Consider the following 57671-nt stretch of genomic DNA (forward strand, 5'->3'; position numbering starts at 1 on the left):
CGTCAGCGATCTTCTTTTGACGCTCCTGCAGTGCGGCCATGATCGGCGGCCACACGTACTTCATGCAGAAGACGACAAAGATAAAGAACGCGATGGCTTGACCAATCATCGTCAAATTAATGTTCACGTCTTCACCTCTCGCCTGTTTTGTTAAGAATCATCTGACCGGGGAAAAGCCCCCGGCTGGCGACTCGATTAACCGGCGATCTGGCCGACAAACGGGTTGGCGAAAGTGAAGAACAGAGCGATACCAACACCGATCATGGTTACGGCGTCCAGCAGACCTGCAACGATGAACATTTTAACCTGCAGCATCGGGGTCATTTCCGGCTGACGCGCAGCGCCTTCCAGGAACTTGCCACCGAGGATACCAAAGCCAATCGCAGTACCCAGGGCACCCAGGCCAATCAGCAGTGCAACGGCAATCGCGGTCATTCCAACTACAGTTTCCATGATAACTCCCAGTTTCAGTTAGGTTTTTCAGTTTAAGGGTTTAGGGTTTAGAACTACGGCTTAATGGTGTCCGATCAGTGACTGTCTTCGTGAGCCATGCTCAGGTACACGATCGTCAACATCATAAAGATGAATGCCTGCAGGGTGATAACCAGAATGTGGAAAATCGCCCAGGGGACAGACAGCGTCCACTGTGCCCACAGCGGCAGCAGTGCAATCAGGATGAAGATCAGCTCGCCGGCGTACAGGTTACCAAACAGACGCAGTGCCAGTGAGATCGGCTTGGCGATCAGGCTCACGCCCTCGAGCAGCAGGTTCACCGGAACAAGAAGGATCTTCAGGAACAGGTTGTCGGAAGAGAAGGGGTGCAGGGTGAGTTCACCCAGGAAGCCACCCACGCCCTTGACCTTCAGGCTGTAGTAGATGATCAGGAAGAAGACCGACAGGGACATGCCCAGGGTGACGTTCACGTCGGTGGTCGGTACTACCTTCATGTACTCGAGGCCCATCAGATGGAACAGCTGGGGCAGGAAGTCCACCGGCACCAGGTCCATCAGGTTCATCAGGAATACCCAGCAGAAAATGGTCAGTGACAGCGGCGCGATCACCTTGTTACGACCGTGAAAGGTCTCTTTCACGCTGTTGTCGACAAACTCGACCATGACTTCCACAAAGTTCTGCAAGCCACCGGGCTGCCCGGACGTGGCTTTCTTGGCGGCCATGCGGAACAGAAACAGGAACAGGACACCGAGCGCAACCGCCCAGCCCAGAGAATCGATGTGCAGGGCCCAGAAGCCCATGTCGGAGGCTTCGGCAGAAGTCCGCGCGAGCGTCCAGGTGGATTCTTCGATTACGGTTCCGTCGGCACGCTCGTAGCCCGCCGGCAGTTTACCGTAGGTGAGGTTCTGGAGGTGATGCTGGATATATTCGGATGCACTTCCTGCCATAACGGTTTCCCAGGTCCAGTTAGCTTTGCTGCGTATTGCTGCCCGCCAGGAGCGGTGTCAACCAGTTGGTGACCAGCATGATCGCAAATGTTAGAAAAAGTGCCGACACATCGATCGGCTGAATCCATTTGAACACCACCGTGAAACCGATGGCGCACAGGATGAGCTTGCCGGCCTCACCCTGGTAAAAAGAACTCATGATCTTTTTGGCAGACCGCGCGCCGGAGTAGCGGAATGCCTTGAGCGCAAAGTAACCGTGGGGGATCAGAAAAATAAGTCCGCCCAACAGCGCTGAATAACCGGACACCTGGCCTCGGAACAGGAGAAACGCCAGGCTTGCGAAGACCAGCATCACACTCTCAACTGCAAACCACCGTGCGATGGGCGGCCGACCAATACCGCCTGAGCTAGCCTTCGTCATGTTCGTTCCGGGAGTACGGTGCCTTTATATACGATGCAGTTTAAAAAGTAAGCAAATACACCGATACGAGCGCCGCAGATTATATGTGTTCAATGTGCACGAATCAACAAAACCGGGCACCGGCGACGGGCCCGAGGCGGGCGTTATGAAGGGCGTTCGGCCGTTTTCGACACAAATAGACACGCGTTCAATTTTTCAACACTACATGTTGTGTGTGCCGACAAATACGAACTTTCGTAGGGGGCCGGACGGCGGATCGAACGTCGACCAATGCAGGTAGACGGTTACTTGATATGGCCCAGGATACCGTCCAGTTCGTCCAGGGAACTGTATTCGATCACCAGCTTGCCCTTGCCCCGCTGGCCGTGATCAATGGAAACCCGGGCGCCGAGCCGCTCGGCAAGGTCGTCCTGGAGTGCGCGGATATTGGGGTCCAGGGCGGCCTTGCTACCGGACTTGCGGTCGGGCGTCTCCTGCTGCACCCGACGCACCAGCGCCTCGGTCTGACGCACCGACAACGATTTGGCCACCACCTGTTTGGCCACCTGCATCTGCAGCTCCGGCGGCAGGGTGAGCATGGCGCGACCGTGGCCCATTTCCAGGTCACCGTGCTCAAGCATGATCCGGACGTCCTCGGACAGCCCGATCAACCGCAGCAGATTGGTGATGGTGGTGCGGGACTTGCCCACCGCTTCAGCCACCTGGGCCTGGGTGAGGCCAAATTCATCCTGCAGCCGCTGCAGGGCAAAGGCTTCCTCGATGGGGTTCAGGTTTTCCCGCTGGATGTTTTCAATCAGCGCCATGGCGATGGCGGCTTCATCGGGCACATCGCGGATGATGGCGGGAATCCGGTCAAGCTCGGCCATCTGGGTCGCCCGCCAGCGGCGCTCACCGGCGATCAGCTCGTAGCGGCCCTCACTGATGGGACGCACCACCACCGGTTGCATCACACCCTGCTGGCGAATCGAATCGGCCAGCTCCTGCAGCGCCGCCGGGTCCATATCACGACGGGGCTGGTAGCGGCCACGCTGGATGAGATCGATGGGGACTTCGCGGAGCTCGCCGTCGTGATCCTTCAGCTCCTGGTCCAGATTGACCTTGGAGCCCGCCAGCAGAGCGCCCAGTCCGCGTTCACCCAATCCTCGTTTTTTCGCCGCCATGGTGTCAGTCATTCTTCCCGTTGAAAATCGTTGTACTTAAGTGAGTGACAGGGCGGTATGTTACACCGCCACCGGCGCGGATGTCTTTTTTGAACCGTGGCGGCGCACCATCTCACCGGCCAGGGCCAGGTAAGCAATGGCGCCCTTGGAGGCGCGGTCGTACACCAGGGCCGGAACGCCGTAGCTTGGCGCCTCGGCCAATCGCACATTACGGGGGATCACCGCCCGGTACACCTTGTCACCAAAATACTCGCTGAGCTGGCCAGAGACATCCAGGGTCAGGCTGTTGCGGGGGTCGTACATGGTGCGCAGGATGCCTTCCACCTGCAGGTTCGGGTTTACTGTTTCCTGGATCTGCTCCACCGTGTTCATCAACGCCGCCAGCCCTTCCAGGGCGTAGTACTCGCACTGCATGGGAATAAGCACGGCATCGGCCGCAGACAGCGCATTGACGGTCAGAAGGTTCAGGGACGGCGGGCAATCGATCAGGATGTAGTCGTAGTTGTCACGAACCGTGTTCAGGGCCAGGCGCAGGCGGTGCTCGCGCCCGATCTCGTTCATCAGTTCCACTTCCGCGGCAGTCAGGTCACCGTTGGCCGGCAGGATATCGAAACCCGAGGCCTCCGCCAGAATGATCGTTTCGGCGGCACTGGCGCGCTTGGTCAGCATGTCGTAGCCAGACAGCTCCAGGCTGTTTTTGTCGACACCGCTGCCCATGGTGGCGTTGCCCTGGGGGTCCATGTCCACCAGCAGTACCCGGCGTTTGGTAGCGGCCAGGGAGGCAGCAAGATTGACGCAGGTGGTGGTTTTACCCACACCGCCTTTCTGATTGGTCACTGCAATCACGCGCGCCATGTCGTGCCTCCTTGTTCGGTATTAGCGGGAATCGGCTGCCCGGGCAACCACCAGCAGATGGCGTTCGCCGTCGGCGCCGGGGACCTCCAGGGAGTGGCTGGATTTTACCTGCCAGCCGGCCGGAAGGGCAGCCACTTCATCATCCGGAAACTGGCCTTTCATGGCAAGGAACTCGCCGCCATTTGCCAGCAGACCGTCGCACCAGTGCACCAGATTTTCCAGGGCGGTAAAGGCGCGGCTGCTGATCTGGCTGAACGGGCGGGAGGGTGTGCAATCCTCGGCCCGGCCGTGGATCACCTGGACATTATCGAGGCCCAGCTCGAGAACGCACTGGTTGAGAAAGCGGGTTTTCTTGCCGTTGCTGTCAAGCAGGGTGAACTGGCGGCCCGGCAGCGTAATGGCCAGGGGAATCCCGGGCAGGCCGCCTCCGGCACCCACATCCAGCAGGTGATCGGTGGTTACCCAGGGCAGGATGCTCAGGCTGTCGAGCAGCTGCCGGGACACCATCTGGCTTTCATCACGCACCGCGGTCAGGTTGTAGGCACGGTTCCACTTGTTGAGCAGACCCAGGAACGCCAGTAGCCGCTTCTGCTGGTCGTCACCCAGGTCCAGCCCCATTATTGCGAGCCCCGTGCTGAGCTGGTCCTGCCATTGCGCGTTGTTCATGGCCGGCGCTCAGGCCGACTGCTTGCGCAACAGGTCGCGCTTTTTCAGGTGCACAAGGATCTGGCTCACCGCCGCCGGGGTCACACCCTGGATGCGGGAAGCCTGGGCCACGGTTTCCGGGCGTACGGTCTTGAGTTTCTGCTTGATCTCGTTCGACAGCCCGCCGATCACGTCGTAGTCCAGGTCCACCGGCAGGGCAGTGTTCTCGTTCCGGCGCAGACGCTCGATCTCATCCGTCTGGCGCGAGATATAGCCCTCGTACTTGATCTCGATCTCCACCTGATCCGCCACCACCGGGTCGCCGGCCTGCTCGGCGCCGATCTCGGCGATGTGGCCATAGGCGATTTCCGGACGGCGCAGCAGCTCGGCCAGTGACTGGTCACGGGTCATCGGCTGTTTCAGGAAACCATTGGCCCGCTCACCCGCGTCGGTGTTCGGATGGATGCGAGTGGATTCCAGGCGGCTGCGTTCGGTAGCGATCGCCTCACGCTTGGCGTTGAACTTCTGCCAGCGGTCATCGTTGACCAGGCCCAGCTTCCGGCCGGTCTCGGTCAGGCGCAGGTCGGCGTTGTCCTCCCGCAGGATCAGCCGGTACTCGGCGCGGCTGGTGAACATGCGGTAGGGCTCGGAGGTGCCCATGGTGATCAGATCGTCCACCAGCACGCCCAGGTAGGCCTCGTCCCGGCGCGGGTACCACTCGTCTTTCTCCTGCGCCCGCAGGGCTGCATTGATGCCCGCCAACAGGCCCTGGGCGCCGGCTTCTTCGTAGCCGGTGGTGCCGTTGATCTGACCGGCAAAATACAGCCCCTGTATGAACTTGGTTTCCAGGGTGTGGCGCAGGTCCTGGGGATTCAGGAAGTCGTACTCGATGGCGTAGCCCGGCCGGGTAATATGGGCGTTCTCAAAACCCGGAATCGAGCGCACCGCTGCCAGCTGGATATCAAACGGCAGACTGGTGGAAATACCGTTCGGATAAAGTTCGTTGGTGGTCAGGCCCTCGGGCTCCACGAAAATCTGGTGCGAGTCCTTGTCGGCAAACCGGTTGACCTTGTCCTCGATGGACGGGCAATAGCGGGGACCAACCCCTTCGATGTTGCCGGCAAACATGGGTGAGCGGTCAAAGCCACTGCGGATGATGTCGTGGGTCTGCTCGGTGGTGCGGGTCACGTAACAGCAGATCTGTTCCGGGTGCTGGTCCCGGCTGCCGATGAACGACATCACCGGGGTGGGGTCGTCGCCCCACTGTTGCTGCATCACCGAGAAATCCACCGAGCGGGCATCAATACGCGGTGGCGTACCGGTTTTCAGCCGGCCGACATTGAAGGGCAACTCCCGAAGGCGTTTGGCCAGGGCGTTCGCCGGGGCATCACCGGCACGACCGCCGGAATGGTGCTGCATGCCGATGTGGATAACGCCGCCCAGGAAGGTGCCGGTGGTCAGCACCACCGTTTTCGCATTGAAGCGGATACCAGTCTGGGTCACCACGCCGGTCACCTGATCGTTTTCCACAATCAGATCGTCCGCCGCCTGCTGGAACAGGGTCAGGTTGGGCTGGTTCTCCAGGGTATGCCGGATTGCCGCCTTGTACAGCACCCGGTCAGCCTGGGCACGGGTGGCGCGCACCGCCGGGCCCTTGCGACTGTTCAACACCCGGAACTGGATTCCGGCCCTGTCGGTGGCCTCGGCCATGGCGCCGCCCAGGGCATCGATTTCCTTCACCAGGTGACTCTTGCCAATGCCGCCGATGGCCGGGTTGCAGGACATCTGGCCCAGTGTCTCAATGTTGTGGGTCAGCAGCAGGGTCTGGGAACCCATGCGCGCAGCCGCCAGGGCGGCTTCGGTGCCGGCATGGCCACCACCAATGACAATGACATCAAAACGGGTCGGAAAATCCACGGTTCACCTCGAACATCGGGCTGAAAATAAGGGGCAAAAACAGGGCGGCGAGTATAACGCCTCACCCGGCAAATTGCAGTGGGAATGCACAAATTTTAACCAGAGGAAGCAGAACTTGAAAGCCGGCCACAGCGCCCGATCGTCCCATGGCCCGGTTTAACCGCCTGTACTGGATAAGTGAAAACCGAAATTTATGCTTTTTCAGAGGCTTGGCTGACTCTTCTCAGAAAACTTTTCAAGAAAGTTATCCACACGTCAGCGGTAGCCCACAGACCCCCTTTAAAGACCATAACTAATTGTTTTATATATAATCCTGAAATTTCATCCAGCGTCTTTCCGGAGGTTTTCCCAGTAATTATCCACAGATTGTGGCTGCCGTAGGCCGGATTCGGGGGTTGGCGCCGATCCGGTGCACAGATTCACCCTTTGCCCCGTACTTCTGCCCTCAATCGGTGCAAAAGTAATCGGGGTCTGGCCGGGCAAGTCGTTCCACGCGCCCTCTGCCCCTTGCTGCCACTAGCCCTGTCCCCTGGTTGGTACGAAATTCGCAGTGTGTTTCGTCTGCACACCAGCATCACGTACGGCCAGGAAGGCTTTAACCGCACAAGCAGTAGAAAGGTTCCTGACCATGAGCAGCGTAGTCCGACTCTCCCGTCGCAGCTCCAGGCCAGACGGCAATTCGCCCGTTCCGGACATTATCCACAGCCACGACTTCAGTTCCGTGTACCAGCCTATTCTGAGCCCCACGCACCAGAAGCTGGTGGGTTACGAGGCACTGGTCCGCGTGCATCAAAACGGCGAGGCGGTTTCGCCGCTGGCCCTGTTCGAACAGGCCGAAGCCCACGGCCAGACGCCCGCTCTGGACCGCCACCTGCTACAGCTGCACCTGGATAACTTTGCCGCCAGCGGCCAGCCGGTCTGGTTGTTCCTGAACATCAATCCGGCCACCTGTATTCATCCGGAGGCATCGCTGGAACGGCTGGCCAGCCAGTGCCAGCAGAGCGGCATTCATCCGGAGAAAGTGGTGCTGGAGCTGGTGGAAAGCGCTTCCGACGACCCGGCCGCACTGCTGGAATTTATCGACAAGGCCAAAACCTGCGGTTTCCAGATTGCCATTGATGATTTCGGCATGGGGGACTCGAATTTCGAGCGGCTCTGGCGCATCAACCCACTGATCGTGAAGCTCGATCGCAGCCTGCTGGTAAACGCCGAGAGTCACAGCCGTGCGCGCATGCTGCTGGAAAGCCTGGTGAAGATGATCCGGGAAAGCGGTAGCCTGGTCCTGTTGGAAGGTATCGAGAACCACACCCAGGCGCGTATCGCCCTGGAAACCGAGGCGGATCTGCTGCAGGGCTTTCTGCTGGCCCGACCTTCGGTGCTTGAAGAACATTCCCAGGAGCTGACCGAGCATCGGCTGCGCACTGTTGTCGCGGATTCCAGCGAGTGGTCGTTACAGGATGTCCGCGATCGGGAAGGCTACCTGAGACTGTTGCGTTTCGAGATCCTCGAAGCCTGCCATTCCCTCAGCCGCGAGCTGCCGTTCGATACCGCCTGTCGCCGGCTGCTGGAGGTGGACGGCGTGAAACGTTGTTTCCTGCTCGACAGCCGGGGCATTCAGCAAGGCAATCTGGCCCGGGCAAACCCGGACCTTCAGCGTGGCCGGTTCAACCCCCTCTACCACTCCGCAGGCGCCTGCTGGTCGCATCGGGAATATTTCCGCAATGCCCTCGAGCGGCCGCAGAGCATCAGCAGTTGCCGGCCCTACGTGGCCCTTCCGGACGCCAAACGTACCATCACGCTGTCTACCATGCTGCCGGGGCAGCGGGTGTTCTGTGTGGATATCCACCCCGATGAGGTGTTTGGCGGCAAAATCACGTTCCCGGCAACACTCTGAACCCGCCCTGGGCGGGCTCAGAAGTCATCGGCGCGACGTTGAGGCGCGGCGGCGACCCCGGTGCCACCGGCGGTACCCGCCGCCTGACGCTCCAGTTCCTTCTCCACCGCGTTGGTGGACTTGGCAAAACGGGCCAGCAGGTTGTAGAGCACCGGAATGATGAACAGGGTCAGGGTGGTCGCGAAAATCAGGCCGCCCAGGATCACCATGCCAATAGCGGCGCGACTCTCGGCACCGGCACCGGTGGCGATGACCAGCGGTACCGCGCCAAAAATGGTGGAAATGGTAGTCATCAACACCGGTCGGAACCGCAGGCAGGCGCCTTCGAGGATGGCATCCCGCACCTCATAGCCCCGGTCCCGGAGCTGGTTGGCGAATTCCACGATCAGAATCCCGTTCTTGGCCATCAGGCCCAACAGCATGATGATCCCGATCTGGCTGTATATGTTCAGGCTGATACCGGCCCACCACAATGCCAGCAGGGCACCGGTCACCGCCAGGGGTACCGAGAGCATGATGATCAACGGGTGGATCCAGCTCTCGAACTGGGCGGCGAGCACCAGGAACACGATGACAAACGCCAGGGCGAAGGTCACGTAGATGGCGGCCGAGGATTCCTGGAATTCCCGGCTCAGGCCCTTGTAGCTGACCCGGGCCTCCGGGGGCAGGTTATCCACCGCCAGGTTGTTCAGGTAAGTCAGTGCTGAGCCCAGGTCGTAGCCATCGGCCAGGGAGGCGCTGATCACCACCGCAGGCAGTCGGTCGATGCGCCTGAGATCCGGATTGGCGCCGATTTCACGAACCGATACCAGCGCCTTGAGCGGAATCAGGCGGCCGCCTTCCCGGGGCCGCAGGAAAATCTGCTCCAGATCCTCCGGAGTTGCCCGGTTGGCATCCTCGGCCTGCACGATCACATCGTATTCCCGGCCCCGGTCGATGTAGGTGGTGACCTGGCGGGAGGCCAGCATGGTCTGGAGTGTCAGGCCGACATCCTCGATGGTGATGTCCAGATCCGCGGCCCGCTCGCGATCAATGTTCACCCGCAGCTCCGGCCGAGTCAGTTCGAAATCGGTGTCGAGGTTCTGCAAATTGGGGTTTTCCCGGGCCCGCTGCACGATTTCCTCGCTCCAGGCCTGCACCGATTCGTAGTCCGGGCCGGCAATCACAAACTCCACGGCCTGACTGAAGCCTCGCTGGCCGAGACCCGGCGGATTCACGGCCACGGTGCGGATACCGGAGACATCGGACAGTTTCTGACGAATCTGGCTGGTGACTTCCTGCTGCTTGATGTCCCGCTCTTCCCAGGGCACCAGGCCCATGATCAGGAACGCGTTGTCCTCCTCATCGCGAAAGCCGACGATGGACAGCAACCGGTTGGCAATGCCCTGATCCAGATAGGGCAGTAGCGTTTCCTCGACCTGGCGCACGTAGTGATCGGTGTATTCCACGGTGGAGCCGCGCGGGGCGCTGGTGGGCATGATGATCACCGCCCGGTCTTCGGTCGGTGCCAGCTCCTGGGGCAGCTTCGGGTAGACCACGACCGCGATTACCAGGCCCACCAGGCCAAGGCCCAGCAGCAGACCGGGCTGGTTCAGGGAAAACTGCAACAGCCGACGGTAACCGCTGGCGAGTCCGTTCAGCACTTGCTCGCTGGCGGCCCACAACCGGTGACCTTCCGCCGATTCCGGACTGTGTTTCAGCCACTTGGAACACAGCATTGGCGCCAGGGTCAGGGCCACCAGGCTGGACACCACCACGGCCGCCGCCAGGGTAAAACCGAACTCCGCGAACAGGCGACCGATGTTGCCACCCATGAACGAAATGGGCACAAACACCGCCACCAGGGTGAGGGTGGTGGCGATAACCGCAAACGCCACCTGCTTGGCGCCGCGGTAGGAGGCCAGCAGTGGCGGTTCGCCTTCGTCGATGCGGCGCTGGATGTTTTCCAACATCACGATGGCGTCGTCCACCACCAGCCCGATGGCCAGGATGACCGCCAGCAGGGTGAGCACGTTGATGGAAAAGCCCAGGAAACCCAGGCCGATAAAGGCGCCGATCACCGCCACCGGAATGGTCACCGCAGGAATCAGGGTCGCCCGCCAGGAGCGCAGGAACAGAAAGATCACCAGGATTACCAGTGATACGGCAATGGTCAGGGTGGTCACCACCTCCTTGATGGAGGCCCGGATAAAGATCGACTCGTCGTAGCTCTCGGCAATGGTGACTTCCGGGGGCAGGGTTTCACGAATGTTATCCAGCTCCGCCCGAACGGCGTCCGAAACCGCCACGGTGTTGGCCTTGGACTGGCGGATGATACCCATGCCGATGGCGGTCTGCCCGTTGGCCCGCAGGCGGCTGACGTCCGACTCCACCCCCATCTGGACATTGGCCACTTCGCCCAGGCGCAGGAGGTCGTTGCCGTTCCTGCGAATCACCAGCTGGCGGAACTCTTCCACGTTGGACAGTCGGCCCTCGGCGCGAACCGTGAAATTGCGGGTGGAAGAATCCACTGAGCCGGCGGGCAGTTCAATGTTGTTGGCACGCAGGGCCCGTTCCACCTCGGCCACGGTGATGTCCCGGGCGGCCAGGCGCTCCCGGTCGAGCCAGACCCGGATGGCGTAGCGACGCTCACCGCCAATCCGCACACTGGCCACGCCGTCCAGCACGGAAAGCCGGTCCGCCAGCACCCGGTCGGCGAAGTCACTCAACTCCGCGCTGTCCCAGACGTCACTGCGCAGAGTTATCCACATCATCGGCCGGGCATCCGAATCCGCCTTCTGAACCACCGGCGGATCGGCTTCCTCCGGCAACTGGTTCGCCACCCGCGATACCGCATCGCGCACGTCGTTGGCGGCGATATCCACATCCCGGGAGGTGTTGAATTCGATACTGGTGCGGGATTCGCCCTGTTCGGTGGAGGATTCGATCGACCGGATACCCTCGATACCACTGATGGCCCCTTCGATTACCTGGGTAATCTGGGTATCCACCACTTCCGCCGCCGCGCCGGTGTAATCCGTGGAGATGGAGACCACCGGCGGATCGATGTCCGGGTATTCCCGCACCGGCAGGCCCAGCAGCGCTGCCAGTCCGAACACCACAATCAGCAGGCTGAGGACAGTGGCGAACACCGGTCGCTTTATGGAAACATCGGAGAGAATCACGGATTACAGCTCCCGCGCAGTAACAAACCGGTTATCAGGAATGGCGTTGGCATCGTCCAGAATCCGGATTCGATCGCCACTGCTGAGACGGTCCTGACCGGTGACAATCACCGGATCCTCCGGCCCCAGTCCGCTCGCCACCTCCACCAGACCCGGCATGCGCGAGCCGAGAGTTACAGAAGTTCGACGGGCGGTGCCGTCGTCCGCTACAAACACGTATTGTTCATCACCGCGCACCATCACCGCCTGCTCCGGTATCACCAGGGCTTCGCGCTTGCGCAGGGTCAGGGTGGCCGACATGAACTGACCGGGCCTGAGCAGTCCGTCGGGATTGTCGATCAGGGCGCGAACCGGCAGCGACCGGCTCAGTTCACTGACCCGGGAACCCAGCTCTACCAGTTCGCCCGAGAAGGCCTGGTCGGGGTAGGCCGGTGAGGTGCCGGTTACCGCCTGGCCCAGGGAAACCGCCCCCAGAAAACGCTCGGGAATGGCAAAACCCAGCTCCATGCGGTCGGTGGTATCCAGCGTGGTCACCGTGGTACCAGCGGTTACGTAGGCGCCGACGCTGATATCACTGAGCCCCACCACACCGGAAAACGGCGCCTGGATGCGATGATTCTCCAGCCGCACCCGGGCCGCCTGACGCTGGGCCTCGGCCACATCCACAGCGGTTCTGAGTTCATCCACCTGGGACTGGGAAATGCTGTTGTTGGAGCGCAGCCTCTGTGCCCGCTCCAGTTGCCGGCGGGCATCAGAGAGCTGGGCCTCGATGACCTGCAGGTCGGCACGGGCCTGGCGATCATCCAGTTGCAGCAGCACCTCTCCCTCGTTAACCCGCTTGCCAGCCTCGAGGTTCAGCCGGACCACCCGACCACTGACCTCGGAGGTCAGTTCCACCGCATTCAGGGCCTGCAGACTGCCCACCGCCTTGACCACATCCCGTACCGTCTCGCGGGTGGGAAGCACCGTGTTGACCGCGCTGGCAGGCCGCTCCCGGGCGCTCATGGCCTGGCCATCGCCGTCGAGATTGCGGTACATCAGGGCACCACCCACGGCAACGGCCACCAGCACCAACGCAATCACACACTGTTTCCACATAGCTTTTCCCGATTGTTCGCCGTCTCAGTCTGTCGAATTGTTCGCTGTCATTTTTTCTGGATCACCAGCACCACCTCGCCCACATCAATCCCCCACTTGCTCATGGTGGTCTCGTTGATCAGGGTGTCCGGCGTAATCAGGTACATCCAGTCGTCCATTCGCACATCCAGGGTGCCATCACCATAGGCCACCCGGAGCACGTAGTTCATGTGGATCGCATTGCCGCGCCAGCGCATGGTACCCGGCTCCACAACGTCACCGGCGTTGGCACGATAGCCCTCGTCGCTCGGGGTCAGGGTCCAGACCCGGGTCTGGACTTCGCCGTCGTTGAAGCGAAATACCTCGTCCAGCGTGCCCACACCCTCGTCATTCCAGGACGCCGTGATGTCGGCGTCGAAGGTGCGGATCACTTCGCCGGAGAAATTCTTGACCACACCGCGGGCGGAAAGTTCGCCGTCAAAGAACTGCTCGGGAACCAGTGTGGGCGTGCGATCTGCGTAATCCTCAAGGGAAGGGCTGGCACAGCCGCCCAGCAGCAGTGCCGACAACGCTACCCACAGTATAGGGGTGGCCGCGTTTTTCGATACCAGGGAGATCAGGCTTTGCATGACTTTTACACTCCTTGCTCGGGTTTCCGGATGGGTTGCAGGCAGGCGTTCAGTGATACGCCCGCGGAAGGTTCGCCGATCATTCCGTGGCCGTAGCCGCCCGACGGCAAAACCGTCATTTCGGCCAATTGTCCATTCTGACATCCGTGCCGGCGGTTTTCGTCAATGGCAGTGGCCGGGGATTGGCGTAAAACAGAAGACAAGCGAGGCCATCAAGATGCGGCCAGCACGCCATTCAGGCATCAGATCAACGTGTAAGAGAGGAATCCGCCATGCCCGTTTACAAGGCGCCCCTGCGCGACATGAAATTTCTGCTCAATGAGGTGTTCGATTATCCGGGCCATTACGCCACCCTGGCCAGCGGCGAGAACGCCACGCCGGATATTGTGGACGCCATTCTGGCCGAGTGCGGGAAATTCTGTGAGGAAGTTCTGAGCCCACTGTACCTGACCGGCGACGAAGAGGGCTGCAAGCTTGAAAACGGCGAGGTCAGCACCCCGGAAGGTTACCGGGAAGCCTATGAGCAATACGCCATCGGTGGCTGGCAGGGCCTCTCGGCACCGGAGGAATTCGGTGGTCAGGGTCTGCCGGCATCCATGGGGTTGTTCAAGCAGGAAATGATGGGCACCGCCAACTGGCCATTCTCCATGTACCCGGGACTGTCCCTGGGTGCCATGAACACCATTTTTCTGCACGGCTCCGACGAACAGAAACAGACCTACCTGCCGCCGCTGACCGAAGGCCGCTGGGCGGGCACCATGTGTCTGACCGAACCCCAGTGCGGTACCGACCTGGGCCAGGTGAAAACCAAAGCCGAACCCCAGGCCGACGGCAGCTACAAGCTCACCGGCACCAAGATCTTCATTTCTTCGGGCGACCACGATCTGACCGAGAACATCGTGCACATCGTACTGGCCCGTTTGCCGGACGCCCCCAGGGGCACCCGCGGCATCAGCCTGTTCATCGTGCCGAAATACCTCCCGGGCGAGAATGGAGGCGTCGGCGAACGCAACGCCGTGGTCTGTGGCAGCCTGGAAAAGAAAATGGGCATCAAGGCGTCGGCCACCTGTGTCATGAACTTCGACGGTGCCACCGGCCACCTGATCGGCCCGGAAAACGAAGGCCTGAACTGCATGTTCACCTTCATGAATACGGCCCGCATCGGCACCGCCATCCAGGGTGTCGGACCCGCCGAGCTGTCCTATCAGTGGGCACTCGCTTACGCCAAGGATCGCCGCTCCATGCGGGCGCTCTCCGGCAAGAAGGAACCGGATCAGGTGGCCGACAGCCTGATCCACCACGCCGACGTGCGCCGCATGCTGCTGACCCAGAAGGCCATCGCCGAGGGCGGCCGGGCCATGCTCTATTACGCCGCGCGGCTGGCCGACCACATGGTGGAAGGCTTTACTGAAGGCGACGAGCAAAAGGCAGAAAAGTACGACGACAAACTGGGCTTCCTCACGCCGATCCTCAAGGGCTTCCTGACCGAGCTGGGTTACGAGGCGGCCAACCTGGGCGTTCAGGTGTTCGGCGGCCACGGCTATATCCGCGAACACGGCATGGAGCAGATCGTCCGGGATACCCGGATTGCCACCCTGTACGAGGGCACCACCGGCATTCAGGCTCTGGATCTGCTGGGGCGCAAGGTGCTGTTGATGACCCAGGGCGGGGCGGTTCGGGAGTTCACCTTCAAGATTGCCAACTTTGCCCGCAAGCACCTGACCGACAAGCGGCTGCGGCCCTGGGCCCTGGAGCTGCTCAAGCTGACCGGCCAGTGGAACCTGCTGACCGTGCGCCTGATGCTGGCGGCCCGCAAGGATCGTGATGTGGTCAGTTCCGCTGCCTACGACTTCCTGATGTACAGCGGCTACGTGACCATGGCCTACATCTGGCTGCGCCAGGCCGCGGTGGCGGTCGATAAACTGGACCACGGCGGCGCTGACTCGGAGAGCTTCTACCAGGCCAAGCTGGCTACCACAGAGTTCTACTTCGAGCGGTTACTGCCCCGTGCCCAAAGCCATGCCTCCAGCATGCTCAGCCCCAGCAAGAACCTGATGCAGCTGGATGCCGACGATCTGGCCTTCACCGGTTAAACGCCCCGTTTTCCGGTGCTTTCCGATCCCGGGCGCGGCCCGGGATTTTTTTGCCCTTGAAAACCCGGGACGCGCCCTTACTTTTTCGCAGGCTTCTTTGAAAAAGACATTAACTATATGAGTTAAATAAGGAAACGGAACAAGCAGACAGGCTTTCGACAATAAAAGAAGGAGGTTCGAATATGGATACTCGTACTGACGACTTTTACCCGACCCGCCTCGAGCGCCCCACCCCAAACTTTGAACGCCTGGATCCCGTTGTCCACAGCACCGGCAAGGACCGTACCGACGGACCTTTGAGTGAAACCGAACTGGCCCAATACGAGCGCGACGGTTTCCTGGTCTTCAACCGATTTCTCGACCCGTCCACTGTTCGCCGGTTTCGCGAGGATCTGCGCGCCTACGAGGAAGATGACAGCATCCTGCGTTCGGAAGGCACCATCACCGAGCCGGGAAAGCAGGAAATCCGTTCAATCTTCGGCATTCACGAGCTGTCTGACCGGTTTGACCAGCTGACGCGGGACCCGAAAATTCTGGCCATGGTGCGCCAGTTGCTGGGCAGCGACGCCTACATCCACCAATCCCGCATCAACTTCAAACCCGGGTTCCATGGCAAGGGCTTTGACTGGCACTCGGATTTCGAGACCTGGCACGCCGAGGACGGTATGCCCCGCATGCGCGCTGTCAGCTTTTCCATCGCCCTGACCGATAACACCCCGTTCAACGGCCCGCTGATGCTGATCCCCGGTTCCCACAAGACCTTTGTCCCCTGCGTTGGCCGCACGCCGGAGGACAACTATCAATCATCCCTGAAAAAACAGGAACTGGGCGTTCCCAACGAACAGGATCTGGCAGCGCTGGTGGACCGCAACGGCATCAAGGCGCCTACCGGGCCCGCCGGTTCGCTGATCATCTTTGAGTGCAACACACTGCACGCCTCGAATGCGAACATGTCACCCTGGCCCCGGAGCAACCTGTTCTTCGTCTATAACAGTGTGGAAAATCAACTGGAAGCGCCCTACTGCGGCAACAAACCTCGCCCGGATTTCCTGGGCAACCGGACCAACACCCGCGCGCTGGCACCGAACGACTCCAGGGATACACGCAAAACCGGCTGAAACCGGCACGTTGCCGGCAAGCCCTACTTGCCGATGCAGAAACTGCTGAAGATCTTGCCCAGGAGTTCGTCCGGCGTCAGGTGGCCAGTGATCTCACCCAGGGCGTCCTGGGCTGCCCGCAGGTCCTCGGCGAGAAGCTCGCCGGCACCAAAACCCTCAAGCTGATCCTGGCCCTGGAGCAGAGACGACCGGGCGCGCTCCAGGGCATCCAGGTGCCGCCGCCGGGCCAGAAAGCCACCCTCGGTGGTGCTGGCAAACCCCATGCACTGCTTCAGATGGTCCCGGAGAATCTCCAGGCCTTCGGCGGATTTGGCGGCCAGTCGGATCACCGGCGCGCTCTGACCGGGCTCGGCGGTGATACCCACCGCTTCACCGGACAGATCCACCTTGTTACGGATCACGGTAACCGGGGCATTGGCCGGTAGCCGGTCGATGAAATCCGGCCAGATTTCGTGGGGCTCGGTGCGGTCCGTAGTGGTGGCGTCCACCATCAGGAGAATGCGGTCGGCCTGGCGGATTTCCTCCCAGGCCCGGGCAATACCGATCTGTTCCACTTCGTCCGGACTGTCACGCAAACCGGCGGTATCAATGATGTGCAGGGGCATACCGTCAATGTGGATGTGCTCCCGCAGCACGTCCCGGGTGGTGCCCTCGATGGCAGTGACGATGGCCGCTTCACGCCCGGCCAGGGCGTTGAGCAGGCTGGACTTGCCGGCATTGGGGCGGCCGGCAATCACCACCTTCATGCCGTCCCGAAGAATGGTGCCCTGCTGGGCTTCGCCCAGGATCCGGTCGAGCCGTGCCAGCAGGTCCTGAAGATCGCTGGCCACCTTGCCGTCCGCCAGAAAATCGATTTCCTCCTCCGGAAAATCGATAGCGGCCTCCACATAGATCCGCAAATGGGTAACCGCCTGCACCAGCTCATCGATCTGACGGGAGAACACCCCTTGCATGGAACGCACGGCGCAGCGCGCGGCCTGTTCAGAGCTGCTTTCAATCAGGTCGGCAATGGCTTCGGCCTGGGCCAGATCCAGCTTGTCGTTCAGGAAGGCCCGCTCCGAGAACTCCCCCGGCCTGGCCAGCCGCGCCCCCTGGGCACAGACTTCCCGCAGTAGCAGATCGAGGATTACGGTGCCGCCATGGCCCTGCAGCTCGAACACATCCTCGCCGGTGAACGAGTGTGGGTTTGGGAAAAACAGCCCGATGCCCTCGTCGATCAGTTCACCCTGCTGGTCCAGGAACGGGCCGTAATGGGCGTAGCGGGGTTTGGGTGTGAAACCGAGCATGCGGCTGGCAATGACGCCGGCCCTGGGGCCGGAGACGCGCACAATGCCAACACCGGCCTGACCCGGCGCGGTGGCAATGGCAACAATGGTGTCTGAAGTCTGGCTCATGGTTTTTCCACCGTCTGAAAAGCACAAAGGCTCCGTAGCGGAGCCTCTGTCAGGTCGGCGAACTGACGGGTGTCAGTGTTTCTTGCCGGCCATTTCTGTCTCGATCTTGCGGGTAATGTACCACTGCTGGGCGATCGACAGAATGTTATTCACCAGCCAGTACAGTACCAGACCGGCCGGGAACCAGAGGAAGAAGACCGTGAAGATCAGCGGCATCAACTTCATGATTTTGGCCTGCATGGGATCCGGCGGCGTCGGGTTCAGGCTCATCTGCAGGAACATGCTGGCGCCCATCAGGATCGGCAGGATGAAGTACGGATCCATCTGGGACAGGTCGTTGATCCACAGCATGAATGGCGCATGGCGCAACTGCACGCTTTCGAACAGTACCCAGTACAGGGCGATGAACACCGGCATCTGCACAAGGATCGGCAGACAGCCACCCAGCGGATTGATTTTCTCCCGCTTGTACAGCGCCATCATTTCCTGGGACATGCGCTGACGATCATCGCCGTAGAGCTCCTTGAGGCGGGTCAGTTGGGGAGCAACCGCACGCATTCGTGCCATGGAGCGATAGCTGGTGGCCGAGAGGTGGAAAAACACGCCCTTGACCAGAACCGTCAACAGGATGATGGCGACGCCCCAGTTGCCCACCAGACTGTGGAACCACTCAAGAATGATGAACAATGGCAGGGAAATGAAGAACAGCCAGCCAAAGTCAACGGTACGGTCGAGATTGGGGGCCATGTTCTCGAGGCGATCAATGATTTTCGGTCCGACGTAAGCTCGGGCACCCACTTCCGCGGTTTCGCCGGGGGCCACAGTGGTCGCAGGATAGACAAAGCCCATCACGTAGTTGGAGCCACGACGGGTGGTCTGGAACTGGGCCGGGACATCCCGCTCCGGCACCCAGGCCGACAGGAAGTAGTGCTGCAGGAAGGCCAGCCAGCCGTTGGTGATCGACTGGTTGATGCGGGTTTCCTGCAGATCACTGAAATCAAACTTTTCGTAGGGATCCTCCGGAGAGCTGATGACCAGGCCAAGGAATGCCTGGATACCCATGCTCGCCTGGGAGGTGGGATCCGGTGACTGGTCCCGCACGATCTTGCCGGTAAAGTTGGCCTGCCAGGGCTGACCGGACTGGTTGTCTACCAGGTAGCGAACGTCAATCTCGTAGCTGTTGCGCTCAAACTGGTAGCGCTTGGTGATCTTGACACCGGATTCGGTGGTGAACGTCAGGTCCACCTGAAGCTGGTTTTTGCCGTCGGCCAGGGTGTAGCTGGTCGAGGCGCTTTCGTACACCGGTGCCGAGCCGCTGTTCCGGCTATCGGGGCCATCCCGGCCAATCAATCCACTTTCCAGCACGTACAGACGGTTCTGGGTATTGTTCAGAAGCGTCAGTGGTGCCTCGCTGTCCAGGGTCTTGTCGTAGTTGAGCAGTTGCGCCCGGACCAGATCGCCACTGACCCGGTCAATCACGAGATCGAACACATCGGTGGTGACCTGGATGTATTGATCCTCAACCTCGGTTTCAGAGGGCTCGGACGCCGCCAGCGTCTGGCCGGATTCAGGGGTACTGAATTCCTCTGTCTGGCTGGCCTGCCCGGTGTTGCCCTCCGGGAGCACCATATCATCTGTCGCGCCGTTATCGGCGCCTGATTGGGCCTGTACCGATTCGGTTACCTGGGCGGTTTGTGGCTGCTGGTGGTAGTCCTCATTCCAGGCGAGCACCATCAGATAACTGACAATAGCCAGGCCGCCAAATAATACGATGCGTTGAATATCCATAGAGTTACTGTCTGGTCTGGGTTGTTGTGTAAGAGTGGTCGGTATGCCCGCAGTGAGTCCCGGCCTGGTGCTGTTCTGATGTCCCGGTGCCGGGCACCGGATCGTAGCCACCCTGGGCCCAAGGATGACACCTTAACAGACGGCGGATTGCCAGCAACAATCCTTTCGCCGCACCGTGCTGGTTGATGGCCTCAATCGCGTATTGGGAACAGGTTGGGTAGTGGCGGCAATGACTGGCCATCAGGGGACTGATCGCATACTGGTAGACGCGAATGGGCAGAAGCAGCAGCTTGCGCATTACCCCGTTCCTCGACTGGCACCCTGGGAGGAAGCCGTAGCGGATGGTTTTGTCTGGGCGTGTTTTTTCCTGAGTCGGCGCCAGAGATCGTCGACTGATGTCCGGATGGCGGGGTTACCCAGAGCGGCGAGACCCTGTCGTCCGAGGACTACGATATCAAGGGCTGGCAAATCGGTCTGATGCCTGAAGCTTTCCCGGATGTGGCGCTTGATGCGGTTTCTCTGGACCGCAAGTTTCAGGTTCTTCCGTGAAAAAATCAGACCGATCCTGGCGTGGCCGAGAGTATTGGGCGTTGCCAGGACCAGAAAATTCCGGTGTGGAACCTTCAGTTCCACATTGTTGAAGACTTTGCCGTAATCAGCAGGTCGCAGTAGCCGGTGCGATTTCGGGAAACTCAAAGCCTTCATAAAGGCACGCTGGTCTTATGCAGACAGACGTGCGCGGCCCTTGGCACGGCGACGGGACAGGACCTTGCGACCGTTGGCAGTGGCCATACGGGCACGGAAACCGTGAACGCGCTTACGCTTCAGGACACTAGGTTGAAACGTTCTTTTCATGGTGATGATCTCACAATTCGTCAGTTGGGTGTTCGGTTGCTGGCCGGAAAATGTACAGCCAAAACAGGAGCGGCATTCTATGCAAATACCGGTGGGAATTCAATGGCTATCGGTAGGGGGTTTTGCGGAGGCGATCGGATGGCCGGAACAGGCAGGCCGCTAATAAATGTTGTAGGTCTTTTTAGAATTCTTTTAAGGATTAATTATTACTGTTATTAGCACAGCCTGTTTCTGTGGGTAACCAGGAAAAACGTCTGAATAACAGAATCTTGAGCCGTTGACAGGTGCTTTGAAAACTGGCCGTGAGCTCTGTGGACGAAGCCGGGGCGAAATGTGAAAAAGTCGGGTCTGTGATCCCGGGGCGAGTTATTCAGGGTTGGGTCCAGTGTTTGCCAACAGGGTTGACCCCTGGCTGCACACAGGGGCTTGTGAGTAACTCTGGTGCAACATTTTTTCTGTACACAACCCTGTAGGTAAGTTCGCAAAGTATTGAAAACTATATTTTAAAATTTCCACAGGCTGTTTATTAACGCGGTTTGACTCTTTCACTGGCGGGCCCGGCGGGTTAGAATTCGGGGTCATCTCACAGGACAGGACGCCCCTTGTCCGGGGAGACATTTCTGGATTATCGGGAGCAGGCTGTCGTGCCGAACAGTATGTGGCATCAATGTCTTGAAGTTCTTAGGGATGAGTTTCCCGCACAACAGTTCAATACCTGGTTAAGGCCATTGCAATCCGATCACCGGGAGGGCCAGCTGATGCTGTTCGCGCCCAACCGGTTCGTCATGGACTGGGTGAACGAGAAATACCTGCGTCGTATAGAGGAAGTCCTCAAGGACCTGAACGGCGGACAGGCACCTCGAGTGAATATGAAGGTGGGCTCTGCCCCGAGGGAAAGTGAACCCGTCGAGCGCTCGGAAGCGCCGGCCCGGGTTAATGGACAGGTTCACGAAGAGACCGGCAGCCAGGTAACCGAGGAAGAGAAAGGGGTCGCCGCAACGGTGGCGGGACCTGCCTCGATCAAACCCAAGAGCAGCGCTGACCGGCGGCCCGTTCAGGTGGAAGGGGACATCAAGCACCAGAGCTTTCTGAACGAAGGTTTTACCTTTGAGACCTTCGTTGAGGGCAAATCCAACCAGCTGGCCCGGGCCGCGTCCATGCAGGTTGCGGAAAATCCCGGCGGCGCCTACAACCCGCTGTTCCTGTACGGTGGTGTGGGCCTGGGTAAAACCCACCTGATGCACGCCATTGGCAACGAGATCGTGCGCCGCAATCCCCGGGCGAAAGTCGCCTATCTGCGGTCTGAGCGCTTTGTGGCTGATATGGTCAAGGCGCTGCAGTTGAACGCGATCAACGAGTTCAAACGGTATTACCGGTCGGTGGATGCCCTGCTGATTGACGATATTCAGTTCTTTGCCCGAAAGGAACGCTCCCAGGAAGAGTTTTTCCACACCTTCAACGCCCTGCTCGAAGGCGGCCAGCAGGTGATTGTGACCTGCGACCGGTTCCCGAAAGAGATCGTGGACATGGAGGAGCGGCTCAAGTCCCGGTTTGGCTGGGGGCTGACAGTGATGGTAGAACCGCCGGAACTGGAAACCCGGGTTGCCATCCTGATGAAAAAAGCCGACCAGGCGAATGTGAAACTCAGCAGCGAAGCGGCGTTTTTTATTGCCCAGAAAATACGATCGAACGTTCGAGAACTCGAAGGCGCGCTGCGTCTGGTGATAGCGAATGCTCACTTCACCGGTTCCGAGATCACCCCGCCGTTCATCCGGGAAAGCCTGAAGGATTTGCTGGCATTGCACGAAAAGCAGGTCAGTATCGACAACATTCAGCGCACGGTGGCGGAGTACTACAAGATCAAGGTGGCGGATCTGTTGTCCAAGCGTCGGACCCGTACCGTAACCCGACCGCGCCAGGTGGCGATGGCGTTGTCGAAGGAACTGACCAACCACAGCCTGCCGGAAATCGGTGACGCGTTTGGCGGTCGGGACCACACCACCGTGTTGCATGCCTGTAAGAAGATCGTGGAGTTGCAGGAGACTGACCCCAGCATCCGCGAGGATTATCAGAATTTTATGAGGTTGCTGACCACCTGATGCCGGGCGTCGGCGAACAACATTCACCCTTCCAACATCAAGAAAGCTGAGTGCCATGAAACTGACGATCAGCCGTGAATCCCTGCTTACCCCGCTGCAAAGCATTGCCGGCGTGGTGGAAAAGAAACAGACCATGCCGGTGCTGTCGAACGTGCTGCTGGTGGCCGAGGACAACACCCTCACCCTTACCGGTACCAATATGGAAGTGGAACTGGTGGCGCGGGTTACGCCAGTACATGTGGATCAACCGGGGCAGATTACCGTACCGGCCCGCAAACTCTCCGACATCTGTCGGGCCCTGGGTGACGAATCGCCCATCGACCTGTCTCTGGAGGGCGATCGGCTGCACGTGCGTTCGGGCGCCAGTCACTTCACCCTGTCCACCCTGCCGGCGGAGCATTTCCCGAACGTTGAGGACGAAGCCGAGAGTTTCCGTCTGGAATTGCCCCAGAAAGAACTCGGCAGAATGCTGGATGCAACTGCCTTTGCCATGGCCCAACAGGACGTTCGTTATTACCTGAACGGTCTCTTGCTGGAGGTGGACAAGGATCACGTGCGGACGGTCGCCACTGACGGGCACCGACTGGCCATGGCGCATCTGGAACTGGCTACCCAGTGTCCGGATCTGCGGCAGGTGATTGTGCCCCGCAAGGGGGTTCTGGAGCTGGCGCGGCTGCTCGATGACGTGGAAACGCCGGTGACCCTGGTGATTGGTGATAATCATCTTCGTGCCACCGTAGGCAGCTATACCTTCACCTCGAAACTGATCGAGGGCAAGTTCCCGGACTACAACCGGGTGATCCCCCGTGGCGGCGACAAGGTGGTGCTGGCCGACAGGGCCACGCTCAAGAATACGCTCCAGCGCGCTGGCATCCTTTCCCACGAGAATATCCGTGGCGTGCGGCTGAATCTCTCAGCTAACGAGTTGCAGGTGTTCGCCAACAACCCGGACCAGGAACAGGCCGAAGACGCGCTGCCCGTGGAGTATCAGGGCGAATCCCTGCAGATCGGATTTAATGTAGGCTATCTGGTGGATGTGATGAACGCGCTGGATGAGGATCAGGTGAAGATAACGCTCTCCAATCCGAACAGTAGCGCACTGATTGAAGCGGAAAACGACAGTCGCTGCCTGTATGTCGTTATGCCCATGAGGCTGTAGGAGTTATTAGTTTGATGAGTACCGTAACGAATGGAATCAAGGGTGCGTTCCGGATCGGACAAACCGTGTCGGTGCTCGGGCGCACCGGGATCAACTGGCTTCGGGGGGATCGGCCTCCGACGCCCCGTCTGTTGCGACAGACCTTTGAATCCCTGGGTGCCACCTACATCAAACTGGGCCAGTTCATTGCGAGCTCGCCGACGTTTTTCCCCAAGGAGTATGTGGAGGAGTTTCAATACTGCCTCGACAAGACGCCCGTGCTTCCGTTCGGGGTGATCAAGAAGATTATCCGTGACGAGTTGGGTCGTCCCCTGGATGAAGTTTACTCGGAGATTGATCCTGTGGCTCTGGCCTCCGCGTCCATCGCGCAGGTCCATTCCGCGCGCCTGGTGTCAGGCGAAGAAGTGGTGATCAAGGTGCAAAAGCCGGGTGTCGAGAACATCCTGCTGACGGATCTCAACTTTCTCTATCTGTCTGCGCGAATTCTGGAGACGCTGGCTCCGAAACTGTCCTGGACCTCGTTGTCGGGTATTGTTGAGGAGATCCAGCGCACCATGATGGAGGAATGCGACTTTATCAAGGAGGCCAACAATCTCAAGGTGTTCCGGGACTTTCTGCACGACACCCATAACGAGGATGCGGCGGTACCCCGGGTGTTTGAGCATTGCAGCACACGCCGCATTCTGACGATGGAGCGCTTCCATGGGGTGCCGCTGACCGATCTGGAAAGCATCCGTGGTTATGCCCGGGATCCGGAGCGCACTCTGATCACTGCCATGAATACCTGGTTTGCGAGCCTGACCCAGTGCGAGTTTTTCCACGCCGATGTCCACGCGGGCAATCTCATGGTGTTGAAGGATGGCCGGGTCGGTTTCATTGATTTCGGCATTGTTGGCCGGATCAAGCCGGATACCTGGCAGGCGGTCAGTGATTTCATTTCCTCGATCATGGTCGGTAACTTTGAAGGTATGGCAGACGCCATGATCCGGATCGGAATCACCCGGCAGACGGTTCGGGTAGAGGATCTGGCCGGCGACCTGCGTCGTCTTTACCAGCAGATGGACAAGATGGTTCCGGATCAGGTGCCCTACGAAGCCGACCAGGCGGAAGACGATGTAAACCACATTCTGATGGATATGGTGAAGATCGGAGAAAGCCACGGTCTTCATTTTCCGAGGGAATTCGCTTTGCTGCTCAAACAGTTCCTGTACTTTGACCGGTACGTGCATATCCTGGCCCCGGAAATGGACGTGTTCATGGATGAGCGCCTGAACATGTTGCACTGAGCCTGTCGCCTTCGGGCACCGGCTTTTGTACACTAAGGCAGCACCTTCTTCGGGTGCTGCCTTTTTCGTTGGGTTCCGCTTTTTTACCGGGCTTGGCCGCCCTCCTCGCTTCCCCGTTGAGCTTGCTCCCGTATGGCGCTTGTCAGATTCCAGACCGAGAACTTCCGAAACCTGTCCTCTGAGCCCGTCCGCTTTTCTCCCTCTTTTAACCTGCTCTACGGTGAGAATGGCAGCGGCAAGACCAGCGTACTCGAAGCGATCGGTTACCTTGGGCTTGGCCGGTCATTTCGGGTGAGTCGGCATCAGGCTGTGGCGAGGCATGGCGAGCAGCGTTTCACGGTATTTGGCGGTCTGGATCAGGGGCTGGAAACCGGTGGTTCCGGCTCGTCGGGTGACAACGAACTGGTACACAGGCTTGGCATTGGCCGGGACCTTTCCCAGAAAGAAACCACGTTGCGGGTTGATGGTGAGAGTGTGCGAAGTCTGTCGTCCCTGGCCAGGCATCTGCCGGTGTCGGTGATAGATCCCGGGGTATTCGATGTTGTGGCGGGTGGACCGGGAAAACGTCGACAGTTTCTGGATTGGGCAGTGTTCCACGTGGAACCTTCGTTCGGATCGGTGTGGCAGCAGTGCCAGAGAGTGACATCACAGCGGAATCAAACGCTCAGAAATGGTAGACTAGACGAAGCCATGATGCGGGTCTGGGACCAACAATACGCCGCGCTAAGCACTCAGATTTCCGAGGCCCGTGCTGCCACTTTCAGCCAGTTCAAAGCGGCATTCGAGACACTGGTGCATGAAGTGGATGTACCCTGGACCGATGGTTTGAAGCTGGAGTTTTTCCCGGGTTGGGATGTCACCCAATCCCTGGAGAGCCTGTTGCTGAACCATCGGGAACAGGAGCGAAAGGTGGGGCATACCCTGTATGGACCTAATCGCGCGGATGTCCGGCTGAAGTTCCAGGGAAGGCCCGTTGCGGAGACGTTTTCCCGGGGCCAGCAGAAAACGCTGGTGATTCTGATGAAAATCGCTCAGGGCATGGTGTTGAGCGCACTGGGCAAGCAGGTGACATTTCTGCTGGATGATATTAATGCCGAGCTGGATGAGGGGCACCGGGCCATGCTGGCGCAGCGACTGCAGTCCCTTCGTTGCCAGGTGTTTATGACATCGATCGAACATCCGGTCGTTGACCAGCTCTGGCCCCGGGGTAGCGCCCCGGATTACAGATTGTTCCACGTGGAACATGGAAAATTGACGGAAGAATAAAGCGGCGGGGTCTGTCAGGGACCCTCCCATTCCAGGCTTCAGGAGTTTCCGAATGAGCGAATCGAACTACAATTCCTCCAGTATCAAAGTCTTGAAGGGCCTCGATGCGGTGCGAAAGCGTCCGGGTATGTACATCGGTGATACCGACGATGGCACCGGCCTGCACCACATGGTCTTTGAATTGGTGGATAACTCCATTGATGAAGCGCTGGCGGGCTACTGCTCGGAAATTGGCGTGGTGATTCATCCCGACGAATCCGTCACCGTCAAGGATAACGGTCGCGGTATCCCGGTGGACCTGCACGAAGAAGAGGGTGTGTCGGCGGCGGAAGTCATCATGACCGTCCTGCACGCAGGCGGCAAGTTCGATGACAACTCCTACAAGGTCTCCGGTGGTTTGCACGGCGTTGGTGTTTCCGTGGTGAACGCCCTCTCCTCCACCCTGACCCTCACCATCCGTCGCGACGGGAAAGTGTACGAACAGAGCTACACCCATGGCGTGCCCAATGCCCCACTGGCGGAAGTGGGCGAAACCGATGCCTCGGGTACCAAGGTCCATTTCATTCCGTCCCCGGACACCTTTACCCACATCGAGTTCCACTACGACATCCTGGCCAAACGGCTTCGGGAACTGGCGTTTCTGAACAGCGGCGTACGCATTCGCCTGACCGATGAGCGCACTGGCAAGGAAGAAGTCTTTGAGTACGAGGGTGGTCTACGGGCGTTCGTTGAGCACCTGAATGCCAACAAGACGCCGATCAACCGGGTGTTTCATTTCAACCGCGAGCGGGAGGATGGCATCGCCGTGGAGGTGTCCATGCAGTGGAACGACGCCTTCCAGGAGAACATCTACTGCTTCACCAACAACATCCCGCAGCGCGACGGTGGTACCCACCTGGCTGGTTTCCGGGCGGCACTGACCCGTTCCCTGAACAATTACATTGAACAGGAAGGTCTGGGCAAGAAAGCCAAAGTGGCCACCTCTGGTGACGATGCCCGTGAAGGGCTGACGGCGATCATCAGCGTCAAGGTGCCGGACCCGAAATTCTCCTCCCAGACCAAGGACAAGCTGGTCTCCTCCGAGGTGAAAACCGCCGTTGAACAGGAGCTGTATCAGAGCTTTGCCGAGTACCTCCAGGAACAGCCCAACGAAGCCAAGCTGATCGTCAACAAGATGATCGAGGCCGCGCGCGCCAGGGAAGCGGCCCGAAAGGCCCGCGACATGACCCGTCGCAAGGGTGCTCTGGACATCGCCGGCCTGCCCGGCAAACTGGCCGACTGCCAGGAGAAGGACCCCGCCCTTTCCGAACTCTACATTGTGGAGGGTGATTCCGCGGGCGGTAGCGCCAAGCAGGGCCGGGACCGCAAAACCCAGGCCATCCTGCCCCTGAAAGGCAAGATCCTGAACGTGGAAAAAGCCCGGTTCGACAAGATGCTCTCTTCGGCCGAAGTTGGCACCCTCATCACGGCCCTGGGTTGCGGCATTGGTCGCGAGGAGTTCAACCCGGACAAGCTGCGTTACCACTCCATCATCATCATGACGGATGCCGACGTGGATGGTTCGCACATCCGCACCCTGCTGCTGACGTTCCTGTTCCGCCAGATGCGGGAGATTATCGAGCGCGGCCACGTGTTCATCGCCATGCCGCCCCTGTACAAGGTCAAGCGTGGCAAGCAGGAGCAGTATCTGAAAGACGAAAAGGCCAGGGAAGCCTACCTGACACAGACCGCCCTGGAGAATGCCCAGCTGTTTGTGAACCCCGAGGCGCCGGCGATCAAGGAGTCCGCCCTGGAAACCATGGTCAAGGACTACCAGGCTGTTATGACGATGATCGGACGCCTCTCCCGTGCCTACCCGGCCAAGGTGCTGGAGCAGATGCTCCAGAACGTGACCCTGAAATCCGAGCATCTCAAAGACGAAGCCGAAGTCGCTCGTTGGGTTGCACGTCTGGGCGACGGTCTGGATCTGGACACCCGCACCGGCACCAAGTACACCTTCTCAGTGACCCGCGACACCGAGCGCGACCTGTACCTGCCGAAGGTGACCATCTACGTGCACGGTATTCCCCACGAGCACGTGTTCAGCCACGATTTCTTCGAATCCTCATCGTACGCGGCCATTGCCCGCATGGGCGAAACCCTGGACGGGCTGATTGAAGAAGGCGCCTACGTGCAGCGCGGGGAGCGCAAGCAGGCGGTGCTGTCATTCGAGGGTGCCCTGGACTGGCTGATGAAGGAAGCCCAGCGCGGCCTGAACATCCAGCGCTACAAGGGTCTCGGCGAGATGAACCCGGAACAGCTGTGGGAAACCACCATGGACCCGGAGACCCGCCGGATGATGAAGGTAACCATCGAGGATGCCATCGCCGCCGACCAGATCTTTACCACCCTGATGGGCGACGACGTAGAGCCCCGCCGGGACTTCATCCAGACCAACGCCCTGGAAGTGACCAACCTGGACGTCTGATCGATCCGTATGGCCTGACCTGGCCGAACAAAAAAAGCGGCGGAGGCTTAAAACCCCCGCCGCTTTTTTATTGGCTATTGGACCTTGCCCAGGCAGATCCACCCCGGACTTGATGGGGTTATCAGGACTCGGAGGATTTCTCACGGGCCGCCTTTTCCTTCTCCGCCAGATGTGGCGCCATAACTTCTTCAAGGGTATACCCGGTCAGCCGCCGGATAGTCCGCCACAGGTAGTAGAAAATCAGCATCATCATGATCATGGAGGGAATGGCGATCATCGGGTAGCTAACCAGCGTCATGCGGCCCAGTTCCTCATTGAACGCTTCGGTACCCGAGGGACTGACTACGATCCACTTGGCCAGTACATAGTTCATGATGGAGGAGAACAGGAAGGTGCCGGCAAAAAAGTAGCTGGCTTTCAGTAAGCGTGCTTCAAACTCTTCCACACAACCCTTCTCTTCCAGCGACCGGTGTACCTTATCCACATCCAGAACGCTCGGGTTGTAAAGCAGGGTCCGCACCAACGGGTACCGGGTGCGGGTGGATACCAGCACCGCCAGGCCAATGATAGCGGGAATCGCCGCTTCCTTGATGGCCAGCCAGCCGGCGTCCAGCTCGAGCAGGCCAATACCGCCGGTCAGCCCGACACTGATCAGCCCCAGCACGGCGATGAAGTTTTTCTTGCGATAACGGACCAGCTCGAACAGACCCCACCCCAGGGGAAACGCCAGACCAATGATCAACGCATTGACACTGCCCAGGTGCTCTTCTCCGCTGAACTTCATCAGAATCACGGAGGGAATAACGATACTCACCAGCAGATCAATCCAGGGCCTCGGTTTGTGGTCTCTGGACTGCGACTGGGAACTACTGGAAGAACTCGGAGACGTCATGACGGAACCTGATTGGTGAAACAGCGGCAGCTCCGGGCGGACTGCCGGAAGACTCCCGGCAGTATACGACGAATCCGAGCCAGGACGTAACCGCCCTCAGAAGCTCCCGGATGTGCCGGCGGTGCTGCCGGCGTTGCCCGTCTGCAGGGTATTGTTGGCCCCGGATTGCCACTGGACCTGGGCCGCCGGGTCGGTCTCGCTGCGTTTGAGGCACTTCCACTCTACGGCGGAGTTGGCCGGCAGGTCGAGCTGCCCGGTCCAGGTCGGATAGGCGGAGGGCTCCAGCTTGCGGGCGGAGGCCGGTGACCAGGCCCCCAGTTCGGCAAGGTTGCCGGTAACGTACACACTCTGACCCCACTCGGTGGTACCGTTGCCGCAGGTAAACAGGGTGGCCACCGTGCCGCCATCCGCGGCACCACCGTCACTGCCACTGCAATCGGCACCGACATGCAACGCTGCTGCTTCCATCGCGGCGACGTTGAGAGTTACCTGGCCACCCTGCACCGTTGCGCAGCTGCCGTCTCCCGCTACGTTGCGATACTGGCCATCCGGCAATCCGGTGTTGAAGGTTCTGGACAGGGGCGCACCCTCCCGGTTGATGACCACAAAACCGCGGTCGCCGCGCCCGAACGCAATCTGGTCATTGCCGTTATCCCACCAGTAGGAAACCCCGGTACCGTCGGTGGCATTGCGGAAGCCCACCATGTTGGCGATGGAATCCCACCGGTGTTCGCAGATCCAGGCCCCGCCGCACTGGGCACTGCCGTTCTGGTACACCGTCTGCGCGGGAGGTCCCTGGTCACCGTCCGAGAACCCGTAGCTGGACATCACCTTGGGATAGCCATAAGGCCAGGCGAGCATGAACACATTGGCGAGGTTATACAGACTGCCGTCCTTGTAGGTCAGCACATTGCTGCCTCCAGCACCGTGGCCCCGCTGGTTGTCGTGGTTATCGGTGAAGACCACCGCATCACCGCCGGCCAGAAAGCCCCAGCTTTCGCCAAAATTGGCCAGGTAAGCCAGGTTCTGGTTCTTGAAGGCATTGCCGAGGGACGCACTGTAGCGGAACTCGGTGACATCCGACGTGCCGGTATACTCCGTGGCGCTGACTGCCTCACCACCCAGGTCAATCACCTCCTGGAAAACATAAAGCGGGCTGTTCACCTGGCCGAGAATGCCGCTGATGTCCGAGGGCGACATATGCTTGGCGGCGTCGACCCGGATGCCGGCGACCCCCAACGAGGCCAGCTCATTCAGGTAACCGGCAATCGTGTCCTGAACATAGTTATCGGCAGTATCCAGATCCGGAAGCCCGACCAGCTGGCAGTTCCGGACCCGCCAGGCATCGGTGCCGTAGTCTTCCGGATTGATTCCGCAGGGGGCGTGAAAATCGTTGCTGCTGTACATCGGATAACTGAGGGAGCTGGAACTGTAGGAAGAACCCGCGGTACCCGTGCCGCTCCCGTTAGCCATGTGGTTGATGACCGCATCGGCGTACACGTCCACCCCGGCGGCGTTACACCGCTGAACCATATCGGCAAAGGCCGCCGCGTCACCGCTGCGGCTGCTCAACTGATAACTGACCGGCTGATAGCGTGTCCACCAGGCACTGCCCAGGATATGCTCCTGGGGCGGCGATACCTGCACCGCGCTGAAGCCTTTCGGTCCAAGGAAGTTTTCACACTCCTTGGCGACATCGCTCCACTTCCATTCGAACAAATGCACAAACGCCCCGGCCTGGGCCGTCTGAACCGGAAGTGCCAAGGCCGCGCCTAGCGTGGCACCGGCGATAAACCGAGAAAACTGACTCATTGCATGCTCCTGTCTTGTCTTTGTTGTGGTGCATTCAACAGCCGATTTGAAAAGGAGAACCCCTTTTTCGCCTGCTACAGGACAACATGCAGTGATCAACTATTGCTCAAAACATCCTTACCGAAAATCAGTGGGGCGTAGAAAAAGGGAGGGTATATTTTTTGGTCACATTCCAAGTTCCGCGAGACTGGGAGGGGTACAGCCTTCTGAAACTGTGCGGAGCCATGGATGGCGGAGCCCAAGCGTCACAAGGATGTGCCGGAAGGAGCGTGTTTCAGAAGGCTGTACCCCTCCCAGGCTCACCCACCCAAACCTGAAGACCAAAAAAAGCCGGGCATCAGCCCGGCTCGATCATTCGGAAATGAAGTGCCTGTTTCAGGCCCCCACCTCCTTGAGGCTCTCTTCCACAATCGCGAGCCCTTCCTCCAGTACATCATCCTCGATGGTCACCGGCATCAGGAACCGCAAGGTATTGCCGTACATACCGCAGCTCAGCAGAATCAGCCCCTTCTCCTTGGCCTTCTTGGTCACGGCCGCAGCCAGCTCCGGCTTGGGTGTCCGGCTCTGCTTGCTTTCCACCAGCTCAAACGCCGCCATGGGCCCGAGGTTGCGAACATTGTCTACGTGCTCGAACTGCTCCTGCCACTGGCTGAAGCGCTGCTTCAGTTTCTCGCCCAGGGCCTGGGACTTGCCAAGGATGTCCTCCTCCTTGAACACGTCGAACACCGCCAACGCCGCGGCACAGGCCGTCGGGCTGCCGGTATAGGTGCCGCCCAGGGAATTGGGGCCGGAGGAATCCATGATCTTGTCAGTGCCGACAATCGCCGAGATAGGCATGCCGTCGGCCATGCTCTTGGCCATGGTCATGATGTCCGGCTCAATGCCGCTGTGCTCAATGGCAAACATCTTGCCAGTACGGCCAAAACCGCTCTGTACTTCGTCCACCACCATCAGGATGTCGTTCTCATCGCAGATCTTGCGAATTTCCTTCAGGAAGCTGGTGGGCGCGGCGTAGAAACCGCCCTCGCCCAAGACCGGTTCGATCACGATGGCGGCCGTATTGCGGGCCGGGGAATCCGCCTTCATGGCCATTTTCAGGCCGCGCAGGGCTTCTTCCTCGGACACACCGTGGTAAGGCACCGGATAGGGTGCGCGATAGACGTTACCTGGCATGGGGCCGAAGTCGGTCTGATAGGGCGCCGCCTTGCCGTTCATGGCCATGGTGTAGAAAGTACGACCGTGGTAACCGCCGTCAAAACAGATAACGTTGGTCTTGCCGGTGGCCGCCCGGGCAATCTTCATGGCGTTCTCCAGGGCTTCCGCGCCGGAGTTGGCCAGCATGACCTTGGCGTGGCCCTTAACCGGAACCACTTCACTGAGTTTCTGTGCCAGCTTCACGTAGCCCTCATAGGGCATTACCGTCTGGCAGGTGTGCATCAGCTTGTCGAGCTGCGCCTTGACGGCCTCCACCACCTTCGGGTGACGATGGCCAATGTTGAGAACACCGATACCGCCGGCAAAATCGATCATGCGCTTGCCGTCGGCATCCCACAGTTCCGCATTGGTTGCGTGGTCGGCAAACTGTTCATTGGGACTTGCCGCGCCCGCCGCAACGTAGCGTTCTTTGAGTGCCTGCAATTCTTTATTGCTCACTTTGCCATTCTCCCTGAGTTCAGGTTCGAAAGTTTCACATACCAGTGTAAGTAGTACGGGAGCAGGAAACAAACCGACCATGGTCTCCGTCAGTCGGTATTTTCACGGAACTGCAGGTTGGCCAGGCGCCGATAGAGACTGTTTTCCCGCATCAGTTGCTCGTGCGACCCGACGGCGAGCAGCTGGCCGCCGTCCATCACGGCAATCCGGTCGGCGTCCCGCACCGTGGCCAGGCGGTGGGCAATCACCAGCGTGGTGCGGCCTTCGGTGAGCGCCGGCATGGCCTGCTGTATCAGGTTTTCACTCTCGGCATCCAGGGCACTGGTGGCTTCATCCAGCAGCAGGATCGGAGCATCGGCGAGCAGCGCCCGGGCAATGGCCAGCCGCTGTTTCTGGCCGCCGGAAAGACCCTGACCGGCGTCACCCAGCCGGGTGTCATAGCTCTGGGGCAGGGCCAGAATGAAATCGTGGGCGTGGGCAACCTTTGCCGCCTGCTCTACCGCTTGCTGGCTGGCCTCCGGCCGGGCATAGCGGATGTTGTCGGCAACCGTGCCATGGAACAGGGCCGGGGTCTGGGGCACCAGGGCAAAGCAACGGCGCAGGGAGTCCAGTGGCCAGCCGGCCGTATCCACACCGTCGATGAGAATGCGGCCGCTGTCCGGCTGATAGAAATGCAGCAGCAGATCGAACAGGGTGGATTTCCCGGCACCCGAGGGGCCCACCAGGGCCAGGGTTTCGCCAGCCCGGATATCGAGGGTAAGGCCGGCGATGGCGGGCCGGTCCTGGCGGCCGGGGTAGCTGAAGAACACCTGGTCCAGCCGCAGTTCGCCGCGCACGACCGCCGGCAGATCACCAACGGCCTTTTCCGGCCCGCTTTCACGCGCGAACACCGATTCAGTCTGCAATAACTCGAACAGACGTGCCGCCGAGCCTGCCGCCCGCTGAAGCTCACCAATCACCTCGCTGATGGCGCCGGCCGCCACTCCCACCAGCAGGCTGTAAAACACAAAGGCTGCCAGCTCGCCCGGGCTGATGCGCCCGTGGATCACATCCAGCCCGCCAATCCAGATCACAACGCCCACCGCGCCCATCACCAGGGAAATCGCCAAAGTGGTCAGCCACGCGCGCTGGCGGATACGCTGCCGGGCAATCTCGAACGCACGCTCGGACACCTCGGAAAAATACCGGCGATCGTGGGGCTGGTGGTTGAACGCCTGCACCGTCTTTATCTGGGTAAGATTCTCCCCCACGTAACTGCCGACATCGGCGACGCGATCCTGGCTGAGCCGGGACAGCGCCCGCACCCGCCTGCCGAAGAACAGGATGGGCGCGATCACCAGCGGAAAGCCCAGCAGGATGATACTCGCCAGCTTGGCGTTGGTGATGAACAACAGCAGCAGGCCGCCCACCAGCATCAGTGCGTTGCGCAGGGCAATGGACACCGTGGAGCCAATCACCGATTGCAGCACGGTGGTGTCGGCGGTGAACCGGGACTGTATTTCCAGGGCCCGATTCTGCTCGAAAAACCCCGGGTGCAGGTCGATCAGGTGGTTAAAGACTTTCTTGCGAATGTCCGCCACCACCCGCTCGCCAATCCACGACACCAGGTAGAAACGGGCGAAGGACCCGAACGCCAGGCCCAGCACCAGCACGAAAAACAGCCCGATGGCCCTGGCCAGGTTCTCCGGCGATTCGGTGGCCAGCCCCTGATCCACCAGGATACGCAGCCCCTGGCCCAGCCCCAGGGTAATGCCGGCGGTGATCACCAACGCCACCAGGGCGCCGGCCACGGCCCGGCGATAGGGACTGATAAACTCGATGACGAGTTTCAGGGCTTTACGGTGGCGTGTGTTAATGATGTGCCTCCAGGGTGTTGGCTGCTGTAGACTCCAGCGTCAATACGGTTTGTTCTCGAATCAGGACCTATCATACCTTCGGGCAGAGCCCACGTGGGTGGAAGGGCTTTCCGGGACACGCTGTAAATACGTCCGTGTACGCTCGGCAAAAGCCATCCATGGCTTTTGACGGTCCCGGAAAGCCCTTCCACCCACGCGGGCTCCCAGAGTCTGGAGATAATTCGTAGGTCGGATTAGCGCAGCGTAATCCGACACCGTTGCCAAAGGATACTTCTACAGTGCGCGCCTACGCCGACAACGATTACCCGGCAGATCACAAACCGGACTGGAAAATCATTTCAGGCCTCTGGCCGTACCTTACCGAGTTCCGGGGCCGGGTCGCGCTGGCGCTGGCACTGTTGGTGCTTGCGAAGCTGGCGACTGTGGCGACGCCCATCGCATTGAAATACATCGTCGACTATCTCGACCAGAACCGTGGCGCCGACATGCTGCTCTGGATTCCGGTCATCCTGGTGGTGGCCTACGGGGCGTTGCGCTTCGGCGCCACGCTGTTCAACGAACTTCGGGATGCGGTGTTTGCCCGGGTAGCCGAGCGGGCCATGCGGCGGGTGTCGCTGCGGGTGTTCGAACACCTGCACCAGCGGGAGCTGGCGTTTCACCTGGACCGCAAGACCGGTGGCCTGGCGCGGGATATCGAGCGGGGCACCAACGGCATCAGCTTCCTGCTTCGTTTTACCCTGTTCAATATCGTGCCCACCCTGCTGGAAATCCTGCTGGTTGCCGGCATTCTGTTTGTGGTGTTCAACGTCGGCTATGTGCTGGCGATTCTGGTGGCCGTGGTGGTTTACGTGGTGTTCTCCATCAAGGTGACCGAGTGGCGCACCCGTTTCGTGCGCGAAGCCAACGCCCGCGATAACCAGTCTAATTCCCGAGCGGTGGACAGCCTGCTGAACTACGAGACGGTGAAGTATTTCACCAACGAACGTTATGAGGCTCAGGTGTACGACCAGGACCTGGACGAGTGGGAGCAGGCCCGCCTCAAGAACCGGCTGTCCCTTGCGGCCCTGAACTCCGGGCAGGCGCTGATTATCGGCCTGGCGATGATCGTGATCATGGCCATGGCGGTGCGGGAGGTCGCCAGTGGCCAGATCACGCTGGGCGACTTCACCATGATCAACGCCTACCTGCTGCAGCTGTTCATACCGTTGAATGCCCTGGGGTTTGTCTACCGGGAGATTCGCCAGGCGCTGGTGAACGTGGAGCGCCTGTTCAAACTGCTCGGCGACCAGCCCGTGATCCAGGATGCGGAGGATGCCAGGCCGCTGACTGTGGACAGGGGCGAGGTGCGCTTCGACCATATCCATTTTGCCTACCGGCCCGACCGGCCGATCCTGCAGGATGTGGACTTTACCATTCCGGCCGGCCACAAAGTGGCAGTGGTGGGGGCCAGCGGCGCCGGCAAGTCCACCCTCGCCCGCCTGCTGTTCCGGTTCTACGACGTCGATCGGGGAGCGATTCGTATCGACGGCCAGGATATCCGGACGGTAACCCAGGCCAGCCTGCGCTCGGCCATCGGCGTGGTGCCCCAGGACACTGTGCTGTTCAACGATACCCTCTACCGCAACCTGGCCTATGGCCGACCCGAGGCCACCGAGGAGGAGGTCTACCGCGCGGCCCGCATGGCCCACCTGGACGGTTTTATCAACAGCCTTCCGGAAGGTTATCAGACCAGGGTGGGCGAACGGGGCCTGAAGCTGTCCGGGGGCGAAAAGCAACGCGTGGCCATCGCCCGGGTTATCCTCAAGAACCCGCCGTTGCTGATTCTGGACGAAGCGACGTCGTCACTGGATTCGCTGTCAGAACAGGCCATCCTCGGCGCCCTCAAGGAGGTCAGCCAGCAGCGCACCACCCTGGTCATCGCCCACCGGCTGTCCACAATTCGTGACGCCGATACCATTCTGGTGATGGATGGCGGACGGATTGTAGAGAGCGGCAGCCACAATGAACTGCTGGCCGCCGGCGGGCACTACGCCCATCTGTGGGAGCAGCAGCACCGACGTGAGGATAACTGAGAAGTCAGGGATTTGGCGGGGGAGGCCTTTCCAAAACCTTGCGGAGCCATGGATGGCGGAGCAGAGCGTACAGGGAGGTATCCACAGCGTGTTTTGGAAAGGCCTCCCCCGCCGGAGCCCGGGGCTAGAACTCCGCTAGCCGAAGCGCCAGCCCCGAAGCCCGCACGACCTGTTGCTCCACACTGTCTTTGAACACCTGGGTATCGCCAGTAATCAGACTGAACCAGTTCCTGGCCCGGGTGATGCCGGTGTACACCAGTTCCTTGGTGAGTACCGGGCTGAGGCGATCCGGCAGCACCAGGCAGGTGTGGTTGAACTCCGATCCCTGGGACTTGTGCACCGTCATGGCGTACACGGTTTCCAGCTGTTGCAGGCGGCTGGGGGATATCCAGCGGATACCGCCCTCGGCATCGGCGCTGGGGAAGGCGACTCGCAGGGTGTCTTTTGGCTGGCCGTCGTCGGTGGTGTCCCAGGGTACCCGGAAGGTAATGCCGATATCGCCGTTCATCAGGCCCAGGTTGTAGTCGTTGCCGGTGATCAGTACCGGGCGGCCGGAGTACCAGCCTTCGGTTTTGTCGATCAGCTTTTCCGCCATGAGCTGCTGGGCGATGCGCTGATTCAGGCCTTCCACTCCCCAGGGGCCGCGACGCAGCGCGCATAGAACCTGGAAATCGCTGAAAGCGTCCAGTACGGCCGCGGCGTGGGTATCCCAGGCCTCCCGGGGGCTGTCTGCCGTCAATCCTGCGTTGGCCATCACCTCAAGATAGTGGCGATAGCCCACGGGCGGCGGCAGCGCCTGTCCATTCACAACCCGGCCCTGCCCTCTGTTGCGGAAGCGCTCCGGGCTGCCGCCGATGGCATGGTTGCAGATCTGCTCGAGCGTCTGCTCCGGATCCGACGTTGGCCCCTGGCCATTCAGCCAGACCACATCGTCAAATTCAGAATCCCTTATTCTGGCCAGCATGGTACCGGTCAACGCGCTGGTGTTGACCGCTTCGGCAAGCTGGCGGATCCCGCTGTCCTCGCCAAAGCGATAGCTCTTGCGCAGCATCGCTACGGCCTGGTCCAGAGCCTGGCCGCGGCCATCCACAAGGTTGGGTGGCACCTGGGCGCCAGTGATGGCACCGAGCCAGTGGGCGGTTTCCGGGGTGTAGTGGGCGTCGAAGGCGCGTTGGCACAGCTCCCCGAGCACGGCGCCGGCGTCCACCGAGGCCAGCTGATCCTTGTCACCCAGCAGAATCAGCCGGGCACTGGCGGGCAGGGCGTCGAACACCGAGGCCATCAGATCGACATCCACCATGGAGGCTTCATCAATGACCAGGATATCCACCAGCAGCGGATTGTCCCGGTGATGACGGAACTGACGGGTGTCCGGCCGACTGCCCAGCAGTCGATGCAGGGTCGTGACCCTGGTCGGGATATCGTCCAGTTGCACGGCGCCGGGCAGTTCCGCCAGCGGCAACCGTTGCACCGCCCCGCCGATGGATTCGTTCAGGCGGGCCGCGGCTTTGCCGGTGGGAGCCGCCAGGCGGATGCGGTATTTGCGCCCTGCTCGCCCCGGGTCGGCGCCGGCCACAGCCTGCAGCGCCGCCAGCAGATTGACCACGGTGGTGGTCTTGCCGGTGCCGGGGCCGCCGGTGATCACTGCAAAGCCGTTGCGGGCGGCCAGGGCACAGGCCAGCTTCTGGTAGTCCACGGGCTCTTTCGACGGAAACAGAGTGGCCAGCGCCCGGGACAGGGTCTGTGCGGGCAACGCGTCCGGGTCTGCCAGCGCCGAGGTCAACGCCAGCCGCTGCCGGATACCCTCGGCAATGCGTTGTTCGTAACGCCAGAACCGGCGCAGGTACAGCCGAGTATCGTTCAGCACGAGGGGTGCCGGCACCGCCCCGTCGCTCACGGCCGCTGATGTATGGAGCGCGGCGAGGCAGTCGGCCAGTTGCACCCGGGCCAGCAGATCCTGGGGGTGCAGGCTCTGCAGTGCCGCGGCCTCGGTGTCGGTCAGCGCCGGCCGGGCCGGCTCTTCCGGCGGCAACGCCAGGGTGTTGCCGGCATCCGCCAGCAGGTGCTTGAGGTCTACGCACACGTGGCCCCGGCCCACCTGGTGGGAGGTGAGCGCGGCCAGCAACAGCACCAGGGGCTGCGGGCTCTCGCCCTGCTCTTCGCCCAGTTGCCGGATCAGCCGGGCAAAGCCCACATCCAGGGGGCGAATCCAGCCGGCCTGCTGCCACTGGTCCAGAAGGGCCTCGGTCTCTACAAGGCTGGCCAGTCGCTCAACGTTATCCACAGCGCCGGGCCGGTCGGGCGCGCCGTCACCCAGGTCGAGGGCGAACTGATTCTCACTGTTGCGGGTCCGGCTCATGCGGCCACCTCCCCTTCGGTCAGCTCGCCATCGAACAGCGCATCCAGCTGCTCCATCAGTGCTCTTGGCGGTTTGTCGGTGAAGGCCCCGTGGCTTGCGGAATTCACCCCCCGCAGGAACAGGTAGACCGCGCCGCCGATGTGGCGGTCGTAGTCATAGTCGGGCAGCCGGGCTTTCAACAGCCGGTGCAGGGCCAGCAGGTAAAGCACGTACTGCAGGTCGTAGCGCTTGGCCAGGATGGCGTCGCCCATGGCCTGGCGGGTGTAGGCGTCGTCGTCCTCGCCCAGGGTGTTGGATTTGTAGTCGAGCACGTAGTACTGGCCCTCGTGTTCAAACACCAGGTCGATAAAGCCCTTGAGCATGCCGTTGAACCGACCGGTCTCGGCTTGCGGGCGGTCGGCGCCGTTCAGGGTATGCTTTGTGACCAGCCGGTCCAGTGTCGGAATGTCCACATTGCGGCTTTCGAACCAGAATTCCAGCTCCGGGCGCAGGCTGGTCAGTTGCGCCAGGCTGGCGGAGCGCTGGCCGTCGCTTCCCAGGGGTAACGGCTGGCGGATCAGCGCCAGCAGCCATTGGCGCAGGGGCTCCACCCACTCGCTCCAGCCACGGGTGCCGCAGCGGCGGGCCAGTTGATCGTGAAGCAGCGCCGGCTGGTCCAGTACCCGCTGGAAACCCTGGGCGGTGCACCATTCCAGCAGCTCGTGAAGAAACGTGCCGGGGCCTGCGCCTTTCGGGAATTGATGGTGATCGCGGGCGGCGACCGGGCTGGAGGGCTCGTCGGCGTCTGCGTTGTCCTGAGCGCTTTCCTCCAGCAGGTTCTGGGTCTGGGCGTCTTCCACCTCGCCGGTGAACCCGATGCCGCTGCCGGACAGACCGGTGTACTCAATGCTGGAGTAGCTGGCAATCCACCAGTCTTCCTTCGCTTCGCGCGTTGATACCAGGGCCGGCCCCAGCGCCTCGGGTGCCGTCTCGATGTACACCCGGTCCTCGGGTTCTGGCAGTGGCAACACCGCAATTTCCGGGCGCCCTTGGGCCAGGGGTGCCAGGGCGCCCGCCAGCCCCTGTTCCGGACTGCCCGAAATGGCGTAACCCAGGCCGCTCTGGTGCCAGTTGTCCAGGGCAGCGGCACCCACCCAGGTGGCGAACCGGGCGCGGGTCAGGGCCACGTAGAGTTTGCGGATGTCCTCGCCCAGACGTTCCTGGTCGGCTCGGGCAATGTCTTCGGGGGTGGGATCAAACACGGTCACCAGGCGACCCTGTTCATTGTGGTAGCGCACGTAGGCCTGTTTCGGGTTCTCTGCCCGGTACGCGGTGCCGAAGGGCAGGAACACCAGCGGGTATTCCAGGCCCTTGGATTTGTGCACGGTGATTACCTTTACCAGTCCGGCGTCGCTTTCCAGGCGCAGGGTGCGGTGTTCGTCTTCTTCGTCGGCCGCCCGCAGGATCTGGGTGAAGTGGTGCACCAGCGCGTGTTCCCCGTCCAGCTGCAGGCTGTCCTGCTGCAGCAGCTCTGCGATGTGCAGGATGTCGGTGAGTCTTCGCTCACCGTCTGGCCGTTGCAGCAGGCGGCCGGGCACCTCGAAATCCATGAGGAAGGTGCGCAGCATGGGCAGCACGCCCTGGCTTTGCCACTGGGCCTGGTAGCCCTGGAAGCGGGCGATCTCCCGCTCCAGCACGTTTTCGTCGGTCAGCAGCCGGTCCAGGGCCTGCCAGCTCTGGACCAGCGTCGGCGTGGCCAGGGCGGCGCGAATCAGCGACAGCTGGCGGGGTTCGGCGAAGGCCTGCAGCCAGCACAGGAGCTCCGCCGCCTCCGGCGAGGTAAGCACCGAATCCCGGTCCGACAGGTACACGCTCTTGATGCGCCGGCGACCCAGGGCATCGCGTACCGCCGCGGCCTCGTTTCGGTTGTTCACCAGTACCGCGATGTCTTTCGGCTGCACCGGCTCCAGATCCGCCGGGTTCTCCGACAGGGCAAAGCCGGCCTGGTTCGCCTGGCCGAGGGTGAGCAGCCTGGCGATCTCGCTGGCGCAGGTTTCGGCCAGGTCGGCGGTGGCGGTGCCCTTGGCGAGGCTTTTCGGGCTGCCCTCCTTGCCGGTGTCCCCGGACTCGTGGGTCCAGAACACCAGGCTGGGCTGAACCTCCCCCTGCACCGACCACAGGCGTTTGGTGCCGTTGGCGTCCACCCCCTGGAACGGCAGCGGCGTGGTGTCGCCCTGGCCAAACAGGAACGCGCCCTGGGGGCTGTGCCGGTCGCTGTGCTCGAACACCCGGTTAACGGCAGCGACCATGGGCCTGGCCGAGCGGTAGTTGGTGCCCAGCGTCCAGGTACGGTCCTGCACGCCGAGCCGCGCCTGCAGGTAGGTGTAGATGTCCGCGCCCCGGAAGCCGTAGATGGCCTGCTTGGGGTCACCGATCATCAGCAGGCAGGTGTCCGGGCGGTTTTGCTCTACCTGATAGATCCGGTTGAAGATGCGGTACTGCACCGGGTCTGTGTCCTGGAACTCGTCGATCAGTGCCACCGGGAACTGGCGGCGGATGGTGGCGGCCAGCTGGTCGCCCCTGGGGCCGTGGAGGGCGTCGTCCAGGCGGGTGAGCAGATCGTCGAAACCCATTTCCGAACGTTGCTGTTTTTCCGCGTCCAGCCGATTGGCGATCCAGTGGCTGGCGTGGCGCAGGATGTCGGATTTGGCGCTGGGTGGGTTCCGGCTGAACGCCAGGATGGCCCCGATGGCGTCGAATGCCGGGTGCCGGGGGGCCGGGTCCTCACCTTTGAGAATGTTGTCCAGCCCCTCCGGCGTCTGGTTCCTGAAGCCGGCCTTGTCGAGATCTGCAGGCAGCAGGTCCCCGGAGTCGGCCCAGGCGGTCAGGGCATCCCAGGCCGTCAGCATGGACTTCTTGCTGCCCCCGTGCAGGCGTTTGGCCTTCTGCAGGTCGTCCAACAGCGGCAGCACCTCGTCGCGCCAGGCGGCCCAGGGGTGGGCCCTCAGCTCGGCGGACCGGGCCAGGCGCTGATCCACCACCTGACCAATGGCCTGATGCACGCTCTCCGGTGGCGTTCCCAGGGCATGCGGATCGTCGATCAGGTTGCGCACGGCCTTGCGCAGGTCCGCCGGCGTTTGCCAGTGCCCGAGGGCTTCGTCCATCAGCGCCGGGGGCAGCGGGTACACAAAGGTGCGCCAGTAATCCCGGGTCACCTCGTCCAGCAGCTCGCTCTGGTCGGTTTCCAGGGTCAGTTTGAAGAGGCTGCCGCTGTCGAACGCGTGCTCGCTGAGCATGCGATTGCACCAGCCGTGGATGGTGGACACCGCCGCCTCGTCCATCCACTCGGCGGCCAGCAGCAGTTTCTTGCGGCAGTCGGGCCAGCTGGCCCGGTCCGGGTAGCTCTGGTTCCGCAGGTCGTAGATCAGTCTGGTTTCGGCCGGTGGGTTCGGGTCGTCCGGGCCGTCGGAGAACACCTCGGCGGCCTGGGTCAGCCGGGTGCGGATGCGGTCCCGCAGCTCCTTGGTGGCGGCGTCGGTGAAGGTCACCACCAGCAGGTTGGGCGGCAGCAGGTTCTGCAGGGGGCTGTCGTCGGGCTGGCCATGACCTAGCACCAGGCGCACGTACAGGATGGCGATGGTGAAGGTTTTGCCGGTGCCCGCGCTGGCCTCGATCAGGGCGCTGCCGTGCAGGGGCAGTGCCAGCGGGTCCAGGTTCGGGTTGCGGTCGGGGGTCTGATTGGTCATGCCACGCTCCCGATCTGCTCGGCCGCCGATTTGCCCTGCTCGGCTTCCCACAGGGGCACATAGAGCTGGTGCAGCAGGGCCTCGAATTCGCCACTGGCCATCAGTGCCTCGGGGCTGTCAAAGCTGCCGCGCAGGTAGCCGGTGTCCCGTTCAAGGGCGGTCAGGTAGGCCGTTTCCGCCTCGCTGATGGCCCGTTCGTGGTCGCCCAGGTACTTCTTGCCGCCGTAATAGCTGGTGACCCAGGCAAAGCCCGCCTCGCAGTGCAGCGGCAGGGCGCGGGTGGTGGCCTCCATCCAGCGCGCAAGAATGGCGTGGAACGGCGCCCTGGACTGCTCCGGCGTCATGGCCGGGAAGTGGAATCTGCGGTCTTCCTCCTTGCCCAGGATCACCGTCTCGAAGGGCTGCCCGCCGAGCTGGCCGGCCAGGTGAATCAGCCAGTCCCGAAGCAGGTTGGCGTAGCGCACTTTCTTGCCGTTGCCGGCGCTGCTCAGCAGGCTGGAGCCGGCGATCACCAGCCGGCACAGTTGCCCTTGCGGGTTGCAGCGCAGGTTGTCAATCAGATCGACCACCTCCACCGAGCCGAGATCGCTTTCGTGGCGAAGCTCGAACGGCAGGGGTTCAGCCACCGCTTCTGGCCAGTCGGCAAGCGCCCTGCGATAACGCTCGAACAGGTTCGGCAGCCGGCCCGCCAGCTCGGTCCGCAGCCGGTGCTCGGTCACGCCCATGCCCAGGTCCCCGCGCCTGGCCATTCGGTCCAGAGTCAGTTCCAGCCGTTCGTGCAGCTCCTCCTCGCTGGCCGCCTTCACCACGCCTTCCTGGATCAGCTCGTTGTCCAGGCGCCAGCGGTCCAGGCCGTTCAGGTCGAAGTTCTCGTTGTCGGTGTCCTCGTCTTCCACCGCCTCGAACCGCACCTGCAGCCGACGCTGGTAGAAGGTCTCGATGGGCCGTTTCAGGAAGTTGGCCAGGTCGCTCAGGCTGATGGGCTCCTCCGGCGCAACATAGGGCAACGGCTGGTGCGACTGCTCGGCCGTGTCGACACCATGGGCGCTGCGCCATTCCCGCTCGAAGGTGAACAGGCGCCGGGCTTCCAGCACCTCGATTAGCGGCCGGGGCTGAGCTTCTGCGCCCTCGCCGGAGCCATTCGCTTTCGGGAAATAATCCCGGCTGAAGGGTTGCAGCGGGTGCCGGGTGGTCAGCGCCCGGGTGACGTTCTGGTCAGGCTGCCCGTCCACCGCCCATAAGCTGTCCAGATGATCGTGCAACTGGCCCACGAGCACCGACGGTGGCCGTTCGGAATCGTCCCGGATGCTGCGCCCCACCCAGCTGACGTACAGCTGTTCCCGGGCCGACAGCAGGGCTTCCAGGAACAGGTAGCGGTCGTCCTCCCGGCGGGAGCGGTCCCCCGGCCGGTAGTCCCGGGCCATCAGGTCGAAATCCACTGGCGGCCGGGAGCGGGGGTAGTCGCCATCGTTCATGCCCAGCAGACACACCCGGCGGAAGGGAATCGCCCGCATCGGCATCAGCGTGGCGAAGTTCACCTTGCCGGCGAGGAAGCGCTGGTTCAGGCCGCCTTCGTCCAGTCCCTGCAGCAGAACGTCCTTGACGATGTTCAAGGGCAGCGCCTGCTCGCCAAGGCCGGCGGCCAGGGCGTCGTCCAGCCACTGTTCGAGCTGGCGCCGGAAGCGGTTCAGCAACAGCAGGTCCTGGCCTTCCACCTTGTCAAAAAAACCAACCAGCATGTTGGAAAACAGCGCTTCCCAGTCCGCCGGTGTGCGCTGGCTCTGCAGCGCCTGCCACAGAGTTTCCAGCTGGTGTACAAAGTCCGCCAGCCGTCCGGCCAGGCTGGCCTGCAGACCACCGATCTCGCCGTAGGGCTCGACGCCGGCCCAGGGCTCGTCGTCGCCCATGCCGTAGCCCAGCAGCATCGAGCGCAGGCCCGCCTGCCAGGTGTTGCGCTCCAGTTCGGCCGGCAGGTCCAGGCTTGCCCGGTGCTGGCCGTGCAGCCCCCAGCGGATGTTGGCCCCTTCCACCCAGCGCCGGGCCAGGGGAATCTCGTCCTCGCGAATGTCAAAGCGGTCGCGGATGCCGGGCACTTCCAGCAGGCTCAGGATCTCGCTCACGCCGAAGCGGCTGCGGGGCAGCGACATCAGGGTTTCCAGGGCAATCAGTACCGGCTCGTGGTGGCGCTGGCCCTGGTCGGAAATGGTGAACGGAATGTGGCGCCTGCGCCCGGGGGCATAGCGGCCAAATACCGCCTGGATGTGGGGCGCGTAGACGTTGATGTCCGGCACCATCACGATCACATCCCGGGGCCGCAGCGTTGGGTCTGCGTTGAAGGCAGCGAGCAGCTGGTCGTGCAGTATCTCCACCTCCCGCTGGGGGCTATGGGCGTCGTGGAATACCAGGGAGTGGTCGGCGGCGAGATCCACAGTGCGCTGCTGGTCGCGGATCTCCTGCAGCGGCGTCAGGTTATGGATATCGTTCTGCAGCTGGTGCAGCAGCCGGGGCTCGTCGGGGTGCCCGTGGTCGGTGAAGATGTCGATCTTCTGGCCGGGGGTCTGGAAGCTGGCGCGGTACTCGTCCGGGTTGTCGAACTCATCGAGCAGGCGGATGTAGTCCCGGCCCTGTTTGCCCCAGGCGGCCAGCAGCGGGTTGGCGTGCTGGTGCAGCTGATCCGGATCGTCAATGGTGGCAAGCACCGGATGCGCCGCGCCCCGCTTGCGTTCGGCCTTGAGCAGTTCCCGGTCGCTGATGATATCTGCCCAGTAGTACTGGCAGGGGTTGTGAACGCACAGCACCACCTGGCTGAACCGGCTGAGCACATAAAGAGCCTCCAGCGCCTGCCGGGGCAGGGACGACACCCCGAACACCACGATGCGCCCGGGCAGCCTCCCCGGATTGGCCGGCTGGCTCAGGCGCTGGCCCTGTTCCGTGAATCGGGTGTGGATCTGCGAGCGGCTGGTGTGGGCCTCGGCGCCGACATCCTGCACCAGGGTGCGCCAGAGCAGCGGCTGCCAGCGGGTCTCGGCCTCCAGCGGCTTTTCCTCCCCCCGGGCGCTGATCACCACATCCTTGCCCTGCTCCCAGGCGGCCAGCCAGTCGGCCCGGAACACCTGGTACTGGTCGAACAGGTCCGCCACCTTTTCAGCCAGCTGGAAATTGCGCAGGTCGGTGTCGCTGCCGTCAAGGAAGCGCGCCAGGGGTGTGAACGCATCGTCCTGCCCCACCAGCGCGGGAAGCAGGCGGTACAGCCGCCACACCAGGCGGGCTTTGTCGAAAGGAGACTGCTCCGGCACCTCGCCGTCGGGCAGCACCGCCCGGTAGGCCTGCCAGATAAACCGCGCAGGGAACAGGAAATCCATGCCGGCAGCAATGCCCAGTCCGCCGTCCATGCCTTCCTCAGTGCGCTTCTCCGCCAGTGCCAGCTTCAGCCACTGGGCAATGCCATTACTCTGCACCAGGAAGGTCTCGCTCTGCAGCGGCGGCATGGGGTTCTGCCGGCAGATGTACACCACGGCCCGGCGCAGGTCCTCCAGATGGTTGGCGTGGATGGCGTGAAAGCCCGGTTCAATGGCGGATGGCGTGGCCATGGGTTTCCTTGTCTGGGAGTCGGTTCAATCCTGATCCCAAAGGTTACCGTATGTGACCTCAGATGCCGATAACCGAACATCGATGCCAACAAGCGAACACCCAGGCAACCGAGGAGACAGCGCAATGTGGACACTGATTACCGGGGCGAGCTCCGGCATCGGCCGGGCCCTGGCCCTGGAGCTGGGGCAACAGGGACATAACCTCCTGTTATCCGGTCGCGACAAGAGCCGGCTGAGCCAGGTGGCGGAAACGATCCGGGAGCAATCGCCTGAAAGCCGGTGTGAGATCCTGCCTGCCGATCTCTCCGATCCGGGCAGCACACGGGAATTGGCGGCCAGGATCGGTGATGTGGTCGAACGCCTCGATGCCTTCGTGTACTGCGCCGGCATTGGCGAGCCGGCGCCGGATTTCGCCAGCCTGGAACTGATTGATTTCCAGGAAGCGCTGGCGGTGAATGTCTCGGCGCCCCTGTTGCTTTGCCAGCAGCTGCTGCCGCTGATGCGTGGTGGCGATGTGGCGTCGCGCATCGTGATGATCGGCGCGGGCATGGACAAACAGGCCCAGCCTGGTACGGGCAGCTATGGTATCAGCAAGATGGCCCTGCGCCGGCTGGTGCGCCAGATGGCGGTGGAATTCGACTCCATGGCGGACGGCCCGGTGGTCAGTCTGTTCCAACCGGGGTTGGTGGACACACCGGGCATCCGGAAGCACATCGCCAAGGCGGAAAGCCTCGACCTGCCCCATGGCCGTTGGCTGGCGGGTCGGCTTGACGCCGGCGAATGCCTCACCGCGGAGCAGGCGGCCAGCGCTCTGGTATTCACCCTCAGGCAGGTGCCCGACAGCGATTTCCATGGAGCGGTCTTCAATGGCCGGGATCTGGTGGACTCGCTGTCGTTCGCAGCCAGTTAACGGGGCCCGGAGGCCTCATCAACCCGCTGCAGGTTAGAGCGGCACCCGCATGGTTTCCGAACCGCTCTCCGGCATGCCGATCATCTCATCGGTGCCGGTGGGCGGAATCACCTCGGTCTGATCCACCTGGTAATCGTGGAAATAGTCCCTCACTGCGCAGGCGCCGGAAAACATCACCGGCTTGTCGTAGGCGTCGGTGAGCACGTAGCCCTGACCGTCCAGGTAAAACCGCGCCATGTAATAACGACCCTCCATGGAGACAATTTCCAGCAGGGAAATGCGGTCGTGTTTGTGGGATCTCAGCTCGCCGGTATCCATATGCATGGGAAGTCTCCCGCAGGTTTGTTGTCGTAAATACCAGTACGGCAGATCCTGGCAAACAGGTCATATAATGATCAGAAAAGGGAGGCATCCAGGGCAGGTCGTATTGATCCGTTAACGAGCAACCACGAGGTGGTGCTATGAGATACGAACAGGAGCGGGCCGGGATCCCACCGGCCCTAAGGCTGCTGGTGGCGGTTTTCGCCTCGGCACTGGTCTGGGCGGCCGGTGTTCAGGCCGATGGCGCGGACAAAGACGCGGACATCCAGGAAACCATCCTCCGGCAGATCGAGGCGTTTGCCAACGATGATTGTGAACAGGCCTGGGCCTTTGCCTCCGAAGGTGTCAAACGACGTTTCGGTTCGTCTGATGTCTTCGTCGCCATGGTACGGGAGGCCTACCCGGCGGTGCACCAGGCCACGGCCATCGAGTTCACCGAAAGGGTGCCCCACGGCGCCTTCGAAATTCAGGTGGTGCGTTTGCAGGGCCCCGATGGCAAGCGCTGGGATGCCTACTACCGGATGGTGATGAGCGAGGGCGACTGGAAAGTTGCGGGGGTGCGGTTGCACCCCGCCGAGCTGGGTATCTGAACCCGGGCTTCAGGCCAGATGCCGGCCCCCGTCCAGCGGCAGCGTGCGGCCGGTAATGTAAGGGTTGTCCAGCAGGAACTGGATGGTGTTTACGGCCACCCGGGTGCCCGGTTCGATGCCCATCAGGGATTTTTTCAGGGTTTTTTCCCGGTATTCGGCGCTGTCGTCCTCGTTGAAGATGATCAGCGAGGGGGCCAGGCTGTTCACCTTCACCCTGGGCGCCAGCAGCCGCGTAAACGACAGCGTGAGGTTGGTCAGCGCCGCCTTGCTCGCCGCGTAGGCAATGTGTTTGGCGCTGCCCTTCTCCACAACGTAGTCGGTCATGTGAATGATATCGGTGGTCGAATCCCCCCTCTCAAGCAGATCCCGGCAGGCCAGGTTGATGCGGTAGGGCGCCATGGCGTGGATCTGCATCATGGCGCTCATCACGGCTTCTGGTGGCTGGTCGGGATTTTCCGGGAGCCAGTCGGAGGCATTGTGGATGATGGCTCGCAAGTGGTCGGTCTCACTCCGGAGTGTCTCGATAAACCGGTCGATGCCCTCGTTGGTGCCAAAGTCCGCCTGTATGCAGCAGGCGCCGGCTTGCCGTAGTTCGTCGATTCCCGGCCGGTGCGAGCGATAGGTGGCAATTACAGGCTGGTTGCGGGACAGGCAGGCTTTGGCGTAGGCCAGGCCAATTCTCTGGCCGGCACCAGTGATCAGGATGGGGGCGGTCATGTTATGTTTCCACTGTTGAAGCAATCATACGCACTACGTTGTTTCCGCCATTGCGGGTCAGTGGAACTTTCCAACATCTTCTCCCAAATCCAACTTTTTCATGGCTGAATCAATGGCAGCACTGAGCGTTGTCAAGGCGAAACCCGGTACCGCAGATCTGAACAATCCGCTGTACTACCTCGAGAACATGGAGACCGTGGTGGGCTGGGTGTACCGTCATCACCCGGACCTGCTCACCCCGGAGGAAGGTGACCGGCTGGCGGACTTTGCCCGATTGACGGTGCCGGCCCGGGCCCTGTTGACCCGGATGGTGATGCGCTCGGGTGAATTGTTCCGCACCGACAAGCTGCATTACCCGGAGCTTGGCGCGCCGGCGTCGCAGGCGCTGGCCGAGCTGGCCGGCACCGGCTGGCTGGACGCCGAACCGTCGGTGAGCCTGGATGACCTGTTCAGGCTGTTCACCCTGGCGGAACTGCGCCCTGTTTTCGCCGACACCCTCAAGGGCGCCGGCGCGCCTCCCTCCCTCCCCAAAGCCCAGATGCGTGAGACGTTACGCGCCCGGTTTCCCGATGCGCGGTCCATTGAAGACTGGCTGGGTGCGGGTCGGCCAGGCGTTGTGAAGCTGAACACCATGGCCCTGTTCGATCGCGTCCGCCTGATGTTTTTCGGCAATCTGCGCCAGAGCTGGTCGGATTTCGTGCTCGTGGAGCTGGGTCATCAGCGCTATGAAACCGTCCCCTTTACACCGGAATCCCGGGCGTTCCAGCACCGGGCGGAAGTGGACCTGTACCTGGCCATGCATCAGTGCCGTGAATGGCTGGATGAGGGCCTGCCCGCCCGGGAGGTGTGGCCAGAGGTGCCGCCCCCTTACGATAACGCCTGGCTGTCCAGCCGCCGCGACCGGCTGCTGCTGGAGCTGGGCCGCCAGGCCGAGCGCCAGGGTGATCGGGAACTGGCCCTGGAGGCCTTTTCTGCCAGCAGCCACCGGGAGGCCCGGCTGAAGCAGCTGCGCCTGCTGGAGCGGATGAAACGGTTCGCTCAGGCCTGGGAGGTCGCCACCGCCTGGGACGCACAGGAGCTGAGCGACGCCGAAGTCCAGGGGCTCGGTCGAATCCTCCGGCGGCTGGCCCCGAAGGTTGGCGAACCCACGCCGGTAACGGCCGCCTCGCCCACCATTGGCGAAACCGTTCTCACCTTGCCAAAACCCGAGGCGGGCTCGGTGGAGCACGCCGTCCAGCAGCACCTGTCGCGGCCCGATGCACCCGCCTACTACGTGGAGAACACCCTGATCAACGGGTTGTTTGGTCTGTTGTGCTGGCCAACGATCTTCGCGCCGGTGCCCGGGGCTTTCTTCCATCCCTTCCATGTCGGGCCGGCGGATCTGACCCGGGAAGATTTCGTCAGCCGGCGGCGCCTTGCCCTCGAGCAGGCCTTCGGCTATCTGCAGGATGGCAGCTACCGGCAGCGTATCCTCGATCATTACCGGGCCAAGTACGGCATCAGCAACCCGTTCGTAGTCTGGCCGGTGCTCACCGAAGACCTTCTGGAGGTGTCGCTGGACTGCCTGCCGGCCGACGACCTTGAGAAACTGTTCCGGCGCCTGCTGCGCAACATCCGCGAGCACCGCAGCGGCCTGCCCGATCTGATCCGCTTTTTCCCCAACCGCAACGATGGCCAGAAGCGCTACGAACTGATCGAGGTGAAAGGCCCGGGCGACCGGCTGCAGGACCACCAGGTGCGCTGGCTCGAGTTCTTCGCCCGGGAGGGGATGCCCGCCAGCGTCTGCTACGTGCGCTGGCAGACCGGCGAGGAGGCCGGATGACCATCAAGGTCGCGGTCCGAACACTGTGTGAGTTCGCGGCCCGCCAGGGCGACCTGGATTTCAGGTACACGCCCGCACCCACTGCCGAGGAGGGCATCGCCGGCCATCAGTCCATCCAGTCCCGGCGTGGCTACGGCTTTCAGAGTGAGTACCCGCTGACCGGTGAATGCCTGGGGTTGAGGCTTTCCGGGCGAGCGGATGGTTACCACCCGCACGCGGGTCGGCTTGAAGAGATCAAGACCCACCGGGGCGACCTCTCCCGCATCCGCGAGCACCAGCGGGCGCTTCACCGGGCTCAGTTGCGGGCCTACGGCGCGCTCTTGTGCCGGCAGGAGCAACGAGCCAGCGTGGAGCTGGCACTGATCTATTACGACACCGGTAAGGACCGGGAAACCACCGTGGTGGAAACCGCCACGGCGGGTGAACTCTGGCAGGAGCTGGAAAACCTGTGCGGGCGCTATCGGGCCTGGGCTGAACAGGAGGAACACCACCGCGAGCAGCGTAACGGGCTGCTGGCCGGCCTGACTTTCCCATTCCCGACGTTTCGCCCGGTGCAACGGCGGCTGGCGGAAACGGTGTACAAGAACACGGTGCGATCCGGCACGCTGCTGCTGGAGGCGCCCACTGGCCTGGGCAAGACCCTGGGTACCCTGTTCCCGGCCCTGAAGGCGATGCCGACCACCGGCCAGGACCGGCTGTTCTACCTGACCTGCCGCAACACCGCCCGTCAGCTGGCCCGGGACGCCGTGGCCCGTTTGCATGATGCCCAGGATAGTCCGGCCTGGCCGTTGAGGACCCTGGAGCTTGTATCCAGGGACGACGCCTGTGAGCACCCGGACAAGGCCTGCCATGGCGAATCCTGCCCGCTGGCAAAAGGCTTCTTCGATCGGCTGCCGGATGCCCGCGCCGAGGCGGCACAGACCCGGGGCGTTCTGGACCAGGCCGCGCTGGCGAGGATTGCCGCCGGCCACGACATCTGCCCCTATTTTCTGGCCCAGGAAATGGCCCGCTGGAGCGATCTGGTGATCGGTGATGTGAACCGGCTGTTCGATCAATCCGCCCTGCTCCATGGCCTGCTTCGCCAGAACCACTGGAAGGCTGGCGTGCTCGTGGACGAGGCCCACAACCTGGTGGACCGCGGCCGGGGCATGTATTCGGTACGGCTGGACCAACAACGGTTGTTGCGGTTGCGCAAATCCGCGCCGAAGGTGCTGAAATCGGCGCTGGATCGTACCGCCCGGGCCTGGCAAAGCCTGATTCGCGACCACGGGAACGAACAGGACGCGCCGGTGTTCCTGGATACCTTGCCGGGGCCGCTGATCGGTGCTCTCCAGGGTCTGGTTTCCAGTCTCACCGATTACCTGGCGGAACATCCGCCCGATCTGGCCCTGCAGGAGCTGCTGTTCGAAAGCGTGGCTTTCATGAAACTGGCGGACACCTTCGGTGACCACTCCCTGTGTGAGTTCCAGCGTGCTGGCCGGGGCCGCGCCAGCGTAAGTATCCAGAATCTGATTCCGGCCGATTTCCTGCGGGAGCGGTTCGAGGCCGCGCATTCGGTGCTGTTGTTCTCCGCCACCCTGAGCCCCGGGGTGTATTACCGGGACCTGCTGGGCTTGCCGGACCATGCCCGCTTTGCCGCACTGCCCAGTCCGTTCAACGCCGACCAGCTACAGGTACAGTTCACGCCCGGCATCAGTACCCGCCAGGTTCACCGGGAGGCATCGCTGGTACCGATTGCAGAGCTGATTGCCCGCCAGTTCCGCGAACGGCCCGGGCATTACCTGGCGTTCTTCAGCAGCTTTCAGTACGCCCGGCTGGTCAGTGAAGCACTGGCCCGGCAGGCGCCGGACGTGCCCCAGCGCTCCCAGCAGCCGGGCATGTCGGTACAGCAGCGGAGCGAGTTTCTGGCCGGATTCCGGGAGCCGGCGGGCGCGGTGGCGTTTGCAGTGCTGGGCGGGGTGTTCAGCGAGGGCATTGATCTGCCCGGTAACCAGTTGATCGGCGCCTTTGTGGCCACCCTCGGTCTGCCACCCTTCGATGCCTGGCACGAGCGGCTGAAGGTTCGCCTGGAACAGCGTTTCCAGGCTGGCTACGACTACACCTACCAGGTTCCAGGATTGCAGAAAGTGGCCCAGGCGGCAGGCCGGGTCATCCGGACACCGGAGGACCGGGGCGTGATCTGGCTGATTGACGACCGCTTCCTGCAGCCCGGTGTCAGTCGGCTGCTGCCCCGTTGGTGGTTTGCGGAGCCCGCGGGCCCGCCGCTCTCGGGCGAGTCTTCAGCGAACGGTTGATGGTGACCGTTTTGCACGGGGTTCCGGGCACCAGCGCCGCCATGGCCTGATCAAGGGTCGCCCGGGCGATGGCTTCGTGGTCCTGGGGCAGGGAATTGACCGAAACCGGCAGGAAATCCAGCAGCCGGTCATCGCCGAAGGTGGCCAGGCGTAGCTGCTCCGGTAGCCCTCCCGGAAGCTCGAGCAACACGTCCAGTACCCCCTGAAGCAGCGTGTACGAGGCGGTGACCAGTGCGTCCGGCAGCCCGTCTTCGCGAAGAATCCGCCGCATCATGGCGGCACCGGAATCCCGGTCGTAATGGGAGCCGCTCTCGATGAGCGTGGAGACCCCGGCCTCGCCAGCGGCGGCCTGAAAACCTGCCCGCCGGTCCCGGGTCATCGCCAGTTCCGGTACGGCATCCAGCCAGGCGATGCGGGCGGTGCCAGGCGCCAGAACCGAGCGGGTCAGTTCGTGGGCCGCCGCGCGGTTGTCGCTGAGCACGCAGTGCAACTGGTCGGGTGACTGGGCCCGATCCACCGCCACCACCGGCAATCCGGCCTTTTGTAATTGTGGGTAGAAGGGGTCGTCCGGCGCCAGCGCGCTAGCCACGATCAGGGCATCGCAGCGCCGGGCTTTCAGGGCTTTCGCAAGGGCTTTCTCGGTGGCGGGATTGTCGTCGGAGCCGGCAATCAGCAACTGATAACCCTTGGCCCGGGCACCCTGCTCGAGCAGCTTGGCCAGCCGGGCGTAGCTGGTGTTTTCCAGATCCGGAAGGATGAAGCCAAGCGTGCGGCTGGCCCCACCCCGAAGGGCCGCGGCCTGGGTATCCACCTGGAAGTCATGGGCCTGTGCCACTGCCAGCACCTTGTCGATGGTTTCCGGTTTGATGCGCCGGGCCGGCCCCTGGCCGTTTAGCACGTAGCTGGCGGTGGTTCGGGATACGCCGGCCAGTCGGGCCAGTTCCGCAAGCGTCATGGTGAACCGCTCCCCTCAAAGATTGCTTGATTTCTGATCATATCTGTTTCATGATCGATTTTAAGCATGCTGACACGATTCAGCAAACAAAAACGACGACGCGCTACCAGAACGGAACGCGCAACCAGAACAAAAAGCGAGGCACGCACATGCTGACGCTCACTGCCAACGACGTTCGACTGGGTGCCAGGGCCACAGACTGGCAGGATGCCCTGATCCAGGCGGCTCAGGACCTTGAACAGGCCGGCCGCACCGCCACCGCTTACCGGGACGGCATGATGGCCCGGGAACAGCAATCCTCCACGGTACTGGGCAACGGCATCGCCATTCCCCACGGCACGCCCCAGAGCCGCGAGGCGGTGCTGGCCACCGGTATCCGGCTGCTGCAGTTCCCGGATGGCGTCACCTGGCACGATGGCGCCCGCGTTCACGTGCTGGTGGCCATTGCCGCCCAGTCAGATGAACACCTGGAGATTCTCCGCCACCTCACCCGCGTGCTGGACAAGCCCGGCCTTGCGGACAAGCTTGCCCGGGCCACGGATGCCGAGGAGCTGGTGGCATTGCTGTCAAAAGCCCCCGCAGTGGCCAAGTGCGACAGCGAGACCCTGTGCCTGGGCGTTGACGCAACCACCCCGAACGAGCTGGCCCTGGTGGCGGCGGCGCGACTGCAAAGTCTGCACTGTGTGGACACCGACTTCCTGGCCAGCATCATTGGCCAGCCCCCGGTGGAACTGGGCCAGGGTTTCTGGCTGACCCACCATACCGTTGGCGCCCGGCGTCCGACCCTGTCGCTGGCGACTCCGAAGCGCACCACTTCTGAGCTGCGAGGGGTGTTCTGCCTGGCCGGCCCCGGTGACGAATGCCACGACCTGCTTGATCGCATCGACTATTTCCTGGCCAGCGGCGAGCCGATCGAAGGTCTCAGCGCCGACGCCGTGCTGGCCAGACTCTCCGGCGAAGCGGCCGATGCGGTCACCGCCAGGGTGACCCTGCTCAATACCCACGGTTTGCATGCCCGGCCGGCCAAACAGCTGGTCCAGGAGGCGCGTCGCCACAATGCCGCCATCCGGATTCGGCTGCTGGAAGGCGACGGCAGTGCCGTATCGGCCACCAGCCTCACCCGGGTGATCGGCCTGGGCGCTCGCCGGGGCCAGACGCTCCTGCTGTCGGCCACCGGCGACGAGGCCGAAACGGCCATCCAGGCCCTGACCCGGGCCATTGAGGAAGGCCTTGGCGAAACGGTGTCGCCCCTGCGTCAGGCCGAGCGGCCGTCCTCCGAGCCGAAACCCCAACCCGCTGAACCCCTGGCTGATGACCAGCCAGTGAAAGCCGTGGCGGCCTCGCCGGGCCTGGCGCTGGCGCCGGCTTTTGTCATGCGCCAGCCAGTATTGGAATACCCGGCATCCGCAGCCGACAGCGAGCACGAGATTCAGCGCCTGAACCGGGCCCTGGACGACTCGGACGGCCAGCTGCGCAGGCTGATCCGACAGGCGGAAGGCGGGGAAGCCGCACCGATTCTCTCAGTGCACGTGGAAATGCTGCAGGACGAGGACCTGTATCAGGCGGCGCTGGAAGCGATCAATGAAGGCAGCTCCGCGGAGGCCGGCTGGTGGCAGGCCATCGATACCGCTGCCCGGGCCCAGGAAGCCCTGGCCGATCGCCTGCTGGCGGAACGGGCCGCGGACCTTCGGGATGTCGGCCGCCGGGTGCTGGCGAATCTCTGCGGTGTTGCCATGCCCACGCCCCCGGACACCCCTTATATTCTGGTGGCCGATGATCTCGGGCCGTCGGACGTGGCCCGGCTGGACACAACCCGGGTGCGAGGCCTGGTCACTACCCGGGGCGGCGCCACCTCCCACAGCGCCATCCTGGCACGGGCCCTGGGTTTGCCGGCGGTGGTGGGTGCCGGGGAGCGCATACTGACCATCCCCGAGGGTGCCAATCTGGTGGTGGACGGTGAACGCGGCTGCCTGGTGCCGAACCCCGGTGCCGAGCGATGCGAGAAGATCCGGCGGCGTTTGCAGCAACTGGAATCCCTGCAGGCAGAAGCACATGAAAACCGGCACCAGCCGGCCACCACACGAGATGGCCACACCATCGAGGTCTGCGCCAACCTGGGCAATACCGCCCACACGCCGGACGCCGTGGACCGCGGCGCCGATGGCGTTGGCCTGCTGCGTACCGAGTTCATTTTCATGGCCCACCCGGAAGCGCCCGATTCGGCCACCCAGGTCCGGGAATACCAACAGGCGTTCGATGCGTTGAACGGCCTGCCGCTGGTGGCGCGCACCCTGGATGTAGGTGGTGACAAACCCCTGGATTACTGGCCGCTGCCTCAGGAAGACAACCCGTTCCTGGGCATGCGGGGTATCCGGCTCTCGCTGACCCGCCCGGACATCCTGGAAACCCAGGTTCGGGCCCTGCTGACCGCCGCCGGCGACCGGCCCCTTCGTATCATGTTCCCCATGGTGAAGGATGTGGAGGAGTTCCGTGCAGCCCGGGCCATCGTCTCCAGGGTGCAGGCGGAAGTAAGGGCCAGTGATGTCCAGGTGGGCGTGATGATCGAAGTGCCTTCCTGTGCCCTGCTGGCTTCCACCCTGGCGCCGGAAGTGGACTTCTTCTCGGTTGGCACCAACGATCTGACCCAGTACACCCTGGCCATCGACCGTGGCCACGGCCAGCTGTCGGCGGAATCGGACGGTCTGCACCCCTCGGTGCTGCGGCTGATCCGGATGACCGTGGAGGCGGCCCATGCCCATGATCGCTGGGTTGGGGTGTGCGGCGAGCTGGCCTCGGACCCCCAGGCCATTCCGGTACTGGTGGGCCTGGAGGTGGACGAACTGTCGGTGACCAGTCGCCGGGTGCCCCTGGTGAAGGCCTGTATTCGAGGCCTCAGCCTTGAAAATGCCCGTCGCCAGGCCGAGGCCGCCCTGTCCCTGGCAACTGCGTCCGAGGTGCGTGACGCCCTGGAGGCCTGGTGATGGCCAAGGTGCTTACTGTGACCCTGAATCCGGCCCTGGACCTGAGTGTCGAAACCCCGGTGCTGGTTCCGGGGAAGGTCAATCGTACCGGCAACACCCGGCTTGAGCCGGCCGGGAAGGGCATTAACGTGGCCCGTGTGCTGGCGAGCCTGGGCCATACGGTCACGGTGTCCGGCCTGCTGGGCGAGGCCAATGCCGGTCCCTTCGAGCGCCTGTTCGAGGTTGAGGGCCTGGGTGACCAGTTTGTGCGTATCCCGGGCCAGAACCGCATCAACATCAAGATCGCCGAGAATGGCGGCCGGATGACTGACCTGAACGGGCCCGGATTCCACGTGCCGGATGACGCCCTGAAACGCCTGCAAGACCGGTTGGCCCGGTTACTGACAACCTGTGATGCGGTGGTGATTGCCGGCAGCCTGCCCGCGGGCCTGCCGG

The 57671-nt window shown here is 62.1% G+C and carries 40 protein-coding genes and 1 pseudogene (1 of these 41 running past the window's edge); 15 read left to right on the plus strand and 26 right to left on the minus strand.

Translation table 11 applies throughout. From position 1 onward, the window contains the following. The 8 genes and pseudogenes from ACFC20_RS11440 to mnmG all read right to left on the minus strand — a co-directional run. Positions 1-127, minus strand: a pseudogene (locus ACFC20_RS11440) (F0F1 ATP synthase subunit B); the annotation flags it as partial. 68 nt (positions 128-195) lie between these two features. Continuing rightward, entirely contained in the window at positions 196-453 is a 258-nt protein-coding gene (atpE, locus tag ACFC20_RS11445) for a F0F1 ATP synthase subunit C (RefSeq protein ID WP_012138088.1), read from the minus strand. A 74-nt stretch (positions 454-527) separates the two neighbouring features. Then, positions 528-1400 (minus strand): F0F1 ATP synthase subunit A, encoded by an 873-nt coding sequence (gene atpB, locus ACFC20_RS11450; RefSeq protein WP_091989162.1) that lies wholly within the window; start codon positions 1398-1400, stop codon positions 528-530. Positions 1401-1419: 19 nt separating this feature from the next. After that, entirely contained in the window at positions 1420-1821 is a 402-nt protein-coding gene (locus tag ACFC20_RS11455) for an ATP synthase subunit I (protein ID WP_375193131.1), read from the minus strand. Positions 1822-2105: 284 nt separating this feature from the next. Continuing rightward, on the minus strand, positions 2106-2981 hold the full coding sequence (locus ACFC20_RS11460; RefSeq protein ID WP_375193132.1) for a ParB/RepB/Spo0J family partition protein: 876 nt from the start codon (positions 2979-2981) through the stop codon (positions 2106-2108). A gap of 60 nt (positions 2982-3041) precedes the next feature. Further along, on the minus strand, positions 3042-3836 hold the full coding sequence (locus ACFC20_RS11465; RefSeq protein ID WP_091989170.1) for a ParA family protein: 795 nt from the start codon (positions 3834-3836) through the stop codon (positions 3042-3044). A gap of 21 nt (positions 3837-3857) precedes the next feature. Further along, a complete protein-coding gene (gene rsmG / locus ACFC20_RS11470; protein WP_375193133.1) occupies positions 3858-4502 on the minus strand; it encodes a 16S rRNA (guanine(527)-N(7))-methyltransferase RsmG in 645 nt (214 codons plus the stop codon). 9 nt (positions 4503-4511) lie between these two features. Then, positions 4512-6398 (minus strand): tRNA uridine-5-carboxymethylaminomethyl(34) synthesis enzyme MnmG, encoded by a 1887-nt coding sequence (gene mnmG, locus ACFC20_RS11475; RefSeq protein ID WP_375193134.1) that lies wholly within the window; start codon positions 6396-6398, stop codon positions 4512-4514. 628 nt (positions 6399-7026) lie between these two features. Here mnmG and ACFC20_RS11480 point away from each other — a divergent pair. Further along, entirely contained in the window at positions 7027-8292 is a 1266-nt protein-coding gene (locus ACFC20_RS11480; RefSeq protein ID WP_375193135.1) for an EAL domain-containing protein, read from the plus strand. Positions 8293-8309: 17 nt separating this feature from the next. On the opposite strand, the gene ACFC20_RS11485 is transcribed toward ACFC20_RS11480, so the two are convergent. From ACFC20_RS11485 to ACFC20_RS11495, 3 genes are read right to left on the minus strand one after another with little or no spacing between them, the layout of a single operon-like run. Beyond that, on the minus strand, positions 8310-11456 hold the full coding sequence (locus ACFC20_RS11485; RefSeq protein WP_375193136.1) for an efflux RND transporter permease subunit: 3147 nt from the start codon (positions 11454-11456) through the stop codon (positions 8310-8312). A gap of 3 nt (positions 11457-11459) precedes the next feature. Next, positions 11460-12554 (minus strand): efflux RND transporter periplasmic adaptor subunit, encoded by a 1095-nt coding sequence (locus ACFC20_RS11490; protein WP_375193137.1) that lies wholly within the window; start codon positions 12552-12554, stop codon positions 11460-11462. Between the two features lie 47 nt (positions 12555-12601). Continuing rightward, positions 12602-13162, minus strand: coding sequence for a DUF3833 domain-containing protein (locus ACFC20_RS11495; RefSeq protein ID WP_091989187.1), 561 nt, complete (start codon positions 13160-13162; stop codon positions 12602-12604). 272 nt (positions 13163-13434) lie between these two features. Here ACFC20_RS11495 and ACFC20_RS11500 point away from each other — a divergent pair, with 272 nt between their 5' ends. Then, complete coding sequence (locus ACFC20_RS11500) at positions 13435-15255, plus strand: acyl-CoA dehydrogenase C-terminal domain-containing protein (protein WP_375193138.1); 1821 nt, start codon at positions 13435-13437, stop codon at positions 15253-15255. 182 nt (positions 15256-15437) lie between these two features. After that, on the plus strand, positions 15438-16373 hold the full coding sequence (gene thpD, locus ACFC20_RS11505; RefSeq protein WP_375193139.1) for an ectoine hydroxylase: 936 nt from the start codon (positions 15438-15440) through the stop codon (positions 16371-16373). Positions 16374-16396: 23 nt separating this feature from the next. Here thpD and mnmE read toward each other — a convergent pair whose 3' ends face one another. The 5 genes from mnmE to rpmH all read right to left on the minus strand — a co-directional run bounded on the left by mnmE (position 16397) and on the right by rpmH (position 20410). Further along, positions 16397-17767 carry a tRNA uridine-5-carboxymethylaminomethyl(34) synthesis GTPase MnmE gene (gene mnmE / locus ACFC20_RS11510; protein ID WP_375193140.1) on the minus strand — a complete coding sequence of 457 codons (1371 nt, stop codon included), beginning with the start codon at positions 17765-17767 and terminating at the stop codon, positions 16397-16399. A gap of 72 nt (positions 17768-17839) precedes the next feature. After that, a complete protein-coding gene (yidC, locus tag ACFC20_RS11515) occupies positions 17840-19555 on the minus strand; it encodes a membrane protein insertase YidC (protein ID WP_375193141.1) in 1716 nt (571 codons plus the stop codon). 4 nt (positions 19556-19559) lie between these two features. Next, positions 19560-19853, minus strand: a complete 294-nt coding sequence (yidD, locus tag ACFC20_RS11520; RefSeq protein ID WP_375193142.1) for a membrane protein insertion efficiency factor YidD — start codon at positions 19851-19853, stop codon at positions 19560-19562. Then, positions 19853-20260 (minus strand): ribonuclease P protein component, encoded by a 408-nt coding sequence (gene rnpA, locus ACFC20_RS11525; protein WP_375193143.1) that lies wholly within the window; start codon positions 20258-20260, stop codon positions 19853-19855. The genes yidD and rnpA overlap by 1 nt, the downstream gene beginning before the upstream one ends. Before the next feature lie 15 nt (positions 20261-20275). Next, positions 20276-20410 carry a 50S ribosomal protein L34 gene (rpmH, locus tag ACFC20_RS11530; protein WP_008940054.1) on the minus strand — a complete coding sequence of 45 codons (135 nt, stop codon included), beginning with the start codon at positions 20408-20410 and terminating at the stop codon, positions 20276-20278. A 644-nt stretch (positions 20411-21054) separates the two neighbouring features. On the opposite strand from rpmH, the gene dnaA reads away from it, so the two are divergent. From dnaA to gyrB, 5 genes are all read left to right on the plus strand, one after another. Then, complete coding sequence (gene dnaA / locus ACFC20_RS11535) at positions 21055-22509, plus strand: chromosomal replication initiator protein DnaA (RefSeq protein ID WP_375193144.1); 1455 nt, start codon at positions 21055-21057, stop codon at positions 22507-22509. Positions 22510-22564: 55 nt separating this feature from the next. After that, a complete protein-coding gene (gene dnaN, locus ACFC20_RS11540; protein WP_375193145.1) occupies positions 22565-23668 on the plus strand; it encodes a DNA polymerase III subunit beta in 1104 nt (367 codons plus the stop codon). Positions 23669-23682: 14 nt separating this feature from the next. Next, a complete protein-coding gene (locus tag ACFC20_RS11545; protein ID WP_375193146.1) occupies positions 23683-24954 on the plus strand; it encodes an ABC1 kinase family protein in 1272 nt (423 codons plus the stop codon). Between the two features lie 132 nt (positions 24955-25086). Beyond that, entirely contained in the window at positions 25087-26220 is a 1134-nt protein-coding gene (gene recF / locus ACFC20_RS11550) for a DNA replication/repair protein RecF (protein ID WP_375193147.1), read from the plus strand. Positions 26221-26272: 52 nt separating this feature from the next. Further along, positions 26273-28687 (plus strand): DNA topoisomerase (ATP-hydrolyzing) subunit B, encoded by a 2415-nt coding sequence (gene gyrB, locus ACFC20_RS11555; RefSeq protein ID WP_375193148.1) that lies wholly within the window; start codon positions 26273-26275, stop codon positions 28685-28687. A 121-nt stretch (positions 28688-28808) separates the two neighbouring features. Here gyrB and ACFC20_RS11560 read toward each other — a convergent pair whose 3' ends face one another. From ACFC20_RS11560 to ACFC20_RS11575, 4 genes are all read right to left on the minus strand, one after another. Continuing rightward, on the minus strand, positions 28809-29579 hold the full coding sequence (locus ACFC20_RS11560; RefSeq protein WP_375183379.1) for a VC0807 family protein: 771 nt from the start codon (positions 29577-29579) through the stop codon (positions 28809-28811). Between the two features lie 96 nt (positions 29580-29675). After that, positions 29676-31391 carry a carbohydrate-binding module family 20 domain-containing protein gene (locus tag ACFC20_RS11565; protein ID WP_375183380.1) on the minus strand — a complete coding sequence of 572 codons (1716 nt, stop codon included), beginning with the start codon at positions 31389-31391 and terminating at the stop codon, positions 29676-29678. 375 nt (positions 31392-31766) lie between these two features. Further along, the gene (gabT, locus tag ACFC20_RS11570; protein ID WP_375193149.1) at positions 31767-33044 is read right to left on the minus strand and encodes a 4-aminobutyrate--2-oxoglutarate transaminase; all 1278 of its coding nucleotides are present in this window, start codon (positions 33042-33044) and stop codon (positions 31767-31769) included. Between the two features lie 89 nt (positions 33045-33133). After that, on the minus strand, positions 33134-34876 hold the full coding sequence (locus ACFC20_RS11575; RefSeq protein ID WP_375193162.1) for an ABC transporter transmembrane domain-containing protein: 1743 nt from the start codon (positions 34874-34876) through the stop codon (positions 33134-33136). Positions 34877-35178: 302 nt separating this feature from the next. Between ACFC20_RS11575 and ACFC20_RS11580 the strand changes: the two genes are divergently transcribed. Beyond that, on the plus strand, positions 35179-36972 hold the full coding sequence (locus ACFC20_RS11580; protein ID WP_375183213.1) for an ABCB family ABC transporter ATP-binding protein/permease: 1794 nt from the start codon (positions 35179-35181) through the stop codon (positions 36970-36972). Positions 36973-37096: 124 nt separating this feature from the next. Here the strand turns inward: ACFC20_RS11580 and recD are convergent, their stop codons facing one another. The 3 genes from recD to recC are packed head-to-tail and all read right to left on the minus strand — an operon-like array spanning position 37097 to position 46646. After that, positions 37097-39331, minus strand: a complete 2235-nt coding sequence (gene recD, locus ACFC20_RS11585) for an exodeoxyribonuclease V subunit alpha (protein WP_375172422.1) — start codon at positions 39329-39331, stop codon at positions 37097-37099. After that, complete coding sequence (gene recB, locus ACFC20_RS11590; RefSeq protein WP_375172423.1) at positions 39328-43056, minus strand: exodeoxyribonuclease V subunit beta; 3729 nt, start codon at positions 43054-43056, stop codon at positions 39328-39330. The genes recD and recB overlap by 4 nt, the downstream gene beginning before the upstream one ends. Then, complete coding sequence (gene recC / locus ACFC20_RS11595) at positions 43053-46646, minus strand: exodeoxyribonuclease V subunit gamma (protein WP_375172424.1); 3594 nt, start codon at positions 46644-46646, stop codon at positions 43053-43055. Before recC ends, recB begins: the two co-directional genes overlap by 4 nt. A 124-nt stretch (positions 46647-46770) precedes the next feature. On the opposite strand from recC, the gene ACFC20_RS11600 reads away from it, so the two are divergent. Continuing rightward, positions 46771-47556: an SDR family NAD(P)-dependent oxidoreductase gene (locus ACFC20_RS11600; RefSeq protein WP_375172425.1), complete on the plus strand. Its 786-nt coding sequence runs from the start codon at positions 46771-46773 to the stop codon at positions 47554-47556. 33 nt (positions 47557-47589) lie between these two features. Here the strand turns inward: ACFC20_RS11600 and ACFC20_RS11605 are convergent, their stop codons facing one another. Next, positions 47590-47880 (minus strand): DUF6482 family protein, encoded by a 291-nt coding sequence (locus ACFC20_RS11605; protein ID WP_375172426.1) that lies wholly within the window; start codon positions 47878-47880, stop codon positions 47590-47592. A gap of 137 nt (positions 47881-48017) precedes the next feature. On the opposite strand from ACFC20_RS11605, the gene ACFC20_RS11610 reads away from it, so the two are divergent. Beyond that, a complete protein-coding gene (locus ACFC20_RS11610; RefSeq protein WP_375172427.1) occupies positions 48018-48467 on the plus strand; it encodes a DUF4864 domain-containing protein in 450 nt (149 codons plus the stop codon). 9 nt (positions 48468-48476) lie between these two features. Here ACFC20_RS11610 and folM read toward each other — a convergent pair whose 3' ends face one another. After that, on the minus strand, positions 48477-49184 hold the full coding sequence (folM, locus tag ACFC20_RS11615) for a dihydromonapterin reductase (protein ID WP_375172428.1): 708 nt from the start codon (positions 49182-49184) through the stop codon (positions 48477-48479). Between the two features lie 112 nt (positions 49185-49296). Between folM and ACFC20_RS11620 the strand changes: the two genes are divergently transcribed. Together ACFC20_RS11620 and ACFC20_RS11625 are read left to right on the plus strand one after the other, a co-directional pair. Then, the gene (locus ACFC20_RS11620; RefSeq protein ID WP_375193150.1) at positions 49297-51006 is read left to right on the plus strand and encodes a VRR-NUC domain-containing protein; all 1710 of its coding nucleotides are present in this window, start codon (positions 49297-49299) and stop codon (positions 51004-51006) included. A gap of 2 nt (positions 51007-51008) precedes the next feature. Next, a complete protein-coding gene (locus tag ACFC20_RS11625; protein WP_375172432.1) occupies positions 51009-53300 on the plus strand; it encodes a helicase C-terminal domain-containing protein in 2292 nt (763 codons plus the stop codon). Here ACFC20_RS11625 and cra read toward each other — a convergent pair. Next, positions 53221-54255: a catabolite repressor/activator gene (gene cra, locus ACFC20_RS11630; protein ID WP_375172430.1), complete on the minus strand. Its 1035-nt coding sequence runs from the start codon at positions 54253-54255 to the stop codon at positions 53221-53223. The two genes, ACFC20_RS11625 and cra, sit on opposite strands and share 80 nt — an antisense overlap. A 149-nt stretch (positions 54256-54404) precedes the next feature. Between cra and ptsP the strand changes: the two genes are divergently transcribed. Then, a complete protein-coding gene (gene ptsP / locus ACFC20_RS11635; RefSeq protein WP_375193151.1) occupies positions 54405-57236 on the plus strand; it encodes a phosphoenolpyruvate--protein phosphotransferase in 2832 nt (943 codons plus the stop codon). Then, positions 57236-57671, plus strand: the 5' end (the start) of a protein-coding gene (pfkB, locus tag ACFC20_RS11640) for a 1-phosphofructokinase (protein WP_375193152.1). The gene runs 530 nt beyond the window's last position; the window shows 436 of its 966 coding nt (coding positions 1-436); the start codon lies at positions 57236-57238; its stop codon lies off the right edge, out of view. Before ptsP ends, pfkB begins: the two co-directional genes overlap by 1 nt.

Origin of the sequence: Marinobacter sp., from assembly GCF_041984545.1 — a bacterium.
Classification (GTDB): Bacteria; Pseudomonadota; Gammaproteobacteria; order Pseudomonadales; family Oleiphilaceae; genus Marinobacter.

Excerpts from the sequence above, each read along its gene's own strand:
- mnmE (WP_375193140.1), bottom strand. The coding sequence starts at position 17,767 with ATGAGCCAGACTTCAGACACCATTGTTGCCATTGCCACCGCGCCGGGT.
- recC (WP_375172424.1), bottom strand. The coding sequence starts at position 46,646 with ATGGCCACGCCATCCGCCATTGAACCGGGCTTTCACGCCATCCACGCC.
- rnpA (WP_375193143.1), bottom strand. The coding sequence starts at position 20,260 with ATGAAGGCTTTGAGTTTCCCGAAATCGCACCGGCTACTGCGACCTGCT.
- ACFC20_RS11460 (WP_375193132.1), bottom strand. The coding sequence starts at position 2,981 with ATGGCGGCGAAAAAACGAGGATTGGGTGAACGCGGACTGGGCGCTCTG.
- ACFC20_RS11560 (WP_375183379.1), bottom strand. The coding sequence starts at position 29,579 with ATGACGTCTCCGAGTTCTTCCAGTAGTTCCCAGTCGCAGTCCAGAGAC.
- rpmH (WP_008940054.1), bottom strand. The coding sequence starts at position 20,410 with ATGAAAAGAACGTTTCAACCTAGTGTCCTGAAGCGTAAGCGCGTTCAC.
- ACFC20_RS11605 (WP_375172426.1), bottom strand. The coding sequence starts at position 47,880 with ATGCATATGGATACCGGCGAGCTGAGATCCCACAAACACGACCGCATT.
- ACFC20_RS11490 (WP_375193137.1), bottom strand. The coding sequence starts at position 12,554 with ATGTGGAAACAGTGTGTGATTGCGTTGGTGCTGGTGGCCGTTGCCGTG.
- yidC (WP_375193141.1), bottom strand. The coding sequence starts at position 19,555 with ATGGATATTCAACGCATCGTATTATTTGGCGGCCTGGCTATTGTCAGT.
- recB (WP_375172423.1), bottom strand. The coding sequence starts at position 43,056 with ATGACCAATCAGACCCCCGACCGCAACCCGAACCTGGACCCGCTGGCA.
- gyrB (WP_375193148.1), top strand. The coding sequence starts at position 26,273 with ATGAGCGAATCGAACTACAATTCCTCCAGTATCAAAGTCTTGAAGGGC.
- atpE (WP_012138088.1), bottom strand. The coding sequence starts at position 453 with ATGGAAACTGTAGTTGGAATGACCGCGATTGCCGTTGCACTGCTGATT.
- thpD (WP_375193139.1), top strand. The coding sequence starts at position 15,438 with ATGGATACTCGTACTGACGACTTTTACCCGACCCGCCTCGAGCGCCCC.
- rsmG (WP_375193133.1), bottom strand. The coding sequence starts at position 4,502 with ATGAACAACGCGCAATGGCAGGACCAGCTCAGCACGGGGCTCGCAATA.
- atpB (WP_091989162.1), bottom strand. The coding sequence starts at position 1,400 with ATGGCAGGAAGTGCATCCGAATATATCCAGCATCACCTCCAGAACCTC.
- ACFC20_RS11565 (WP_375183380.1), bottom strand. The coding sequence starts at position 31,391 with ATGAGTCAGTTTTCTCGGTTTATCGCCGGTGCCACGCTAGGCGCGGCC.
- ACFC20_RS11545 (WP_375193146.1), top strand. The coding sequence starts at position 23,683 with ATGAGTACCGTAACGAATGGAATCAAGGGTGCGTTCCGGATCGGACAA.
- ptsP (WP_375193151.1), top strand. The coding sequence starts at position 54,405 with ATGCTGACGCTCACTGCCAACGACGTTCGACTGGGTGCCAGGGCCACA.
- ACFC20_RS11620 (WP_375193150.1), top strand. The coding sequence starts at position 49,297 with ATGGCAGCACTGAGCGTTGTCAAGGCGAAACCCGGTACCGCAGATCTG.
- folM (WP_375172428.1), bottom strand. The coding sequence starts at position 49,184 with ATGACCGCCCCCATCCTGATCACTGGTGCCGGCCAGAGAATTGGCCTG.
- ACFC20_RS11495 (WP_091989187.1), bottom strand. The coding sequence starts at position 13,162 with ATGCAAAGCCTGATCTCCCTGGTATCGAAAAACGCGGCCACCCCTATA.
- ACFC20_RS11600 (WP_375172425.1), top strand. The coding sequence starts at position 46,771 with ATGTGGACACTGATTACCGGGGCGAGCTCCGGCATCGGCCGGGCCCTG.
- cra (WP_375172430.1), bottom strand. The coding sequence starts at position 54,255 with ATGACGCTTGCGGAACTGGCCCGACTGGCCGGCGTATCCCGAACCACC.
- yidD (WP_375193142.1), bottom strand. The coding sequence starts at position 19,853 with ATGCGCAAGCTGCTGCTTCTGCCCATTCGCGTCTACCAGTATGCGATC.
- ACFC20_RS11610 (WP_375172427.1), top strand. The coding sequence starts at position 48,018 with ATGAGATACGAACAGGAGCGGGCCGGGATCCCACCGGCCCTAAGGCTG.
- ACFC20_RS11500 (WP_375193138.1), top strand. The coding sequence starts at position 13,435 with ATGCCCGTTTACAAGGCGCCCCTGCGCGACATGAAATTTCTGCTCAAT.
- ACFC20_RS11465 (WP_091989170.1), bottom strand. The coding sequence starts at position 3,836 with ATGGCGCGCGTGATTGCAGTGACCAATCAGAAAGGCGGTGTGGGTAAA.
- recF (WP_375193147.1), top strand. The coding sequence starts at position 25,087 with ATGGCGCTTGTCAGATTCCAGACCGAGAACTTCCGAAACCTGTCCTCT.
- recD (WP_375172422.1), bottom strand. The coding sequence starts at position 39,331 with ATGAGCCGGACCCGCAACAGTGAGAATCAGTTCGCCCTCGACCTGGGT.
- ACFC20_RS11480 (WP_375193135.1), top strand. The coding sequence starts at position 7,027 with ATGAGCAGCGTAGTCCGACTCTCCCGTCGCAGCTCCAGGCCAGACGGC.
- ACFC20_RS11455 (WP_375193131.1), bottom strand. The coding sequence starts at position 1,821 with ATGACGAAGGCTAGCTCAGGCGGTATTGGTCGGCCGCCCATCGCACGG.
- dnaN (WP_375193145.1), top strand. The coding sequence starts at position 22,565 with ATGAAACTGACGATCAGCCGTGAATCCCTGCTTACCCCGCTGCAAAGC.